This is a genomic window from Pseudomonas sp. GD03842 (assembly GCF_029841165.1).
Taxonomy (GTDB): domain Bacteria; phylum Pseudomonadota; class Gammaproteobacteria; order Pseudomonadales; family Pseudomonadaceae; genus Aquipseudomonas.
This window is the reverse complement of sequence record NZ_JAOCEA010000020.1, coordinates 57,672-98,151: the sequence shown is the minus strand read 5'-3', so window position 1 is coordinate 98,151 and position 40,480 is coordinate 57,672. Positions and strand designations below refer to the sequence as shown.

Annotated in this window: 35 protein-coding genes, 4 tRNA genes and 1 riboswitch (1 of these 40 running past the window's edge); of the genes, 12 read left to right on the top strand and 27 right to left on the bottom strand. The window is 59.3% G+C overall.

What is annotated here, in order from left to right; genetic code table 11:
• Window positions 1-219 precede the first annotated feature (219 nt).
• Window positions 220-936: a FadR/GntR family transcriptional regulator gene (locus tag N5D61_RS23540; protein ID WP_108238179.1), complete on the top strand. Its 717-nt coding sequence runs from the start codon at window positions 220-222 to the stop codon at window positions 934-936.
• Between the two features lie 442 nt (window positions 937-1,378).
• Here the strand turns inward: N5D61_RS23540 and N5D61_RS23535 are convergent, their stop codons facing one another.
• Both N5D61_RS23535 and N5D61_RS23530 read right to left on the bottom strand, forming a co-directional pair.
• Window positions 1,379-2,071, bottom strand: coding sequence for a HAMP domain-containing sensor histidine kinase (locus N5D61_RS23535; protein WP_279894369.1), 693 nt, complete (start codon window positions 2,069-2,071; stop codon window positions 1,379-1,381).
• The gene (locus N5D61_RS23530) at window positions 2,068-3,672 is read right to left on the bottom strand and encodes a tetratricopeptide repeat-containing response regulator (RefSeq protein ID WP_279894368.1); all 1,605 of its coding nucleotides are present in this window, start codon (window positions 3,670-3,672) and stop codon (window positions 2,068-2,070) included. The genes N5D61_RS23535 and N5D61_RS23530 overlap by 4 nt, the downstream gene beginning before the upstream one ends.
• 445 nt (window positions 3,673-4,117) lie before the next feature.
• Here N5D61_RS23530 and N5D61_RS23525 point away from each other — a divergent pair, with 445 nt between their 5' ends.
• The gene (locus N5D61_RS23525; protein WP_279894367.1) at window positions 4,118-5,758 is read left to right on the top strand and encodes a methyl-accepting chemotaxis protein; all 1,641 of its coding nucleotides are present in this window, start codon (window positions 4,118-4,120) and stop codon (window positions 5,756-5,758) included.
• A 425-nt stretch (window positions 5,759-6,183) separates the two neighbouring features.
• Window positions 6,184-7,821 (top strand): malate dehydrogenase (quinone), encoded by a 1,638-nt coding sequence (gene mqo / locus N5D61_RS23520; RefSeq protein WP_108238175.1) that lies wholly within the window; start codon window positions 6,184-6,186, stop codon window positions 7,819-7,821.
• Window positions 7,822-7,889: 68 nt separating this feature from the next.
• Here mqo and N5D61_RS23515 read toward each other — a convergent pair whose 3' ends face one another.
• A complete protein-coding gene (locus N5D61_RS23515; protein ID WP_108238174.1) occupies window positions 7,890-8,384 on the bottom strand; it encodes a GNAT family N-acetyltransferase in 495 nt (164 codons plus the stop codon).
• A gap of 89 nt (window positions 8,385-8,473) precedes the next feature.
• Window positions 8,474-8,550: transfer RNA gene (locus tag N5D61_RS23510), tRNA-Arg, on the bottom strand.
• A gap of 310 nt (window positions 8,551-8,860) precedes the next feature.
• On the opposite strand from N5D61_RS23510, the gene N5D61_RS23505 reads away from it, so the two are divergent.
• From N5D61_RS23505 to N5D61_RS23495, 3 genes are all read left to right on the top strand, one after another.
• Window positions 8,861-9,094 carry a hypothetical protein gene (locus tag N5D61_RS23505; protein WP_279894371.1) on the top strand — a complete coding sequence of 78 codons (234 nt, stop codon included), beginning with the start codon at window positions 8,861-8,863 and terminating at the stop codon, window positions 9,092-9,094.
• A 53-nt stretch (window positions 9,095-9,147) separates the two neighbouring features.
• Window positions 9,148-9,345, top strand: coding sequence for a PA3371 family protein (locus N5D61_RS23500; protein ID WP_108238172.1), 198 nt, complete (start codon window positions 9,148-9,150; stop codon window positions 9,343-9,345).
• Between the two features lie 434 nt (window positions 9,346-9,779).
• Window positions 9,780-10,103 (top strand): Arc family DNA-binding protein, encoded by a 324-nt coding sequence (locus tag N5D61_RS23495; protein WP_108238171.1) that lies wholly within the window; start codon window positions 9,780-9,782, stop codon window positions 10,101-10,103.
• 133 nt (window positions 10,104-10,236) lie between these two features.
• Here N5D61_RS23495 and mgtE read toward each other — a convergent pair whose 3' ends face one another.
• Entirely contained in the window at window positions 10,237-11,679 is a 1,443-nt protein-coding gene (gene mgtE / locus N5D61_RS23490) for a magnesium transporter (RefSeq protein WP_108238170.1), read from the bottom strand.
• A gap of 376 nt (window positions 11,680-12,055) precedes the next feature.
• On the opposite strand from mgtE, the gene N5D61_RS23485 reads away from it, so the two are divergent.
• A complete protein-coding gene (locus N5D61_RS23485; RefSeq protein WP_279894366.1) occupies window positions 12,056-12,559 on the top strand; it encodes a cell envelope protein SmpA in 504 nt (167 codons plus the stop codon).
• 42 nt (window positions 12,560-12,601) lie between these two features.
• On the opposite strand, the gene N5D61_RS23480 is transcribed toward N5D61_RS23485, so the two are convergent.
• The 7 genes from N5D61_RS23480 to ltaE form a co-directional block, all read right to left on the bottom strand.
• Window positions 12,602-12,678: transfer RNA gene (locus tag N5D61_RS23480), tRNA-Arg, on the bottom strand.
• A 136-nt stretch (window positions 12,679-12,814) separates the two neighbouring features.
• Window positions 12,815-12,891: transfer RNA gene (locus N5D61_RS23475), tRNA-Arg, on the bottom strand.
• A gap of 107 nt (window positions 12,892-12,998) precedes the next feature.
• Window positions 12,999-13,089, bottom strand: a tRNA-Ser gene (locus N5D61_RS23470).
• A 62-nt stretch (window positions 13,090-13,151) separates the two neighbouring features.
• Window positions 13,152-13,340: a carbon storage regulator CsrA gene (gene csrA / locus N5D61_RS23465; RefSeq protein WP_002554426.1), complete on the bottom strand. Its 189-nt coding sequence runs from the start codon at window positions 13,338-13,340 to the stop codon at window positions 13,152-13,154.
• A gap of 183 nt (window positions 13,341-13,523) precedes the next feature.
• Window positions 13,524-14,756, bottom strand: coding sequence for an aspartate kinase (locus tag N5D61_RS23460; protein WP_108238168.1), 1,233 nt, complete (start codon window positions 14,754-14,756; stop codon window positions 13,524-13,526).
• Window positions 14,757-14,847: 91 nt separating this feature from the next.
• A complete protein-coding gene (alaS, locus tag N5D61_RS23455) occupies window positions 14,848-17,472 on the bottom strand; it encodes an alanine--tRNA ligase (RefSeq protein WP_108238167.1) in 2,625 nt (874 codons plus the stop codon).
• 144 nt (window positions 17,473-17,616) lie between these two features.
• Complete coding sequence (gene ltaE / locus N5D61_RS23450; RefSeq protein WP_279894365.1) at window positions 17,617-18,621, bottom strand: low-specificity L-threonine aldolase; 1,005 nt, start codon at window positions 18,619-18,621, stop codon at window positions 17,617-17,619.
• A 186-nt stretch (window positions 18,622-18,807) separates the two neighbouring features.
• Window positions 18,808-18,966: riboswitch (FMN riboswitch) on the top strand.
• 128 nt (window positions 18,967-19,094) lie between these two features.
• On the opposite strand from ltaE, the gene N5D61_RS23445 reads away from it, so the two are divergent.
• Entirely contained in the window at window positions 19,095-19,589 is a 495-nt protein-coding gene (locus N5D61_RS23445; protein ID WP_108238165.1) for a 6,7-dimethyl-8-ribityllumazine synthase, read from the top strand.
• A gap of 54 nt (window positions 19,590-19,643) precedes the next feature.
• Here N5D61_RS23445 and astE read toward each other — a convergent pair whose 3' ends face one another.
• The 13 genes from astE to N5D61_RS23380 form a co-directional block, all read right to left on the bottom strand.
• Window positions 19,644-20,651: a succinylglutamate desuccinylase gene (gene astE / locus N5D61_RS23440; protein ID WP_108238164.1), complete on the bottom strand. Its 1,008-nt coding sequence runs from the start codon at window positions 20,649-20,651 to the stop codon at window positions 19,644-19,646.
• A gap of 18 nt (window positions 20,652-20,669) precedes the next feature.
• Window positions 20,670-20,957, bottom strand: a complete 288-nt coding sequence (locus N5D61_RS23435) for a topoisomerase II (RefSeq protein WP_279894364.1) — start codon at window positions 20,955-20,957, stop codon at window positions 20,670-20,672.
• A 76-nt stretch (window positions 20,958-21,033) separates the two neighbouring features.
• Window positions 21,034-22,380 (bottom strand): N-succinylarginine dihydrolase, encoded by a 1,347-nt coding sequence (astB, locus tag N5D61_RS23430; RefSeq protein ID WP_108238162.1) that lies wholly within the window; start codon window positions 22,378-22,380, stop codon window positions 21,034-21,036.
• Window positions 22,381-22,567: 187 nt separating this feature from the next.
• Window positions 22,568-24,040 carry a succinylglutamate-semialdehyde dehydrogenase gene (astD, locus tag N5D61_RS23425; RefSeq protein WP_279894370.1) on the bottom strand — a complete coding sequence of 491 codons (1,473 nt, stop codon included), beginning with the start codon at window positions 24,038-24,040 and terminating at the stop codon, window positions 22,568-22,570.
• Window positions 24,037-25,062, bottom strand: coding sequence for an arginine N-succinyltransferase (astA, locus tag N5D61_RS23420; protein WP_279894362.1), 1,026 nt, complete (start codon window positions 25,060-25,062; stop codon window positions 24,037-24,039). Before astA ends, astD begins: the two co-directional genes overlap by 4 nt.
• 91 nt (window positions 25,063-25,153) lie before the next feature.
• Window positions 25,154-26,185 (bottom strand): arginine/ornithine succinyltransferase subunit alpha, encoded by a 1,032-nt coding sequence (gene aruF, locus N5D61_RS23415; RefSeq protein WP_108240353.1) that lies wholly within the window; start codon window positions 26,183-26,185, stop codon window positions 25,154-25,156.
• 175 nt (window positions 26,186-26,360) lie between these two features.
• Window positions 26,361-27,581 carry an aspartate aminotransferase family protein gene (locus N5D61_RS23410; RefSeq protein ID WP_108240352.1) on the bottom strand — a complete coding sequence of 407 codons (1,221 nt, stop codon included), beginning with the start codon at window positions 27,579-27,581 and terminating at the stop codon, window positions 26,361-26,363.
• Window positions 27,582-27,943: 362 nt separating this feature from the next.
• Window positions 27,944-28,927 carry a transcriptional regulator ArgR gene (argR, locus tag N5D61_RS23405; protein ID WP_279894361.1) on the bottom strand — a complete coding sequence of 328 codons (984 nt, stop codon included), beginning with the start codon at window positions 28,925-28,927 and terminating at the stop codon, window positions 27,944-27,946.
• A 143-nt stretch (window positions 28,928-29,070) separates the two neighbouring features.
• Window positions 29,071-29,835 (bottom strand): ATP-binding cassette domain-containing protein, encoded by a 765-nt coding sequence (locus N5D61_RS23400; RefSeq protein ID WP_279894360.1) that lies wholly within the window; start codon window positions 29,833-29,835, stop codon window positions 29,071-29,073.
• 21 nt (window positions 29,836-29,856) lie between these two features.
• The gene (locus N5D61_RS23395; protein ID WP_279894359.1) at window positions 29,857-30,969 is read right to left on the bottom strand and encodes a M14 family metallopeptidase; all 1,113 of its coding nucleotides are present in this window, start codon (window positions 30,967-30,969) and stop codon (window positions 29,857-29,859) included.
• A 1-nt stretch (window position 30,970) separates the two neighbouring features.
• The gene (locus tag N5D61_RS23390) at window positions 30,971-31,669 is read right to left on the bottom strand and encodes an ABC transporter permease (RefSeq protein WP_279894358.1); all 699 of its coding nucleotides are present in this window, start codon (window positions 31,667-31,669) and stop codon (window positions 30,971-30,973) included.
• Window positions 31,666-32,355: an ABC transporter permease gene (locus N5D61_RS23385; RefSeq protein ID WP_108240347.1), complete on the bottom strand. Its 690-nt coding sequence runs from the start codon at window positions 32,353-32,355 to the stop codon at window positions 31,666-31,668. Before N5D61_RS23385 ends, N5D61_RS23390 begins: the two co-directional genes overlap by 4 nt.
• A gap of 90 nt (window positions 32,356-32,445) precedes the next feature.
• Window positions 32,446-33,222 carry an ABC transporter substrate-binding protein gene (locus N5D61_RS23380; RefSeq protein WP_279894357.1) on the bottom strand — a complete coding sequence of 259 codons (777 nt, stop codon included), beginning with the start codon at window positions 33,220-33,222 and terminating at the stop codon, window positions 32,446-32,448.
• A 675-nt stretch (window positions 33,223-33,897) separates the two neighbouring features.
• Here N5D61_RS23380 and N5D61_RS23375 point away from each other — a divergent pair.
• The gene (locus tag N5D61_RS23375; protein WP_279894356.1) at window positions 33,898-34,386 is read left to right on the top strand and encodes a type VI secretion system tube protein Hcp; all 489 of its coding nucleotides are present in this window, start codon (window positions 33,898-33,900) and stop codon (window positions 34,384-34,386) included.
• A 10-nt stretch (window positions 34,387-34,396) separates the two neighbouring features.
• Window positions 34,397-35,335 (top strand): hypothetical protein, encoded by a 939-nt coding sequence (locus N5D61_RS23370; protein WP_279894355.1) that lies wholly within the window; start codon window positions 34,397-34,399, stop codon window positions 35,333-35,335.
• Between the two features lie 484 nt (window positions 35,336-35,819).
• Here N5D61_RS23370 and acs read toward each other — a convergent pair whose 3' ends face one another.
• Entirely contained in the window at window positions 35,820-37,775 is a 1,956-nt protein-coding gene (gene acs / locus N5D61_RS23365) for an acetate--CoA ligase (protein WP_108240356.1), read from the bottom strand.
• A gap of 448 nt (window positions 37,776-38,223) precedes the next feature.
• Between acs and N5D61_RS23360 the strand changes: the two genes are divergently transcribed.
• Complete coding sequence (locus N5D61_RS23360; RefSeq protein WP_108240342.1) at window positions 38,224-38,490, top strand: DUF2790 domain-containing protein; 267 nt, start codon at window positions 38,224-38,226, stop codon at window positions 38,488-38,490.
• A 123-nt stretch (window positions 38,491-38,613) separates the two neighbouring features.
• On the opposite strand, the gene N5D61_RS23355 is transcribed toward N5D61_RS23360, so the two are convergent.
• Complete coding sequence (locus N5D61_RS23355) at window positions 38,614-40,167, bottom strand: sigma-54-dependent transcriptional regulator (protein WP_279894354.1); 1,554 nt, start codon at window positions 40,165-40,167, stop codon at window positions 38,614-38,616.
• A gap of 280 nt (window positions 40,168-40,447) precedes the next feature.
• On the opposite strand from N5D61_RS23355, the gene phhA reads away from it, so the two are divergent.
• Window positions 40,448-40,480 carry the start of a phenylalanine 4-monooxygenase gene (gene phhA, locus N5D61_RS23350; protein WP_279894353.1) on the top strand. 771 nt of this gene lie beyond the right edge of the window, so only the first 33 of its 804 coding nucleotides appear in the window; its start codon is at window positions 40,448-40,450; its stop codon lies beyond the right edge, outside the window.

The window sequence follows — 40,480 nt, the reverse complement described above, 5'->3', positions numbered from 1 at the left end:
GGTGAATCAGCGTCAACATCGCCAATGGATCAGCTCGCCGAACCCGGACTAATGGCTTCATAGGGATAGCTGACCGCTGTAACGGCGAATCACCGTCAACTGGCCAATGGATCAGCTCGCCGCAACCGGACCGATGGCTTCATCGCTGTAGCCCGCCTACCACCGTCACGCCAATGCTATGATGCGCCGCATTCATCGCTCAGGATTGCCTCGCGCCCCATGGATTACCGTAAGCCCTCCGACCGTAAAAGCATGCACTCGCGTATCGTTCAGGACATCGGCATGCAGATCGTCTCAGGCCGCTTCAAACCAGACGACAAACTCCCCGCCGAAGCCTTGCTCTGCGAAGAATATGCGGTCAGCCGTCCGGTCTTGCGCGAAGCAACGCGCGTGTTGGTGGCCAAAGGGCTGGTGTACTCGCGCCCGCGCGTCGGCACGGTGGTCAAGCCCCGACGTGAATGGCACATTCTGGATCCTGACGTTCTGCACTGGCTGATGCAATGTTCCCCTCAGAACGAATTCTTTGCACTGCTGACCAGCGTGCGCAGCATCATCGAACCGGCTGCCGCCGCCCTCGCCGCCCAGCACGCTACGCCTGAGGAAGTCGCCGCCATCGGCGAAGCCTACGAGCGCATGGCCCTCGCCCCGACCGTCGAAGACGTGCTGCAACCGGACCTGGATTTCCACAGCCGCATCGCCGACGCCACCCACAACGACCTGCTGGCGCACCTGTGCAACATGCTGTCGCTCGCGCTACGCGAAGCCTTGAAGCACTCCAATCAGCGGCCAAATCTGCACGAATTGGCGCTGCCGCGTCACAAGGCCATCCTCACCGCCATCGAAAACCGCGATGCGCTGGGCGCGCATCACGCCACGCTGGTGCAACTGGACGATGCGCGCAATGCGCTCAACGTCGTGCTGGGTAAAGGGTTGTAAACCCTTGGACGCTCTGAGCGTAGCGCTGACTGCCCGGCGGTCATCGCGCGTCACTGCGGCTTATATTTTCTGCTAAAAGATCGCGCGATGGCGACTAAGACGCTTGAAACAGGGATCCATTCAAGACGGGACGTCGCCCAGTTTCCTCAGTCCTGCGCCTCGCCCACAACAACAACAACAACAACAACAACAACAACAACAACAACAACAACGTCAATCGTCGCCCCTTGCCGGGCGCAGCTTTCGTATGCTCTGTTCAGCTGTCATCCTACTGACGCATTCACCGCGCCTGCGCGATCTGCTGGCTGGACACCACCGAAGATGAATGTGGCGAATGCGCAGTAAGCGCTCGGTCCGATATACCGCTCACTCCGAAAGCCCGTGAGCGCAGGTTTGAGCTTGGCAGGCACTCCTATGCTCAGACGGGTACCAGGTCGTTCGGTCAGGGCAGGTAAATCCTGAACACCCCGCCACCCAACTCGCCGCCGTTGGCGATTTCGATGCGTCCGCGCACACCCTGCCGCTGATGCTGGCGAGCGATATTGGCAGCGAAGTACAGACCCAGCCCGGTGCTGCCGCTGCGTTGGTTGATGCCCAGCACATAATCGGCCTGATGCGCGATCATCGGTTCAGGAAAGCCAGGCCCGTCATCGTTGACGCTGATGACCAATTGTTGGTCTATCTGCCTGGCCGAAATCAACACCTCCTTGCGCGCAAAGCGAATGGCATTGATCACCACGTTCGAGACCACCGAGCCGATCAGCTCGCGGTCGAAGAAACCCGGCAGACCGAAGTCTTCAACCTCATACCGGGCCGCGATGCCGCGGCTGGCGAGAACTTCCTGGTGAAAGGCCAACTGGGCTTCGATGAAGTCATCCAGCTCGTGATAATCCGGGCGCAACGGCAGTTGGTTCACGCCCAGTTTGTATAAGCCCAACAACTGCACCAGCATGCCGTTGAGGTGTGCGAATTCGTAATCGATCACCCCCTGTTCCGCGGTGCCGCGCTGCGCCTCGGGCAATTGCCGGACCCACTGACCATGGGCTTGGATCAGCGACGCCAGCGAGTTCTTCATGTCATGGACGGTGGAGGCGATCACCATCGAAAAATCCAGCCCCAGTTCCTGATCCGTCATTCGCCGAATGCCTTGAGCCGCAGTTTCTGGTAGCGCTCGTAGCGCGGGTCCGTCTCGGGCATCATGCCCACCATTTTCAGGCTGTTGCGACACTCCTGCAGGCTGGCCGCGTCAAGGTTCTGCACCCCCATGTGCAGTAGCGACTGGGCCATATTCAACGCGATACTGATGTTCTTTGGTTGCAGTGCCAGGCCTTTACGGAACAGGTCCTGTGCTTCACCCAGCTTGCCGGCGCGGTAACTGCGGATGCCTTGCAGGTTGAAATCGATCGCCGCCTTACCGGCGCTGAGGATGTCCGGATCGTCGGTCTGTTTGGCGATGTTCTGCATGACCTGCGGATCGTCGCCGTAGATTTCCGCACAGCTTTTGAGAATGTTCGCGCCGGCCGATTCCTGGCCCAACTGCTTGAGCTGCGCGGCCACGGCGAGCGCAGCGTCGGCGCTGAGAAATTGCTCCATGCCTTCCAGACGGGTCATGGCCTGCTCAGTCAGTTTCGCCGCCATTTCCGGGTCGGAGGTCGCGACGCTGGTCGCCTTCATCAAACGGGCGCGCACCTGCAGACCGGCATCGTGGGTGTGCTCCTTGGCCACTTCACCGAGGGTCTGGTTGATTTCGACCCGGGTACGGGCGTCGAGCCCCCGTTCGCCACCTTTGCTGATCAGCGCCTGCGCCAGCCCCAGATTGGTTTCGGGGTCTTTGAAGCGTGAAAACTGCCCTTGGGAAACGGCTTGGCGATAAGCCTTGGAGGCGCTGTCGAAGTCCTGATTTTCCAACGCCAGCTTACCCAACAGCCGTTGGCGTCGGACCGCATACGGCGACAGGCGCACGGCTTCTTCCAGCATTTTCTGCGCTCGGCGCCCGTCGCCGCTGGTGATCAGCACGTCGGCCAAACCGTCGAACAGCACCGGCATGCTGTTGAAGGCGCGAATGGCTTCCTCATAAACGCCTTGTGCTTCGGCGTTGCGGCCTCGTTTATGAAGCAGCTTGCCCAGTGCCGAATAGGCCCATGGCTGGGGACGGTCGGCGAGTATCGACTTGAGGAAGGCTTCCAGCGGTTCGAACTGATTCAGATCACGCAAGGCGTCGGCCTTGTAACGCATGCACAACGGCGCAAAGCGCGGATCCTGTTTGGTCAGGTTGACGCAAGCGGCCAGCACTTCGGCCGGCTTGCCACGGTCCAGGGCCTGGAGAATCGGTTTGAGCACGGTCTTGCGCTGGACGATTTTTTCCAGTCGCTGGGCAAGGCTGGCGCGGTTGAACGGCTTGGTCAGGTAAGCGTCAGGCTCCCATTCCAGCGCACTCATCACCATTGCCTGGCTGTTTTCGGCCGTGACCATGACAAACACGCTTTCATGGCTGATCAGGCGATCAGTCATCAGGTCTTCGAGCACCTGCTGGCCATTTTTCTTGCCATCGCCCAGGTTGAAATCGTGAAGGATGAAGTCATAGCGCTTTTGCGAACAGGCTTTGATGGCCTGTTCACCGTTGTCTGCAGTGTCCACTTCCTTGACGCCCAATTCGCGCAGCATCGACCTGACCGAACTGCGGAAATCGGAGAAATCATCGACGATCAGAAAGGTTTTTTGGTTCCACGCCAGCATCGAGATTCCTGTCACGGGAGAAAAAATCGGCCCAAGGGCAATTACACAATACGTCGACGGCATCGCCCCCGTGCTGCGGGTGACGATGATAGCCAACATCAATTTGCCATCAAGCTAATTCATACCAGCTCGGGCGAGTTGCGGTGCGGTGAATTGCCGCTTGTCCGGGTTATCGGCGGCGCAGGGGTAAAGCTTAGGTGATGGGCGCGGGAAAAAGCGACCGTGATCGCAGATTGCACGTTTTGAACCGTCCGCACGGCGCCCCTCCATTGTCAGACCAACACCTCTCATTGCGCTGGAATGTCCACTCGCTAATGGGTGCAGGATCGTCGAGATGAGGGCGTTCATCTGCTTGTTTCGAAACCGGTAAAGTCCGGGATTTCTCCGCCGATACGCAGGGAAAGCGCCTGTGTGCCGCCCCCTCCTCCCTGCCCGAGTACTCTCCATGTCCTGGCTCTCGAATCTGAAACTCAAGACCAAATTGCTGTCTGCGTTTTGCCTGTGCGCACTCATCACGGTTGTGATCGGTGTGCTGGGACAGACCGGTATTTCCCGCCTGTACGATCTGTTTCAGAACACTGTCGAGGACAACCTGGTCTCGATCGCCAAAGTGGACTCGGTCAAGGCCAACGTCATCGCCACCAACCGCGACTTCTACAAGGCACTTGCCCTGAGCGCCACCAAAGCGAGCCCGGACGAAATCAACGCCGCGATTCAATCGCTGAAAGAAAACCAGGCCCAGGCGGAAAGCGAGTTCAAGGTTTATCGCGGGACACCGCTCGAGGCAGATGAGAAAGCCGCTGGCGATGACTTCGAACGGGATTGGGCCGCCTACTCGTCCGCCATGCAAAGCACCCTCACGATGATGCAAAGTGGCGACATTGACCAGGCCAGCAAGCAGGCGGCGAGCAGCGTCACACCCAGCTATCGCAAAACCATGACCGAGCTGAAGATCATGATCGAATCCAACGCCCGCCAGGCCCGCGAATCGGCACAGGCCGGTGTCGAGACCGACCGTCAAGTCAGTTGGATGCTGGGCATCGGTGCGCTGCTCGCGGTGCTATGCGCCATTGCCTTGGGGTTGATCGTCACCCGCATGATTACTCGTCCGATTTTTCTCTCGGTCGACAGCGCCGCGCGCGTCGCCAGTGGCGACCTGACCCAAACCATCGCCAGTGGTGGCGAAGACGAAACCGGCCAGTTGCTCAAGGCCTTGTCGAATATGCAGGGCAACCTGAAGAACACCGTGCAGCAGATCGCCAACGCCTCGGACCAATTGGCCTCGGCTGCCGAGGAACTGACCGCTGTAACCGACGACAGCAGCCGTGGGCTGCAGCGCCAGAACGACGAAATCCAGCAGGCCGCAACAGCAGTCAACGAAATGACAGCGGCGGTCGAGGAAGTCGCCCGCAACGCCGCCAGCGCATCGCAAGTCTCGACCCGCACCGCTGAGGAGGCGGCCAAAGGGCAACATCAGGTGCAACAAGCCGTCGCGGCGATGAACACCATGACCGTCGAAATCAATGATTCGACCCAGCGCGTCGAGGCGCTGGCCGGCCAGATTCGCGACATCACCAAGGTGCTGGACGTGATCCGCGGCATTGCCGAACAGACCAACCTGCTGGCACTCAACGCTGCGATCGAAGCCGCACGCGCCGGTGAGCAGGGCCGCGGATTTGCCGTGGTGGCCGACGAGGTCCGCGCACTCGCTGCCCGGACTCAAGCCTCCACTGGCGAAATCGAATCGATGATTTCTCAGGTTCGCAACGGCGCTGACGAGGCGGTGCATGCCATGGGCAAAAGTCAGGCGCTGGCAGTCAATACCCAAGGCCTGGCGACCGAGGCAGGGCAGGCACTGGAGCGCATCAGTGAAGGCGTCAGTCAAATCAACGAACGCAACCTGGTCATCGCCAGCGCCGCAGAAGAACAGGCGCAAGTGGCTCGTGAGGTCGATCGCAATCTGGTGAACATCCAGGACCTTTCGGCACAGACGGCTGCGGGCGCCAACCAGACCAACGCATCGAGCCAAGAACTCTCGCGGCTGGCCATCTCCTTCAACAGCATGGTGGGCAAATTCACGCTTTAACCCTTGCCGCCAGTGTCGTAGCGCGCCCTGTCGGCGGAAGATCGGCCTTTGCCGCCGTCGACAAAACGCGCCGTCATAGGCCATGGAGCTGTCTTTCGGCCACCTGTGACACATTGGCGTATTGACTAAATAGTCATCTGTTTTGTCGCAAATCACATTTCGGGTACAATCGCCGCCTTTCGCGGACCTGGACCTGATGAGCGGGTTTGCGAACTGTTTGTTGTTTACTCAAGCTGCTGAATCCAACGATTTAACAAAAAGCCAGCGCGGAGGGACACACAACTCGAGGTCTGCATCATCGGCCTTGACCCCACCCTCGCCCGCCGGGCGCGAAACCGAAACCGTCACGTCGGACCCGACGCGGCCATTCGGTTTCGCCTCGACCAAGCGGCAGGCGGATAACGTTAAATCAAGTGGAAGGCACCATGATCAAAACGACGAGCAAGGCGCTGCTGGGCCTGGCGATTTCTTTGGGGATGCTTCAAGCCCATGCGGCCGAAAGCAAAAAAGTGGACGTGCTGCTGATCGGCGGCGGCATCATGAGCTCGACGCTGGGTGTCTGGCTCAATGAGCTGGAACCGGGCTGGTCGATGGAAATGATCGAGCGCCTTGATGGCGTAGCCGAAGAAAGCTCCAACGGCTGGAACAACGCCGGCACTGGCCACTCTGGCCTGGCGGAGTTGAACTACACGCCTGAAGACAAAGACGGCAAGGTCAACATCTCCAAAGCCATCGAGATCAACGAAGCCTTCCAGGTGACCCGTCAGTTCCTGGCCTGGCAAGTGCGCAGCGACGTGCTGAAAAACCCGCACTCGTTCATCAACTCCACACCGCACATGAGTTTCGTGTGGGGCGATGACAACATCAAATTCCTCAAAAAACGTTACGAGGCCCTGCAAGCCAGCCCGCTGTTCCGCCCAATGCAATTCTCCGAGGACCACGCGCAGATCGCCAAGTGGGTGCCTCTGATGATGGAAGGCCGCGACCCGAACCAGAAGCTGGCCACGACCTGGACGCCGATCGGCACCGACGTCAACTGGGGTGAAGTCACCCGCCAATACGTGAGCTCTCTGCAGACCCGCCCGAACTTCAACCTGAAGCTTTCCACCGAGGTCGAGGACATCAAGCGTAACGATGACGGCAGTTGGCACGTCTCGTACAAAAACTTGAAAGACGGCACCACTAGTGGCACCGACGCGAAATTCCTGTTCATCGGCGCAGGCGGCGGCGCGTTGAAGCTGTTGCAGAAATCCGGCATTCCTGAAGGCCGCGACTATGCAGGCTTCCCGGTCGGCGGTTCGTTCCTGGTGACCGAGAACCAGGACATTGCCATGCAGCACATGGCCAAGGCCTATGGCATCGCCTCTACCGGCGCGCCACCCATGTCGGTTCCGCACCTGGACACCCGCGTGCTGGACGGCAAGCGCGTGATCCTTTTTGGCCCGTTTGCCACCTTCTCGACCAAGTTTCTGAAGCAGGGTTCGTACCTGGACCTGTTCAGCAGCATGACCACCCACAACTTCTGGCCGATGACCAAAGTGGGCATCGAGCAGTACCCGCTGGTCGAGTACCTCGCCGGTCAGTTGATGCTGTCTGACGATGACCGCTTCAAGGCGCTGCAGGAGTATTTCCCGCATGCCAAGAAAGAAGACTGGCGTCTATGGCAAGCTGGCCAGCGTGTTCAGATCATCAAGCGTGATGCCGAAAAAGGCGGCGTGCTGAAGCTGGGTACCGAAGTCGTTTCCTCGCAGGATGGCAGCATTGCCGCACTGCTGGGCGCCTCGCCAGGTGCGTCGACCGCAGCGCCAATCATGCTGAACGTGCTGGAGAAGGTCTTCAAGGACAAAGTGGCAACGCCTGAGTGGCAAGCCAAGATCCATCAGATCATCCCAAGCTACGGCACCAAGCTGAACGACTCGCCGGCTGCAGTGCAGCAGGAATGGAACTACACCGCCGAAGTCCTGCAACTGGACAAGCCGCCGGTCATCGACCAGAGCGTCGGCACGCGCACCGAGCCGAGCAAGCCGCTTGAAAGCAAGCCTGCAAACGACATGGCGCTGTAATGCCGCTGATGCGGTAAACACGAAAGCCACGGGGCGCAAACCCCGTGGCTTTTTTTATGCGCTTCGCGCTAGACGGTGTAGGCGTAAAAACGCGTGTCCACGGCCATCAAAGGAAAACTCGCTGGAAGGTCGGTCGGCTCGATCAGCTCGAAGCCGTGCTTCTCATAGAACCGGTGCGCAGCGAGAAATTTAGCCGTCGTTCCCAGATAGATTCGCGTCACACCTCGCGCAGCCGCAGCTTCCATCAGGCACTCGAGCAGACGTTTCGCCACGCCAAACTCGCGCCCTCGCCATGCAGCCGCCACAAACATCTTGCGCAGCGCGACCTCATCGTTGCCGATGTCTTTCATGCTGATCGTGCCAATCACCCGCCCTTGCGCACGAGCCACCCAGAAATCGCCTTTGCCTGCCTGATAAAAGGAAGGAATAGCCATCAGATCGGGTTGGTCTTCGGGGGTGATATCGATACCAAATTCTTCGCGTTGGATCGGCACGATCACGTCAATGATGCCCTGCTCATCGCCAGGCACATAACGCTCGATGGTGATATCTAGAGGGGTCATCAACCTATCCTTCAGCAGGGCCAGCCGGGTTGGCCTGACGGTCGCAAGCGATCCAAAAACAGAGCCTGGACTGGGAAGCGTATTTGAAATGGTGTCCCAGGCGAGGTTCGAACTCACAACCTTCCCCTTAGGAGGGGGATGCTCTATCCAATTGAGCTACTGAGACACGGTGCCGGCGCCTGAACGGTGCCAGCGAGACGGCGTGCATGTTAACGGCAAGCCATTGTTTTGTCATGTCGTGATTGGCGTTTCGAACCATGGTCTTACGTTGATCGAACCTGTGGGAAAGGTCCGTCATGCAAAATGCAATGTCGGCAGTTGGGATCCTTGCAAACTGCAACCCACAACCATTGCAATTCAAATATAACTCATTGTTTTTTAAGGATTATTTTCTGATATCAGCTTGGCATGCACGCTGCATTCTCTCTGATCGTGCAAATCCCTTTCAGACACCTACCCACGTGAAGGTAAACGAGATGAACATGACGCTCTCCCTCCTGAATGCCGCAGCCCTTGTTGCATTGGTAGCCTTCCATTTTCAAGACAATGCCAGCCAGACCGAGAACGTCGCACAGCAAGCCCAACCGCATTATCTGGTTAAACAGGCGCCTCGCTATGCGGCAATGCAGAGCCACCGCTCCGACGCCATGCTGGCCACTGACACAGACGACGCTATTCCTGTTGACCGCACCGAACGCTGGGTGTTCTGAATTATTTGCACGGTGTCTGAAACACCCGTTTTTCCTTTTTTACGAGAACTGCCATGTCAAAAGCTGCTCTGTCCTTCCTTGTTCTGACCTTGATGGCTCTCGCCGTAGATCAATTGCTAGACGCATCGCTTGAGCCATTGGGGCTGATTGCGAAGATCAGCGCTGGCGTATTCGCCATGTTATTCCTGATGTCATTGATCGTTGGCCGTCGGATCAAGTTCGACCCGGTACTGCGCCAAGCCAAGCCGTAGGAACGGTTCCCGCGCAAGCCTGACTCGACTCATCAAACGCATTTCGTTTATTGCCGCACCGCCCTCCCTTCCTTGATCGCGTGACCCTTCGTCTCTTTCCTGAATGTTTTCTCGAAAATATCCGCGATGGGCTCTACCCTGAAGACAGATAGCCATCACGGCGCAAGCCCGCGTAGTCTGCGGCCGCCGGGGGTGACGGGTGCCTCGGAACTTTGCTAACCAGAACGCATTTCTGATAATTGGTGCTGGCTAAACGCCTTTATCTAGTTCAATATTTGTCACAGATTTGACGCCAAGGTTTCGACGATTTGCTGCATCATGTCGGACCTTTATGCTGGGCAGGTTGAACATTTCGCCGTGAAGACAGTCAGACTGTTGAATCTCGCGGCCCAATGCATGAACCGCCTCCCTTTTGAACTAAATCGGTTAAAAATATGAGCCCTATGAAACAGGCCAATTATTCCAGTCGCACAGCTGACAAGTTCGTTGTCCGTCTTCCGGAAGGCATGCGCGAGCGCATCGCCGAGGTCTCCAAGGACAACCATCGCAGCATGAATTCTGAAATCATTGCACGCCTCGAACAAAGCCTGATTCAGGAAGGCGCGTTAGGGGATGAGGCCAAGCTTCGCCTTGACAGCCCTGAGCTGTCATTGCACGAGCGCGAGTTGCTGCAACGTTTTCGCCAACTCGCCCATCGTCAGCAAAACGCGTTGGTGTCGCTCATTGCTCACGACACCAGCTTGGGCGACGAAGAATAATTCGATCGCGCAGCAAGTAGAGAAAAAGCCAGCAATTGCTGGCTTTTTTTGTGCCCGCCCACCCGCGCTATCGCGGTGACGGACATTGAACAACCGCGCTGTGCGGCGGTTGCTCAGGAGAGGCGCGGCTTGATCAAAGCAGAAACAGCGTCGCCAAGCCCAGGAAAATGAAGAAGCCGCCGCTGTCCGTCATGGCGGTAATCATGACACTGGAGCCCATCGCCGGATCACGTCCGAGTCGTGCGAGCGTCATGGGAATCAACACGCCCATGAAGGCTGCCAACAACAGATTGAGCGTCATTGCGGCAGTCATCACCACACCCAATGACCAACTGTGATAAAGCATGTAGGCGACCACACCAATCACTCCACCCCAGATCAGACCGTTGACCAGTGCAACGCCCAGCTCCTTGCGCATCAAACGCGAGGTATTGCCGGTGCTCACCTGGTCCAGCGCCATGGCGCGGACGATCATGGTGATGGTCTGGTTACCCGAATTACCACCAATGCCCGCCACGATCGGCATCAGCGCCGCCAGCGCCACCAGCTTTTCGATGGAACCTTCGAACAGGCCAATCACCCGCGAGGCGATGAAGGCGGTAATCAGGTTCACGGCCAGCCACGACCAGCGGTTGCGCAGCGAACGCCACACTGAGGCGAAGATATCCTCTTCTTCGCGCAGACCGGCCATGTTCAAGACTTCTGTCTCGCTTTCCTCACGAATGAGGTCGACCATCTCATCAATGGTCAGCCGGCCGATGAGCTTGCCATTCTTGTCGACGACAGGTGAAGAAATCAGGTCATAGCGCTCGAAGGCCTGCGCGGCTTCGTACGCATCGCCGTCCGGATGGAAGCTGACCGGATCGTTGGCCATGACTTCGGACACCTGCTTGTCAGGGTCGTTGACCAGCAGCCGCTTGATCGGCAACACACCTTTGAGCACACCGTCGTGATCCACCACGAACAGCTTGTCGGTGTGACCAGGCAGCTCCTTGAGACGGCGCAGGTAGCGCAAGACCACCTCGAGGCTGACATCCTCGCGGATGGTGACCATCTCGAAGTCCATCAGGGCCCCGACCTGATCCTCATCATAGGAGAGCGCCGAACGCACCCGCTCACGCTGCTGGCTGTCCAGCGCTTCCATCAACTCATGAACGACATCCCGAGGCAGCTCGGGTGCAAGGTCGGCGAGCTCGTCCGCGTCCATTTCCTTGGCAGCGGCGAGCAATTCGTGATCGTCCATGTCGGCGATCAACGTTTCGCGGACAGAATCGGAAACTTCGAGAAGAATATCGCCGTCGCGCTCAGCCTTGACCAGTTGCCAGACCGTCAGTCGGTCCTCAACAGGCAGGGCTTCGAGAATATAGGCAACGTCGGCGGAGTGCAGATCATCGAGCTTGCGTTGCAGCTCGACCAAATTCTGCCGGTGAACGAGATTATCAACACGCTCCTGGTGCTGACCATCCTGGCGATGTGTCAGGTCTTCCACGACACGCTGACGCTGCAACAGGTCGATAACCTGGGCCAGACGATCCTGAAGGCTTTCCTGAGTCTTCTTTACTTCTATTTCGGTCATAGGCGAACTCCACTCCCAGCAGTGGACCCGCCGGAAGATCAATCAGTCGATTCGTGATTGGTACAGCTTGGTTCTAAATGGCTACTGGGTAAGTCCATGGAGGTATTCCACAAGCCCCGGCGGGGCTGACGGGCGCAATCATACACCGCTTGCCGGGTTTGCATGTTAAAAATTCAACGCGGAACAATCGCTTGCAACACAATGCAAAGGTTTGTTCACACTTGACCACACCCCTTGGGCCGATAGCAAAACGCAGTTGCACCAAGGGTTTTACAAGGCGCCACGGTACGACGTCACATCCCGAGAAGAAAACACGCTCGCCGCCCCTTTTTCATCTGACTAGCCTGCCTGGACATTCGCCAAGGAGGAATGCGCCATGGGGTTCGACACTCGGAATATCGTCATTGCTGCGCTGCTCGGACTGCCCGTGTATGGATGGACGGCCACGGTCAATCGCTGTGAAGACGAACGCGGTCATATCACCTTCACAACCTTGAGCTGTCCGGCCGGGCAAGCATCACGCCTGCAGAAAGCGGACAGCCCGTTGCCAGGCAGCCCGCCCCCCACCATCCTGACGTCCACCAAGGCCGCCAAGCCCACCAAGCAACCTTCAGAGGACCTGGTGATCGTCGGCCAACGGGACGATGGCTGCGGAAATGTGTTGAGCGCGGAACAACGGCGCAAGGCGATCATCAATCAGCAGACACCGACAGGCATGACCAAGCGGGATGTGGAAAGCCTGCTTGGGAAGCCTGACAAAATCATCGGGCGTAACGGTGAAGTGCGCTACGTGTACGCCGAGAAAAAAGGCAGAAGCCGACAGGTCGCGTTCGACGAGCACGGATGCGTTAAAGGTGGCCGCTCTAAAAGCAGACCCTAGAAAAGCAAAAAGCCCGCATCTGAATGCGGGCTTTTCGTTTTATGGTGCACTCGACAGGATTCGAACCTGTGACCGCTCGGTTCGTAGCCGAGTACTCTATCCAGCTGAGCTACGAGTGCAGGTGGCGCTTTTTAAACCAGTTCACCTCTGGCTTTTTGCATTTTACTTCTGGAAATGAGTGGCTCTTCCGAAGACCTGTTTAAGTCAGGCTCTTTTTTAAAGCTGCTGTAAGTATCACTACTCACAACGCTTAAATGGTGCACTCGACAGGATTCGAACCTGTGACCGCTCGGTTCGTAGCCGAGTACTCTATCCAGCTGAGCTACGAGTGCATTTGTTGCCGCGCATTATAGGCCGTCAAATCTCTTGGTCAAGCACTTTTTCTAGTAAATTCAACCACTTACCGAAGAAGCCAGATTACAACGTACTAAGCAAATAATGGCGGAGAACGGGGGATTCGAACCCCCGACACCCTTTTGAGGTGTACTCCCTTAGCAGGGGAGCGCCTTCGGCCACTCGGCCAGCTCTCCGCAACACGGGGCGTATAATAACCACCCTTTTCCCCGTTTGCAAACCAAAAATTCAAATAAAATTAATGGCTTGGTTCCTCATCCTTCTCTTTCTTGATGCGCAGGTAAATCTCTTCGCGGTGAACAGCCACTTCCTTGGGCGCGTTGACGCCAATTCGTACCTGATTACCTTTTACGCCGAGCACCGTCACGGTGATCTCACCGTCACCGATAATCAGGCTCTCTGCGCACCGACGGGTCAAAATCAGCATACCTATCTCCTCAACCTGAATTCAGGGACTGCAGACTGCACAACCGAAAGGTGTCGGCCCTGCCACAAGCGGCAACGGGCCAGCACCCTGAGTATTGACTAGCGCCGGAAAAAAACACTTTTTTCGCACGCGCGTCGGACACACAAAAAGGCGCGGTTTCCACCGCGCCTTTCGTCCCCGCCGTTATTCGCCCTTGCGGGGCGCGTCGAGCTCGAACGCCGTATGCAGGGCGCGCACGGCCAGCTCCAGGTATTTCTCCTCAATGACGACCGAGACTTTGATTTCGGAGGTCGAGATCATCTGGATGTTGATGCTTTCCTTGGCCAGCGATTCGAACATGCGGCTGGCCACACCCGCGTGGGAGCGCATACCGACGCCGACGATGGAGACCTTGGCGATCTTGGTATCGCCGATCACCTCGCGGGCACCGATTTCCTTCGCGGTATTTTCCAGCACGCTCAGGGCTTTCTCGTACTCGTTACGATGCACCGTGAAGGTGAAATCCGTGGTGTTATCGTGCGCGACATTCTGCACGATCATGTCCACTTCGATGTTCGCGGCACTGATCGGGCCAAGGATCTTGAAGGCAACGCCTGGGGTATCCGGGACGCCACGAATGGTCAGCTTGGCCTCGTCACGGTTGAAGGCGATGCCCGAAATGATCGGCTGTTCCATGGATTCCTCTTCATCGATGGTAATGAGGGTACCCGGACCCTCCTTGAAGCTGTGCAGCACGCGCAGCGGGACGTTGTATTTGCCGGCGAACTCCACCGAGCGGATCTGTAGCACCTTGGAGCCGAGGCTGGCCATTTCCAGCATCTCTTCGAAGGTGATCTTCTCCAGGCGCTGCGCCTGCGGCACGACACGCGGATCCGTGGTGTAAACGCCATCGACGTCCGTGTAGATCTGACATTCGTCAGCCTTCAGCGCGGCGGCAAGCGCCACGCCCGTGGTGTCGGAACCGCCACGCCCCAGTGTCGTGATGTTGCCGTTTTCATCGACACCCTGGAAACCCGCCACCACCACGACACGACCGGCCTTCAGGTCGGAGCGAATCTTGTGGTCGTCGATCTGCAGAATGCGCGCTTTGTTGTGCGAGTTGTCAGTCAGGATGCGCACCTGATTACCGGTGTAAGACACCGCCGGCACACCGCGCTTGATCAGTGCCATCGCCAGCAAGGCGATGGTGACCTGCTCGCCGGTGGAAACGATCACGTCCAGTTCGCGAGGATCCGGTTGATCGTTGATCTGCTTGGCCAGGTCGATCAGGCGGTTGGTTTCGCCGCTCATGGCGGACAGCACCACCACCAGATCATCACCCGCTTCGCGGAATTTCCTGACCTTGTCGGCCACCTGCTCGATGCGCTCGATAGAGCCCACGGAGGTGCCGCCAAATTTTTGTACGATTAAAGCCATCTCAAAGCCGCCTCGGCCCGTTAGGGCGCCCGTTAAACATTCAAACCGCGTAGCGCCGCAGCCCCCTTGGCGAGGGCTGCGATGGGTCGACTTAAATTCCCTGTTCGGCGAACGGAACCGCCAGCGCGAGCGCTGCGTCCAGGCCGGCAGCATCAACGCCACCACCCTGTGCCATATCAGGACGACCACCACCTTTACCGCCCACGGCGGCGGCCGCTTGCTTCATCAAATCACCGGCTTTGAGTTGGCCAGTCAGGTCCTTGGTGACGCCTGCCACCAACACGACCTTTTCCTCATGCACACCGCCGAGCAGGATCACTGCGCGGCCGAGTTTGTTCTTCAACTGGTCCACCAGCGCCAGCAGGGCTTTGCCGTCCTGCCCGTCGACACGGGCGGCGAGAACCTTGGCACCCTTGACCTCCACCGCAGCGTTCGACAAGTCGTCGCCCGCCGCGCTGGCCGCCTTGGCCTGTAGTTGTTCCAGCTGTTTTTCCAACAGGCGATTGCGCTCCAGGACAGCTGTCAGCTTGTCCAGCAGGTTGTCGCGATTGCCTTTGATCAGGGTCGCGGCTTCCTTCAATTGTTCTTCGGCAGTGTTCAGGTACGCCAGCGCCACCGCGCCCGTCACAGCCTCGATGCGACGTACGCCGGAAGCGACACCGCTTTCGCTGACGATCTTGAACAGCGCGATGTCGCCAGTGCGATTGGCATGGATACCGCCGCACAGCTCAACGGAGAAATCTCCCCCCATGGTCAGTACGCGAACAGTGTCGCCGTACTTCTCGCCGAACAGGGCCATTGCGCCCTTCTTCTTGGCGGTGTCGATGTCGGTCTCTTCGGTTTCCACCGCGGTGTTCTTGCGGACCTCTGCGTTGACGATGTCTTCCAGCGCCTTGATCTGCTCAGGCTTGATCGCTTCGAAATGGCTGAAGTCGAAACGCAGGCGCTGGCTGTCGACCAGCGACCCTTTCTGCTGGACGTGATCGCCGAGCACCTGACGCAATGCGGCGTGCAGCAAGTGCGTGGCCGAGTGGTTCAGGGACGTCGCCTTGCGAACTTCTGCGTCGACTTCGGTCTGCAGTGCGGTGCCGACAGCCAGGCTGCCGGAAACCTGCACACCATGGTGCAGGAAGGCACCGCCGGTCTTGGTGGTGTCGCGCACGTCGAAACGCGCAGCGCCTGCCGACAGGTAACCGCTGTCGCCGATCTGACCACCCGATTCGGCATAGAAAGGCGTCTGGTCGAGCACCACGACGCCCTCCTCTCCCTCGTTCAGGTGCGGCACCGACTGGCCGTCCTTATAGATGGCCACGACTTTCGCCTCGCCGTGGGTAGCGTGGTAGCCGGTGAACTGGGTGGCGACGTCCACTTTGACCAGGCTGTTGTAGTCCATGCCGAAGGCGCTGGCCGAGCGTGCGCGCTCACGCTGAGCGTCCATTTCACGCTCGAAGCCGACTTCGTCGAGGGTCAGGTTGCGCTCACGGGCGATATCGCCGGTGAGGTCCATCGGGAAACCGTAGGTGTCGTACAGTTTGAACACGACATCGCCCGGCACGACCGTGCCCTTGAGCTCGGCAAGGTCCTGTTCGAGAATCTTCAGGCCTTGCTCGAGCGTCTTGGCGAATTGTTCTTCTTCCCCTTTCAGTACGCGCTCGATGTGCGCCTGTTGGGACTTCAGCTCGGGGAACGCATCGCCCATCTCGGCCACGAGTGCGGCGACGATCTGATAGAAGAAGCTGCCTTTGGCGCCGAGTTTGTTGCCATGACGGCAGGCGCGACGAATGATCCGGCGCAGCACATAGCCACGGCCCTCGTTGGAGGGCAGCACGCCATCGGCGATCAGGAAGCCGCAAGAGCGAATGTGGTCAGCGACGACTTTCAGCGAAGGCTGGTTGTCGTTGGTGCAGCCGATGGCCTTGGCCGCCGCGCTCAACAGGCTCTGGAACAGATCGATCTCGTAGTTCGAATGCACATGCTGCAGCACCGCGCTGATCCGCTCCAGGCCCATGCCGGTGTCCACCGATGGCGCTGGCAGTGGGTGAAGCACACCGTCGGCGGTGCGATTGAACTGCATGAAGACGTTGTTCCAGATCTCGATGTAACGGTCACCGTCCTCTTCCGGCGAGCCGGGTGGGCCGCCCCAGATGTCGGCGCCATGGTCGTAGAATATCTCGGTGCACGGGCCGCAAGGCCCGGTATCGCCCATGGTCCAGAAGTTATCGGAAGCGTAAGGTGCGCCTTTGTTGTCACCGATACGAACCATGCGCTCGGCGGGTACGCCGACTTCCTTGGTCCAGATGTCGTAGGCCTCATCGTCGGTGGCGTACACCGTGACCCAGAGCTTTTCCTTGGGCAGGTTCAGCCACTTTTCGGACGTCAGGAAGGTCCAGGCGAAGGTGATGGCATCACGTTTGAAATAATCGCCGAAGCTGAAGTTGCCCAGCATTTCGAAGAAAGTGTGGTGACGAGCGGTGTAGCCGACGTTTTCCAGGTCGTTGTGCTTGCCCCCGGCTCGCACGCACTTCTGGCTGCTGACAGCACGGGTGTAAGCCCGCTTTTCCTGGCCCAGGAAGCAATCCTTGAACTGGTTCATGCCTGCGTTGGTGAACAGCAGGGTCGGGTCATTGCCCGGAATCAAGGAGCTGGAGGCTACACGGGTGTGGCCTTGCTCTTCGAAGAAGCGAAGGAAGGCTTCACGGATTTCTGCGCTTTTCATAGGTTCTTCCACGGGAACTGCGGCCGGAGCCAGGTGCATAACGTCATTCGACGAAACGACGGCAAAGGGCCGCATTATATAGGCGTTGCTGCAACGGTACAGTCACTTTGTACGATAGAAGCTGCCAATTGGTTTATTGATCGACTATCGGCTGCCGAATTCGGCGAAGGCCGCTACCACCTGTTGGATCTGCGCCGCATTGACGTCCAGATGCGTGACCATTCGCAGGCGCGGCGCCGCGCTCAGCACGATCCCCCGCTCGGCACAAAAGGCCCTGAGTCTTTCGGCACGTTCACCGATCTGCACGTAGACCATGTTGGTGTGGACAGGCTCGACTTCGAAGCCCAGCTCGACCAGCGACTGGCCCAGGAGCGCAGCATTGCCGTGATCCTCGGCCAGGCGAGCCACCTGATGCTCCAGCGCATACAATCCGGCCGCCGCGAGCAAGCCCGCCTGACGCATGCCGCCACCGACCATCTTGCGCAGGCGTCGTGCCTTGGCGATGAACGCGTGAGACCCACAGAGCACCGAGCCCACCGGCGCACCCAAGCCTTTGGACAGGCAGACCGACACCGAGTCGAAATGGCGGGTGATTTCTCGGGCGTCGACCCCGAGCTTGACCGCCGCGTTGTAGAGACGCGCGCCGTCCAGGTGCAGGCTTAGCCCTTTCTCGTGGGTCAACCGGCGGGCAGCTGCCAGGTAGTCCAGCGGCAGCACTTTGCCTTGCATGGTGTTTTCCAGTGCCAGCAAGCGGGTACGCGCAAAGTGAAAGTCATCCGCCTTGATGGCCGACAGGACCTGATCCAGGTCCAGTGAACCGTCGGGTTGATTGTCCAGCGGTTGCGGCTGGATCGACCCCAGCACCGCCGCGCCACCGCCTTCGTATTTGTAGGTGTGCGCTTGCTGCCCGACGATGTACTCATCACCGCGTTCGCAGTGCGCCATCAACCCCAGCAGGTTGCTCATGGTACCCGTGGGTACGAACAGCGCGGCGGCGAATCCAAGCCGCTCGGCCAGCCAGGACTCCAGTTTGTTGACCGTGGGATCTTCACCGTAAACGTCGTCGCCCAGCGGCGCATTCGCCATGGCTTGGCGCATGCCGGCGGTGGGTTGGGTCACTGTGTCGCTGCGCAGATCGATAACCGTCACGATGGAGCTCCCTGAAAAGATGGCCTGAACCTCTGGTGGTGAGGCCGGAGCGAACGATAATCAAGGCTGAACACAGGATTGCCAAGCCGTGCTTATAAGAAAAGGCGATGAAACCCATCGAAACGGCTACATGCATGGCAGGAGAATCTATGTTACAAACGGCACGCCGACGACAGATGCCGTCGGCGACGTTCTCAGGGCGGGGTGCGATTCCCCACCGGCGGTGATGGCGCGAAACACGTCTAGCCCGCGAGCGCTTTTGCCTGGATGTACTGGGCAAAAGGTCAGCAGATCTGGTGCGATCCCAGAGCCGACGGTCATAGTCCGGATGAAGAGAGAACGGGGTGGGTACCGCAGGATCGTCTCGTCATTGCTTCACAGGGGCATTACGCCTCTGAGCGTGGACGACCGTACCCTGGCCTCCCCTTCGATCCAACACGCCCTGTTTGTTCATTAAACAGGAGTCAGAACAGATGCAACCCACCGCAATCCACGCTCACGAGCGTGTCGCCTTCATTCAAGCCTGCTGGCACAAAGACATTGTCGATCAGGCGCGCAAAGGCTTCGTCGCCGAGATGGCCCAACATGGCTACACCGAAAGCGACATCGATTTCTTCGAAGTCGGGGGCGCTTTCGAGATCCCGCTGCATGCCAAACTGCTGGCCAAGACCGGACGCTACGGCGGCGTGGTCGCTGCCGGTCTGGTAGTCGATGGCGGGATCTATCGTCACGAATTCGTCGCCCAATCAGTGATCAGCGCCTTGATGCAGGTTCAACTGGAAACCGAAGTACCAGTGTTCTCGGTGGTCCTGACCCCTCACCACTTCCATGCCGGTGAAGAGCACCACACCTATTTCTTCAATCACTTCGTGCACAAGGGCCAGGAGGCCGCGAAAACGTGTGCCGACACGCTCACCAAGTTGCGCGCCGTGCGGCGCCTGGGCGAGCCGCAGAAAGCGGCGGGCTGATCGACATGGCGGCGCTCCCGCGAGCGCCGCTTCCCCTCTCCAGACGCAATGGGTTCAGGCCAACTGCTCGTCGGTGGTCGGTACGATCAAAATCCCTGCACGCAGCCCGTTCTTGACCTTCGGATTGGGGAAAATGATGCGCGCGCCCTCCTCCTCGACCACCCAGCGCGAATCGGCCAGGTCTTCGGCCAGCACATACCCTTTGTCCAGTTGGGTGAAATTCTCGATGTCCGCCGGCAAATGCAGCCGGAACGCATCGCTGTGCTTGATGATTTCCCGTGCCACGCTGAACAGCTTCAACCCGTCGAGCTCGCCCCCCACCAGCGGCTCCGTGCCCTGAATCAAGTGGTCGAGCATGGTCCGCAAACGCGACAGGTCGACGTGCTGGTTATGCCCGAAGGGCCGAGCCTTGCCCAATTCCAGGGTGAAGGCCTCTGCTTCCAACTTGTCATAGGTGTAGGCGCTGAACACCACGGAGGGCTTGTTCTGCAGCAAGACCGCATTCATTCCCGCTCCATGCAGCCGCACCAGCTCGCGACGTGAATGCTGGCGTCCTTCCTTCCAGGGATAGAGCGCAAACTGCTCGATCTTCGAACCTCGAATGGCCGTGTGCAGGTCGTAATGCAGCCGATACCGACCGGGTACACTGAAAAAGCTGGCTGCCAAACGCTCGAGTTCGCAGGCCCTGATCGCCTCGTTGCCACTGCTGAGCTCATGGCGCCCGTTGAACAGCCGGTTGACGTCCTGCTCCACATAACGCTCGCCACGGCGCATCGCTTCGGGATTGCCGAACAGGAACAGGATGCGCGCCCGGGGTTTGAGCTCGCTGCGGGCGATGGCATGGATCAGGTCATCGAGCAGTTCGATGGGCGCGGTTTCATTGCCATGGATGCCCGCGGACAAGAGCAGGTCCGTGCCATTGTCCCTGGCCTCGGGTGGACGAACTTCCAGTGCCCCCTCGGCCAGCCAGCGCATGCGCACGCCTTCGACAGTCAGTTGAGTCTTTTCGGCGGGTTCACGTCCCGCCAACGTCAGTTCAAGCAGTTTGCCGAGGGCGAGCATGGGAATACCTGCCAGAGATTAGTGGTTGCAGTCCGGGCCATGCACATGCCCATCGTCTTGCTCGCCCGACTCGGCCGCCTCCATTTCCAGTTGCAGGCTCACCAGGTTGGTCGCCATCGGACGCAGCAGCAGATTGGCGTACTCGGTATCCCCCTCATCGACGTCGACGCCGATGAGCAACTGGCCACGGCCGTCTTGCTGAATCCACACCTCCTTGCCTTGCCAGATCACGGCGAACCGCGTGCAGGACGTTTCCAACTGGGTGCCGTCGGTGTCTTCAAGAAGCAAACGCAAGGCGTCGGTCATATCAACATTCTCTCTGTGAAACGCGAAGACATCGCTCGCCCGGGATGATCAGGCCATACGCGATGCCATGGATGCATCAATCGATCTGGAAAGGATAGACCGCGCCCAGCTTCAGGTGCTGTGTCAGTTCATCCAGCGCAGTACGGCATTCGATCAGCAATTGCGGGTCGGCCAGATCGTGTTCGCTGAGGCGATCACGATAGTGCCGGTCCACCCATTGGGTCAGGGTGTCGTACAGCGGCGCGGTCATGATAACGCCTGGGTTGACCGCCGCCAGTTCCGTTTCATTCAACGCCACTCGCAGGCGCAGGCACGCCGGCCCTCCGCCGTTCTGCATGCTCTGTTTCAGGTCGAAGACTTTCACCTCACGAATCGGACTTTCATCGGCAATCAGGCGTTGCAGGTAAGACCACACGCGCGCGTTGCTGCGGCACTCTTCCGGCACGATCAACACCATCGAACCGTCCGGGCGGGACAGCAGCTGGCTGTTGAACAGGTAGGACCGCACGGCATCCTCCACGCCGACCTCGATGCGCGGCACGCAGATCGCCTGGAAGCGTCCGCCGCGACGTGCCAGCTTGTCATGCAGTTCGCGCAGCACGTGGTCGGTGTTGAGGAAAGCATCCTCGTGGTAGAACAGGACCTCGCCGTTGCCGACGGCAATCACGTCGTTGTGAAAAACGCCCTGATCGATCACTGCCGGGTTCTGCTGCGCGTAGACCACGCCGTCATCGTTCAGGCCGTGCAGCCGGGCGACCGCCTGCGACGCCTCGAGGGTCTGGCGTGCCGGGTACTTTTGCGGGGCAGGAAAGCGAGTGTCGAAGGCGGAGCGGCCGAACACGAAGAATTCCACCCCGGCTTCGGCGTAACTGCGGCAGAAGCGCGTATGGTTGGCAGCGCCCTCGTCACCGAACTGGGCGACGGCAGGCAACGCTGGATGGTGAGCGAAATGGGACGGATTGGCGAACATCGCGCCCAGCACGCGGCTGGTGGTCGGGTGTTCGATGCTGCGGTGGTATTTGCAATTAAGGTTGGCGGCGGTGAAGTGCACGCGGCCGTCGCCAGTGTCGGCGCTCGGGCTCACGGTCGCCGCGTTGGCAACCCACATGCTGGACGCCGAGCAACTGGCGACGAGCAGTGGCATGGACTGGCGCGCGGCGCGCTCGATGACCTGCGCATCGGTGCCACTGAAACCGAGCGTGCGAAGCCCGGCCACATCCGGGCGCTCCTGCGGCGCCAGGACCCCTTGGGTGAAGCCCATGTCCATCAGCGCTTTCATCTTCGCCAAGCCTTGCAAGGCCGCCTCACGCGGGTTGGACGACTGCTGGCAATTGCTCTGGGACGCAACGTTGCCGTAGGACAACCCGCCGTAGTTATGGGTCGGCCCCACTAGACCGTCAAAGTTGACTTCGCAGGATTTCATCGGTGAGGCTCCGTGGATCTGTTTTTATAAACATCAATGTTCGTGTGCAGCGCGGTCTTTGTAGGCGCGTGGCTTGTCCCGTGATCGACGGGAAACCCGTCGAAGTCAGGAGACGCGGTCAGTCTGAAGCAACGCATTTTCCGACCTTGCTGCCGCTTCGCGACAGATCGCGGGACAAGCCAGGCGCCTATACGTCAAGCGCGATACCGGGCGTCAGGCTCGTCGGCAATGCCAGCGCCTGGCTTTCCAGCGATGCCACCGGGTAGGCGCAGTAATCCGCCGCGTAATAGGCGCTGGCGCGGTGGTTGCCCGACGCGCCGACGCCACCGAATGGCGCACTGCTCGCAGCCCCCGTCAATGGCTTGTTCCAGTTGACGATCCCCGCCCGGCTCTGCAGCCAGAACTGCTGATAGCGAGGTTGCGAGTCTGACAGCAACCCGGCCGCCAACCCATATTGCGTGTTATTGGCTTCGGCAATGGCCGCGTCGAAATCCGTGTAGCGGATGACTTGCAGCAAAGGCCCGAACAGCTCTTCGTCCGAGCGATCCGCCACTTGGGTCACATCGAGAATCCCGGGCGTGAGTAACGCGGCATTGACGTCCGGCTGACTCATCTCGAGCAGCGCCACCGCGCCGCGGGCCAGTAACCGCTCCTGCGCATCGATCAGCGCCCGCGCCGCGCCCAGGGAAATGACCGAACCCATGAACGGCGCCGGTTGCTCATCGAACGCGCCCACCTGAATGGTCTCGCTCACTTGCACCAGCCGCGCCACGAACGCGTCACCCCAGGTACCGCGCGGAACGAGCAGGCGCCGGGCGCAGGTGCAGCGCTGGCCTGCCGAGATGAAGGCAGATTGGATCACGGTGTAAACCGCCGCATCGACATCGGCGACCTGATCCACGACCAGCGGATTGTTGCCGCCCATTTCCAGGGCGAGAATCTTGTCCGGACGCCCCGCGAATTGTTGGTGAAGGGCATTGCCCGTGCGACTGGAGCCGGTGAAGAACAGCCCGTCGATCCCGGCGTTCGCGGCCAGTGCCATGCCGGTTTCCCGCGCGCCTTGCACCAGGTTCAGAACGCCGGCCGGCAAGCCTGCCTCGACCCAGCACTGCACCGTCAATTCAGCGACTTTCGGCGTCAGCTCGCTGGGCTTGAAGACCACGGCATTGCCTGCCAGCAACGACGGGACGATGTGCCCGTTCGGCAGGTGACCCGGGAAATTGTAAGGCCCGAACACCGCCACCACACCATGGGGCTTGTGGCGTAGAACCGCCGTGGCGTCACCCAGCGGACCGCTCTTCTCTCCAGTACGTTCACGGTAGCTCTGGATCGAAATGGCGACCTTGTTGACCATGCTGGTCACTTCCGTGGCCGACTCCCACAAGGGCTTGCCGGTCTCCTCGCCGATGCAGCGAGCGAGCTCGTCGGCACGTCGCTTCAGCGTTGCGGCAAAGGCTTCCAGAACGGCGATGCGCTCCTCCAGCGTGCGAGTCGCCCAGGCCGGAAATGCCTGACGCGCGGCTTTGACGGCCGTGTCGACTTGCGTCGACGTGGCGCTGCGCCCTTTCCAGATCACCTGTTGAGTGACTGGATTCAGCGATTCGAACGGCTCGCCCTGCCCGTCCTGCCAGGCACCTGCGATATGCAACGTAGACATCAGACTCCCTCCCGGGCTGGAGACAGCGGCACCGCACGCACCTGATCGCCCGCAGTCAGACGCAGGCGCTTGGCCGTCGTGGGATCGACCACCAACGTGCCCGCGGCGAAGCGCGCCGGTGCCGCGGTGATGCGGCAGTCTTCGCGCTTGCGGTTGTGAATAAGGAAAGGCGTCGCGTCGTCCCCTGGCGTGCCCACGGCCAGCACCAACGCCTGGCTGTCGCGCACCGCGCGGATCTTGCCGGTCTCGCACTCAATGGCCGGCCCGGCGTCGAAGATGTCGACGTACCCCTGATAGCTGAAGCCTTCGGCCTTGAGCATCGTCAGCGCTGGCTCGGTGCTGGTGTGCACGCGGCCGATGACATTGCGCGCCGCCTCGGAGAGGAAACAGCTGTACAACGGAAATTTCGGCATCAGTTCAGCGATGAACGCCCGGTTGCCGACCCCGGTCAAGTAATCGGCCTGGCTGAATTCCATTTTGAAAAAGTGACGCCCCAGGCTTTCCCAGAAAGGTGAATGCCCGTGTTCGTCGGACATGCCGCGCATCTCGGCGATGATCTTGGCGCCGAACAATTCGGGAAACTCCGCGATGAACATCATGCGCGCCTTGGACAGCAGTCGGCCGTTGAGACCGTGGCGGTAATCCGCATGCAGAAACAGCGAGCACAGCTCGGAATTGCCCGTCAGGTCGTTGGCCAGAAACAGCGTGGGAATTTCACGGTAGATGTTCAATTCCTGCGAAGCGCTGACGGTCAGTCCGACGCGGTAGTTGTACCAAGGCTCACGCAAGCCCACCGCACCGGCGATGGCCGAGATCCCGACCACACGCCCGTCGTCGTTTTCGAGGACGAACAGGTAGTCGGTGTCGCCCCGTTCGGCTTCGCCACGAAAGGTTTTCTCCGCCCAGCTCACCCGGTGCGCCAGACGCTCCTCATTGGCAGGCAGCGTGGTCAGGCCTGCGCCGGTGCTGCGTGCCAGGTCGATCAGCGCCGGTAGGTCAGTGCTGCGTACGGGACGAACGATCATGCTTTCTCCTCACGCCGGGTCTTCATGGGGACACCGGCCAACTCGCTAACCTGCGATACGGCAGCCGCTGCGGCCACCGATGACTCAACTGTCAAACCGCGACGATGCGCACGCTGGCGCCTTCGCCGACGCCCAACGCTTCGGCGGCGGCCACACTCAGCGTAACCGGTTTGCCGGGGACCCAATCGAGCTCCAGCATCACCGCGCGGTAGTCCTGCAACTGACTGTTGGCGACCAGGTACGGACGCCCCCCTTTGACGGCGTCGTCGCTGTGGACCGGGTCGACTTTCACCGGCACCACACGGCTCTGCGCAATGGAGCGGATGCCGGAAGTGCGCGCGTGGAGGGTTGGGCCACCGTCGAAGATGTCGATGTAATGATCGGTTTCGAAGCCTTCGCGCATCAGAATGTCGAAGGTGATCTGCGCACGCGGGTGAACCTGCCCCATGGCCTCCTGCGCTTCATCGGGCAGCAGCGGGACGTAGATCGGGTAATGAGGCATCAGCTCGGCCAGGAATGTCCGGCTTTTCAGCCCGCACAGCCTCTCGGCCTCAGCGTAATTGAGGTCGAAGAAGTTGCGGCCGATGGCGTCCCAGAACGGCGAATCGCCATTTTCATCGCTGTAACCCACGATCTCGGTCACCACCGAGTCGGCAAAACGCTCCGGGTGGGCGGCGACGAACAACAGTCGGGCACGGGAATTGAGTTCGGACCACAGCGTCCCCACCAGCTCCGGCAGCACGTAGAAACTGGTCAACAGGCTGTTACCGGTCAAATCGTGGCATTGGGACAGAACGTGAATCTTGTTGTGAATCTTCAGTTCGCGGGAGGCGTGGACGAAGGTTTCGTTGCGAAAACTGTAAAACGGCTCGGAGTAGCCCGCGGACGCAACAATTCCCGAGCACCCCACCAGACGGTCGGATTCGGTATCTTCGAGCACGAAGAAATAGGTCTCTTCGCCATTGAAGCTCACCTCGGCGGCGAACGACGCTTCGGACGCGGCGATCTTGTCGCTCAACCGACCGGCGTCATCCGGCAGGGACGTGACACCGATCGGGCTGTCCGCGGCAAGCCGCTGGACCTCGCTCAGATCCGCCATTTGCGCGGGGCGCATTACCAGCATGGTGTCACTCCTTGAAAAAAATCAGGGCGATTGCCCGGTACCAGAAAAATAAAATCATTCATGCAGATGCCCGTAGGAGCGCGCTTGGTATGGACCGCATTCGGGCGATCGCGGTGTGTCAGTCGACACGGCCGCGACAGGCGCAAGCGCGTTCCTACAGGTTACGGGGTGGCTGTCACGCCGCTGTCAGCTTCGCCACCGCGCGCTCGAAACGCTCCAGCCCCTCGTTGATGTCCGCCTCTTCGATCACCAGACTCGGCGCGAAACGCACGACATCGGGACCGGCTTGCAAGATCATCACGCCTTCGTGCTCGGCAGCGTTGAAGAAGTCCTTGGCCTTGCCCTTCCAGGCGTCCGTCAGCACACAGCCGATCAACAGACCCATCCCGCGCACTTGGCTGAAGACGCCGTATTGCTGGCCGATCTTTTCCAGACGCGCCTTGAACAGCGCATGCTTGGCCGTGACGCCCTTGAGGACTTCCGGGGTATTGACCACGTCGATGACCGCCTCGCCCACCGCGCAGGCCAGCGGGTTGCCGCCGTAGGTGGTGCCGTGCACGCCGACCGACAGGTGTTGGGCCAGCGCCTCGGTGGTCAGCATCGCGGCCATCGGGAAACCACCGCCGATGCTCTTGGCACTGGAGAGGATGTCCGGGGTGACGCCGTAGTGCTGGTACGCGAACAGGTGGCCGCTGCGGCCCATGCCGCTCTGCACTTCGTCGAAGATCAACAGCGCATTGTGCGCGTCGCACAACTCGCGGGCGCCTTGCAGGTACTCCCGCTCGGCAGGCAGTACACCGCCCTCGCCTTGAATCGGCTCCAGCACCACCGCGCAGGTCTTGTCGCTGATCGCCGCCTTCAATGCTGCGAGATCGTTGTACGGCACATGGGTGATGCCGCTGATTTTCGGACCGAACCCGTCCGAATACTTCGGTTGACCACCGACGCTGACAGTGAACAGCGTGCGGCCATGGAAGCTGTTCAACGCAGCGATGATTTCGTATTTTTCGGTTCCAAACCGATCATGGGCCACGCGGCGGGCCAGCTTGAAAGCCGCCTCGTTGGCTTCCGCACCCGAGTTACAGAAGAACACGCGATCGGCGAACGTCGCGTCGACCAGCTTTTTCGCCAGCCGCAATGCCGGTTCGTTGGTGAATACGTTGGAGACGTGCCACAGCTTGTTGGCTTGTTCGGTCAATGCGCCCACCAGCGCCGGATGAGCGTGGCCCAGCACGTTGACCGCGATGCCGCCGGAGAAATCCACCAGCTCACGGCCCGACTGATCCCACACCCGGGAGCCCTGGCCACGCACAGGAATGAACGCGGCAGGAGCGTAGTTGGGGACCATCACCTGGTCGAAATCGGCACGTTGCACCGGTACTTGCTCAACGGACATCGGAGTCTCCTGAAGAGGAACGCCTGCCTGGAACTGGCGAGCGATGGAAGGATTGTAAGGACTGCTTTCACCCCGGCCTTGCCGCCAAGCGACAACTTCTTATAGCGCAAAACCGGGTTTTTCCGAGGCTTTCGGCAATGCGACAAATTGCGTCGGAAAGGCGCAGTTTAAACGTTGGCGAGTGGTTGTAGCAGCGGTCTGTCGATTTGATTTGCCGGGTTCGAGCAACGGAACTGCCCTTCTCTGCCGGAGCGGGCTTGTGGGTGCTCACGCACTCAAGCAAGCCTGTCGGCCACTGACACAGATTCATCGTGGGCACACTCGCGCCTACAGAGGGTCACCCGCGCGACCAGGGGCCGGGCTCAGCCACGCTCGGCGGGAACGGAGGAGAGTTCGAAGGGGCTGCTGCTGCGTCGCTGATTTCGGTCTTCCCGCGGCGTGGCACCGAAGAAATTACGGTAGGCACTGGAGAAATGCGGACCCGAGGAAAAGCCGCAGGACAAGCCGATCTGGATGATCGACTTACTGGTCTGCATGAGCATCTGACGCGCCTTGTTCAGACGGAGCTCCAAGTAGTACTGGCTCGGCACGCGATTGAGGTACTGCTTGAAGATGCGCTCCAACTGACGGCGGGACACGCACACATGCTGGGCGATTTCGTCGGTGGTCAACGGTTCCTCGATGTTGGCTTCCATCAGCAGCACCGCCTGAGTCAGCTTGGGATGACTGGACCCCAGGCGATTCTGCAGCGGAATGCGCTGACGTTCGCCCCCTTCGCGAATGCGCTCGACCACCAGCTCTTCGGACACCGCACCGGCCAACTCGGCCCCATGGTCGCGCGCGAGCACGGCCAGCATGAGATCCAGCACCGACATGCCGCCACAGGCAGTCATGCGATCCCGGTCCCAGTCGAACAAATGGCTGGTCGCGATCACTTTCGGGAAACGCTCGGCAAAGTCATCCTGCCAGCGCCAGTGCACGGCCGCTCGATAGCCGTCGAGCAGCCCCAATTGCGCCAACGGATACACACCTGCCGACAGACCACCGATCACGCAACCTGCCCGCACCAGTTGTTTGAGCGCGCCGGCCAGCGCAGACGACATCGGCGCGGGCGGCTCGTCGGCAAGCAGGAAAACCTTCTGACAACCTTCCAGCCGCCCGGCCCACGACTCACCCGGCAACTGCCACCCGCTGCCCTGCTCTTCAGGCTCGGCGTGCATGAACGCCAGTTCATAAGCCACTTCGGGGTGCACCCGCTGAGCGACACGCAGGGCCTCCTCTGCCAGCGCCAGAGTCAGGGCTTTGGTGCCGGGCCAGATGAGAAATCCGATTCGATGGGCAGTCATGGCGTGCAATCCGAAACGTGTCACTGTTGGGGGTCGCACGCCAGGCGTGCAATGGGGTTCTGGGTCTGCAATTCGTGTCGGCGGTCGACGCGCAGCATGAACTGTTCCGAGGTAAAACGCACCGTTCGCGACGGCGCGCCTGGCTACTTCAGGCTGCCGGACAGAAACTGCTTGAGGCGTTCGGACTTCGGACTGACCAGCACCTCACGGGGGTCGCCGCATTCTTCGACCAAACCCTTGTGCAGGAAAATCAATTGGTTGGAGACTTCCCGGGCAAACCCCATCTCGTGGGTGACCACGACCATGGTACGGCCTTCTTGAGCCAGGGCTTGCATGACTTTGAGCACATCGCCCACCAGCTCCGGATCCAGCGCCGAGGTCGGCTCATCGAACAACATCACCTCCGGCTCCATGGCCAGCGCCCGGGCAATCGCGACGCGCTGCTGCTCGCCGCCGGACATGTGGCCTGGATAGGCGTCCTTGCGATGAGCGACGCCCACTTTGTTCAGGTAGTGTTCGGCCTTTTCCAACGCTTCTTTTTTCGGCACACCCAGCACATGCACGGGCGCTTCGATGATGTTTTCCAACGCCGTCATGTGCGACCACAGGTTGAAATGCTGAAACACCATCGACAGGCGCGAGCGCATGCGCTGCAATTGCTTGGGGTCCGCTGCCTTGAGGCCGCCTTCTTTGTTCGCGACCAGCTTCAGCTCTTCGTTGTTGAGCAGGATTCGCCCGGATTTGGGCTGCTCCAGCAGGTTGATGCAACGCAGGAACGTGCTCTTGCCCGAGCCGCTGGAGCCGATGATGCTGATCACGTCGCCTGCCTTGGCGGTCAGCGAAACACCTTTGAGGACTTCGTGAGTGCCGTAGCATTTATGCAAGTCCTGGATTTCCAGTTTGTTCATGTTCTCGGTTCTCACAGGTAATCAATCGCTGAGCAGACGGCCGCTGCGCAGCGGAGTACGACCCGCCACCTTCGCCATCCAAAGCCCCGGTTGGGCGTAACGCAACTTTTCGATGGCAAACAGGACGCCGGCCGTCGTGGCGCACATTATGGTCGCCCGATCGGTGAGGGGATCGACCACTTCGAACAACGGCTCGCCCGGCTCGACCCAGACGCCTGCCGGACGCAGAAAGGTCAACACGCCCGGATGAGGTGCGTAGATCATTTCGGTGCCTTCAAAAGGCATGCCCTCACACGCCTCATGGATCGCCTTCGGCCATTCGCCGCCGATCAGACCCTGTTCGGCGAGGAATGCCAGGATTCCCTCGGCGTAGGCGTGGGCTTGCGCCTTGCCCGTATTGGATTGCCCGCCCAGTTCCAGGGTGGTCGACAGGCAGGCCAGAGGAATCTTCGCTTCAGGGAAACGCCGCGCCAGCCGTAGCCAGGGCAACGAACAGGCCTCATCGAACGAGCTGCCGCCCGAATCTTCAGCCAACAACCCGACGCTGACACCCAGATGCGCCGACAACGAGCGCCATTGTGGCCAATGTTGCGGCAGCGCATACATGTGCAGTGCGGCATCGGTGTCGCAGTGCAGGTCCAGAACGATGTCGGCGTCACACGCATGGCGCAGAAGCACCCTCTGCATGCCGGCCAGCTCGCTGCTCGCAGGCGGCAATTGCTCGAGCACATCGACCATGGCGCGGCGAATCAGCTCCACATTGGCGTGGGGATCGTCCCCCAGCTTGCCCGCCAGCTGCTCGGCCACCGGCTCGCTCAGTTCAGTGAAGTCACGGTTGAAATTCTTGCCGCTGCCGTATTCGAAACGCCCCTGATGATTGCCCTGCAGCACTTGCCCCAGACCGATCGGATTGGCCACAGGCACCAGTTCGATCACCCCTTTGAGCAAACCCTGTGACTCCAGGTCCGCGAGGCGTTGTTTCAGCTCCCAGGCCGTGCGCATGCCAGGCAGTTCATCGGCGTGGAGGCTGGCCTGGATGTAAGCCTTGCGCTCGCCCTGACCAAAACGGAACACGCTCACGCTGCGCTGCGTGCCGAGATTGCCCCACGGCAAGTCATGATCGATGCGTTGCATATCAGTGCTTCCTCGGTGCCAGGTAACCGAGCCAGCGGCGCTCAGCCAGTTTGAACAGTTTCACCAGCATGAACGTCAGGGCCAGATAGAACACGCCCGCCGTGATGTAGGCCTCGAACGGCAGGTAGAAACGCGCGTTGATGTCACGCGCCGCGCCCGTGATGTCCATCAGCGTCACGATGGACGCCAGGCTGGTGGTCTGCAGCATCATGATCACCTCGTTGCTGTACTGGGGCAGCGCCCGGCGCAGCGCCGAGGGCAGCAGAATGCGCCGATACATCTTGGCCTTGGACATGCCCATCGCCCGCGCGGCCTCGATTTCCCCCGCAGGCGTGGACTTCAAGCTGCCGGCGATGATTTCCGCGGTGTAGGCACTGGTGTTGATCGCGAAAGCCAGGCAGGCACAAAAGGTCGCACTGGACAGCCACGGCCAGAGGAAGCTCTCTCGGACCGCCTCGAACTGCGCCAGCCCGTAGTAGATGAGGAACAACTGAACCAGCATCGGAGTGCCGCGAATCACGTAGGTGTAGGTCCAGGCCAGCCCGTTGACCCACGCCACTTTCGAGACCCGCATCAGCGCCAATGGCAGCGCCGCCAGCAGGCCGAAAAACAGCGAGAGCGCAAGCAACTTCAGGGTGACCGCCACACCGCTCAAGTACAGCGGCAGGTTTTCCCAGACGACGTTGTAATCGAAAATCATAGCTCTGCCACCCTTACGCCTGCCGAGTAGCGTTTTTCGACCTGACGCAGGATCAACAGCGAGACACTGGTGATCACCAGGTACATGGCCGCAACGGCGAGAAAGAACGTGAACGGCTCGCGGGTCGCGTCGGCAGCCTGCTTGGCCTTGAACATCATGTCTTGCAGACCGACGACGGAAATCAGCGCAGTGGCCTTGGTCAGCACCAACCAGTTGTTGGTAAAACCGGGAATCGCCAGTCGGATCATCTGCGGAACCAGAATACGGAAGAACACGCGTGACTGGCTCATGCCATACGCCATGCCGGCCTCGGCCTGGCCCTTGGGGATGGCCATGAAGGCGCCGCGAAAGGTCTCGGACAGATAGGCACCGAAAATGAAGCCCAGCGTGCCGATACCGGCCATCAGCGGATTCAGGTCGATGTAGTCGTCGTGCCCCAGCAACGGGGCGATGCGATTGAGCAAGTCCTGACCGCCGTAGAAAATCAGCAGAATCAACACCAGATCGGGAATGCCACGAATGACCGTCGAATACACGTCGCCCAGCCAGGCGAGCCAGCGCACTGGCGATAGCCGCAGTGACACGCCGACCAGCCCGAGCACGATGGCCAGCGCCATGGAACAGAGCGCGAGTTGCAGAGTCAGCCATGCCCCGTCAAGGATGACGGCTCCGTAGCCTTTCAACATGTAGTGGGGCCCTCGAGCGCGGGAAAGAAAAATGGCGCAATCAGAAGGATCGAAAACCTGCTGCGTGCGCCATTGGGTGCGGACGTCGACTTACTTGCCGTAGATGTCGAAGTTGAAGTACTTGTCCTGAATCGCCTTGTATTTGCCGTTCTCACGGATCGCCGCGATGGCGGCGTTGAGTTTGTCCAGATTGGCCTTGTCACCCTTGCGTACGGCGATGCCCACGCCGTCGCCAAAGTAGTTGACGTCTGTGAATGCAGGGCCGACGAACGCGTAGCCTTTGCCCGCGTCGGTGTTCAGGAAGCCATCCTGCAACAGCGTCGCATCCGCTACGGTGCCATCCAGACGACCCGCAGCGATGTCCAGGTAGATCTCGTTCTGCGAGCTGTAGGGTTTGACTTCGGCACCCAGTGGCGCCAGCACTTCCTTCGCGAAGCGCTCGTGGATCGAACCGCGCTGCACGCCGATGTTCTTGCCTTTGACTTCGGTCAGGCCGTCGCTGACGACAGTACCCTGCTTCATGACCAGGCGGGCCGGAGTGTTGTAATACTTGTTGGTGAAGTCGACAGACTTCTTGCGATCTTCAGTGATGGACATCGAGGACAGGATCGCGTCGATCTTGCGCACTTTGAGGGCAGGAATGAGGCCGTCGAACTCTTGCTCGACCCAGACACACTTGACCTTCATTTCTTCGCACAAGGCGTTGCCGATGTCGTAGTCGAAGCCAACGATGCTGCCGTCCGGCGCTTTCGAAGCAAATGGAGGATAGGCCGCTTCGATGCCGATCTTCAGAGGCTTCTCATCGGCGAAAACGGGCTGTGCCAGTACGGACAGCGCCAGGGCGCCGAGCAGCATGAGCTTTTTCATTCTTGAAACTCCATCGGTATAACGCGACAAGTGGCAGTGAGCGAAGCGCTCAATGTGCAGAGGAAGCTTTGACATTGCGACGCGAAGCGCCGTCGAGTCTCGAGTTCGACAAGCCTTCGGCGAGTGATCGGCATTTTAGCGGCAGGCGGTAAGTCGATATTTCTTCAATGCGACAACTAGTTACAGAAGCACCGAGAAAGCCAGACAACCTAATTGACAGCCCAAACATTTCATGCATAGGCAATTAGCAGCAAACCCATCAACGAAGCAAATAACGCGCCCATTATTGGCAAAGCCTTCTAATCCGGCAAGTCCAGCGTGTCGAGTGGGTCGATTGGGGCGATGAATTGCACAGCGCTCGGGGTGTTAGGCCCCAAGCACGTGCAACGGGTTACGGCCGTGCCTCACTCGGTAACAAATCGATATATATCCCCTCTTTCGGCCCGTCACCGTCTCCACTGCCAGCCATGACGTCGGGAGTGGCCTGCAGCTTCACCTGGTGAGGCAAGAATGATGCGCAACGATACGCACCTGAAATTCCGCATTTTGTAGGTTAAGAAATCAGGCGGCGTAAGACCTTTCTGAGAATACAAAAAGCACGTCAAATCACGCTTTCAGACCTCGCTGCGCAGCCTCTATCCTCGCCCCTTCTCAACTCAGCAGGGACGTAGTGGTATGGCATTCGATGGATTTATCAAGCTCGATGGCATCGCCGGCGAGTCGATGGATGATCGACACAAAGGCTGGATCGAAATCACCGGGTATAACTTCGGCGTCAATCAGAGCACCTCGGCGACCGCCAGCTCCAACGGCGGAGCAGGTTCGGGACGCGCGACCCTCACGGACTTCAGTTTCAGCAAACGACTGGATACTTCCAGCGCGCGCCTCTTTGAAGCCAAGTGCTCGGGGGAGCACATCAAAGAGTTGACACTGGTTCTCTACCGAGCTGGGGGCGACAAGCTCAAATACTACGAAGTCAGGCTCGAAGAAGTGATCATTTCCGACTTCTCACAAGAGGGTGAAAGCGGCGAGCCGATGGAGCGGGTACAGATCAACTTCGGTCGCATCCATGTCGTGTACACCCAACAGAAACGCAGCGACGGCGCCGCCGCAGGTAACATTTCCGGCGGCTGGGATCGTATCGCCAACAAACGTTTCAGTTGAGAAAACGGATATGGCCAGACCTTACTTCTTCATCAACGACCAGATGCAAACCTACGCCACGTTGAAAAACAGGGTGGGCGGCAATGAAAAATTCGACGTTCTCAATGCGCACCTTCGCAATATCGTGGTCGTGCCCGGTCAATTGGTCATCATGGGCGACCTTTCCACAAGCACGCTGACCGCCGAAGAGATGCAGATGATGGACTATGCCGATAAAGTCCGGCGCCATCTGCTCGCACAGCAGGCCGGGGGTGACGGTCATGTGGTCAAGAATTATGACCTGCTGCAAAACGTCCTGAACTACAGTTCGCTCGGCATCGGCGCTGCCAGCGGCAGTTGGGAAAAACACCTGAGTGAAGTTGCACAAACGCTCAAGGACATCGAACAACTTCACAAGGACTCCCTCAGAAAAGGCACGACAATCGCCCGACAAACATTCATTACACAGCGTCGTGTGCTGTTCTCCAAGCTTGATACGCAGTTGAAAGGTATTGCCCGCTGGGGGACTGGCATGCACAACAAAGGATCGATCAAGAAAATGTTGGGCATATCGACAAAAAGCTACCTGCACACACCAGAAATCCAGGGTTATGCAGCACGTCTGGAAAGTATCGCCAAGGCTTCCAGGTTTCTGAAAGCGGGGACGCCGATTGGGATTGCGCTGAGCGGGCAATCTACCTATCTGGAAATAAAGGAAGCGTGCTCAACCGGACGCGAAGAGACGTGTCGAAAGACAAAGTATATAGAGGGAGCCAAGCTTGTTGGGAGCATTGCAGGAGGGATAGGCGGCGGAAACGTTGGCATGGCCGTTTTGATGCCGATATGCCTGGTGGTTTTCGGAGTCACCACCGGCGGACTGGGTGTTCTCGGATGTGGTATCGCAGCGGGCGCAATAGGCGGTTATGTGGGCGGTGAATCGGGCGGTGCACTTGCGGGAACATTGGCCTAGCTAATCTACGAATGGAAACCCTGATGCCAACGTTGGGAATCATATTGTTGGCTTGGTTTATCTCGATATGGATCAATATCATCGTGATGCTATTGTTTATCAATAGGCATCTTGAATGTCTGGAGAGGAAACTATCGGGATGCCTCTGCGTGGAAGAGCTGAATAAAAGCTTGAAATATGGCGGTTTCATCGGCAAACACATGAGATTCAACATTATCTTCATGATCACCTACATGCCCGGGATCCTCTATCGAAAAGGCCTCATAACATCGGGCGCGAACCTTAAAATTCCACGTCATTTGAAATGGAAAATCTGGGGGCTATATGCATGGCTTTTCGCTAATGTAACGACGATGGCTGTTCTGTACTGGATAATAAAAACAACCAAGTAGGCACGCGGGGGCACCGCAGCTCGCACGACCCTCATCAGAAAAACGCCCCGCCGGCATTCACCGGACGGGGCGTTTTCATTGCAGGAGGGCTATCAGGCGGCCGTCATGGTCTTGTGCGTTTCGACCAGATGCGCCACCACACTCGGGTCAGCCAGCGTCGAGATATCGCCCAACGCGTCGTACTCACCCGTGGCGATCTTGCGCAGGATACGGCGCATGATTTTGCCGGAACGGGTTTTCGGCAGGCCTGGCGCCCACTGAATCACGTCCGGCGAGGCGATCGGGCCGATCTCTTTACGCACCCAGTTGCGCAGTTCGATGCGCAGGGCTTCGTCGGGCACCTCGCCACCGTTCAGGGTGACGTAGACATAGATGCCCTGCCCTTTGAGATCGTGGGGCACACCCACTACAGCGGCCTCGGCGACTTTCGGGTGCGCGACCATCGCGCTCTCGATCTCGGCAGTACCCATGCGGTGGCCGGAGACGTTGAGCACGTCGTCGACACGGCCCGTGATCCAGTAGTAGCCGTCCTCATCGCGACGCGCACCGTCGCCGGTGAAATACATGCCGCGGAAGGTCTTGAAGTAGGTGTCGACGAAACGGTCGTGATCACCGTACAGGCTCCGTGACTGCCCCGGCCACGAGTCGAGGATCACCAGATTACCTTCAGCGGCGCCTTCGATCAGGTTGCCAAGGTTATCCACAAGGGCCGGAATCACCCCGAAGAACGGCTTGGTCGCAGAACCCGGCTTGAGCGCAGTGGCGCCGGGAAGTGGGCTGATCAACACACCGCCGGTTTCGGTCTGCCACCAGGTGTCGACGATCGGGCAGTTCTGCTTGCCAACCGTGTTGTAGTACCAGTTCCAGGCCTCGGGGTTGATGGGTTCGCCGACCGAACCGAGCAGACGCAGGCTGGAGCCATCGGCACCTTCGACCGCCTTGGTGCCTTCGGCCATCATGGCGCGGATGGCAGTCGGCGCGGTGTACAGAATGTTGACCTTGTGCTTGTCGATGATTTTCGACATGCGAGTGATGTCCGGGTAATTCGGAATGCCTTCGAACAGCAGCGTAGTGGCGCCGTTGGCCAACGGCCCATAGACGATGTAGCTGTGGCCGGTGACCCAGCCGACGTCGGCGGTGCACCAGTAGATTTCCCCCGGCTTGTAGTCGAACACGCGCTCATGGGTCAGCGCGGCATACAGCAGGTAACCGGCGGTGGTGTGCAGAACGCCTTTCGGTTTACCGGTGGAACCGGAGGTGTACAGGATGAACAGCGATTCTTCAGCGCCCATTTCCTTTGGGGCACACGTGGACGATGCCACTTCCAGCAGCGCGTGATACCAGATATCGCGATGGCGGTTCCATTCGATATCGCCGCCCGTGCGCTTGCACACGATGACTTTCTGCACACTGCTGGTTTCGGGGTTGGTCAGCGCTCGGTCGACATTGGCTTTGAGTGCAGTCTTCTTGCCGCCGCGCAGGCCTTCGTCGGCCGTGATGACCACTTTAGAGCGGCAGTCGATGATCCGCCCGGCCAGCGCCTCGGGTGAAAACCCGCCGAACACCACGGAGTGGATCGCGCCGATGCGGGCACAGGCCAGCATCGCCACAACGGCCTCGGGAATCATCGGCATATAGATCGTGACCACGTCACCGCGGTGCACATCCTGGCCACGCAGGGCGTTGGCGAACTTGCAGACTTCTTCGTGCAGTTCACGGTAGGTGATGTTGCGGCTCTCGGAGGGGTCGTCCCCTTCCCAGATGATCGCGACCTGATCGCCGCGCTCGGCCAGATGGCGGTCGAGGCAATTGTAGGAAACGTTCAGCGTGCCGTCGGCGAACCACTTGATGTCGACACGATGGTCATCGAAGGAGGTCTGTTTGACGTGGGTGAAAGGCTTGATCCAGTCCAGGCGCTGGGCCTGCTCGCGCCAGAAGCCATCGGGGTTGACCACCGACTGCTGGTACATGGCCTTGTAGGTCGCCTCGTCTGTCAGCGTATTGGCTGCCACTTCAGGGCGAACGGGGTACAGGGAAGCCGCACTCATCTTTCTTACCTCGGTGGAAATGTTGTTTTTGTATGGACCCGTTGTATCCGCCGATGGCTCAGGAAGCCATTCGACGATGGTCTTACCGGCCTTCAGCATAACGCTGAAAAGCGCTAAAGGCCCCGCCTTTCGGCGAATCCTGCCGCTTGAACTACGACCAAGGAACGAGAACCGAACGCCTTACTCCGTCATTTCGACGATTGTTACCGAAATGCATAACAGTCTTTATCAAAATGGTTTCTATATAACCGCCCGGGAGAGGCATAAACTTCATTCCGCCAACACGGCAAACGATTGACAACTAACGCCCCCCACTCCGGCTTGTCGATCGACTCACCCAACCTGGTAACAACTGACTTCACACAGAACCCCACAAGGGTTTTGCGCACCCTGCCGAACAGAATTCCGGTTCGACCGAGTTGACGAAGCAACTGAGAGGAAATATGTAATGAAAGCTGCACTGGTGGTAATGGCTCTTTGTGGTTTCAGTGCCATGGCAATGGCAGAAGAATCGGGCGCGAAGGTGGCTGCCCAACAGCAACGCATCGAGCACTACACTTACGCGAGCCATCCGGACATCGCCAAGGTCATTTCGGTGGACAATACGCCTAACGTGTGTGCCGTCGTACCGCAGCACATGACCTATGAAGACTCCCGCGGTCAGCGTCACATAATGGAGTACATGGTGATGGGCAACGGGTGCAGCAACGGCTGACCGCCCTGACGCGACATCGCATGTGGCAGTACGGTCTGACGGCGGCAGCGTTCTTGCAACGCCACCGCCGGCCCGCCGTGAAATCATTCGCGCTTCAGTGACAGGTAAATAACGAAGCCTCTTTTATTTATTCCCAACTTCATACTGTTTCAACTTATTAGCTATTGTCGTGTGGGAAACGCCTAATCGTTTTCCTAATAAACGGCTGCTAGGGTATTGGCCATACAACTGACCAAGAACTGACTTCTCGAAACGCCCGACAATGGCTTCCAGATCGCCCTCCAACGAAAAGTCGTTCAATGGCGAGCGCGCGCCGTAATCTGGCAGACGGATATGCTCGGCCTTCACCTGGCCGCCTTCGCACAGTGAAACGGCCTGGAACAACGCATTTTCCAACTGACGAATGTTACCCGGCCAATGGTATTGCTCCATCCGCCGCATCGCGTCGACCGCGATACGGGGCAGCGGGCAGCCGATCTGCCGGCTCGCCTGGTCGAGGAAATGCTGCACCAGAGGCTCGAGACCGTCCAGGCACTCCCGCAACGGCGGAATGTGCAGGGACAGTACGTTCAGCCGATGATACAAATCCTGGCGGAATTCCCCCCGCGCGCACGATTCGGACAGGTCCACCTGCGTCGCGCAGATGATTCGCACATCCAGGAAGACTTCTTCATCGCTTCCAACACGGCGAAAACAGCCCTCTTGCAGGTAGCGAAGCAATTTGGCCTGTAGCCGCGGACTCATTTCGCCGACGCCGTCCAAAAACAGGGTGCCGCCCGCCGTCAGTTCCAACAGCCCCAATTTTCCCTCCGCCCGCGCACCGTCGAAAGCACCAGGCCCGTACCCGAACAGTTCGGTTTCGGCCATCGACTCGGATAACCCGGCGCAGTTGAGCACCATGATCGGCGCCTGGCCACGCGGGCTCGCCAAGTGGCAGGCCCGCGCCAGCAATTCCTTGCCGGTTCCGGTTTCCCCTTCTATCAACAACGGCGCATCCAGAGGCGCCATGCGTCGTGCTTCGCGGACCACCGCTGCCATGGGTTTCGAACTCTGGAAGATGCTGTCGAAACCCCGCAGTTCTTGCTTGCGTACCTGGTAGATATGCTCCCCGACGCGATCCGCGCGGTGCAACGTCAACACGGCTCCGGCCATGGCTTCGCTGTCTTCGTGCTCGGACTGCAAGGGTGCGATATCAGCGAGAAAGATGTCGCCCTTGACCTTGACTCGCAAGCCATTGGTCCGCGAACGATTCGCTCGCACCAGTTGAGGCAGATCGAAGTCCTCGGTGTAGCGCGACAGGGGAATACCCGGCACCTCGTCGACACGCACCCCCAGCAACTGCGCCGCTGCCCGATTGGCCGCCACGATCGAGCCTGCCATGTCGATGGACAGAACCGGAAACTCCAACGCCCCCAGCAACGCATTCAGCTCCATATGCCGACGCTCGCTAGGAATCAGGCCTACCCGCTTGACGCCAAATACCCCGGGAATCGTTTCGAACTTCGGCACCAACGCCTTGAATTGCAGGTTGATCAGGTTCGGGCAGCGCAGATAAATCGCATCCCCATGCTCCCCCCCAACTTCTCCGCCAGACACGTTTACGCCATAAGCGACGAGAAGATCGAGGATGTCGCGAAGAATGCCGACGCGGTTTTGGCAGTGCACTTTGATCCGCATGGAAAGTCACTCGGGTGGAGGTGTCGAGAAGATTTGAGCCGGGTGCCAAATCGTCGTCAAGTTTACGTTACAGGACAGGGCGAAAACGGGCGCTCGCTACCCGCGATTCCAAAAGCCGACACTTCTTGCGTCAGGAATTCTTTACAGTGACCCTGGTGTTTTCCGCGTCCGATGACCCCAACCTCATCCGGAATCGCCGGAAAAGACGCTATCTATAGCGACAAGCGGGCCATCGGCCCACGTTTGCTCCAGATAACAATTAAACCTACAGGAGAGCAGCATGAGCACGCAGTATGTCGCCCGTGAACCGGAC

What these genes read in the sequence shown, in the direction of transcription:
- mqo (WP_108238175.1), top strand. Translation starts at nt 6,184, where the DNA reads ATGATCAAAACGACGAGCAAGGCGCTGCTGGGCCTGGCGATTTCTTTG.
- N5D61_RS23375 (WP_279894356.1), top strand. Translation starts at nt 33,898, where the DNA reads ATGGCATTCGATGGATTTATCAAGCTCGATGGCATCGCCGGCGAGTCG.
- astE (WP_108238164.1), bottom strand. Translation starts at nt 20,651, where the DNA reads ATGCTCGCCCTCGGCAAACTGCTTGAACTGACGTTGGCGGGACGTGAA.
- N5D61_RS23515 (WP_108238174.1), bottom strand. Translation starts at nt 8,384, where the DNA reads ATGACCCCTCTAGATATCACCATCGAGCGTTATGTGCCTGGCGATGAG.
- N5D61_RS23445 (WP_108238165.1), top strand. Translation starts at nt 19,095, where the DNA reads ATGCAACCCACCGCAATCCACGCTCACGAGCGTGTCGCCTTCATTCAA.
- N5D61_RS23435 (WP_279894364.1), bottom strand. Translation starts at nt 20,957, where the DNA reads ATGACCGACGCCTTGCGTTTGCTTCTTGAAGACACCGACGGCACCCAG.
- N5D61_RS23485 (WP_279894366.1), top strand. Translation starts at nt 12,056, where the DNA reads ATGGGGTTCGACACTCGGAATATCGTCATTGCTGCGCTGCTCGGACTG.
- N5D61_RS23395 (WP_279894359.1), bottom strand. Translation starts at nt 30,969, where the DNA reads ATGCAACGCATCGATCATGACTTGCCGTGGGGCAATCTCGGCACGCAG.
- N5D61_RS23535 (WP_279894369.1), bottom strand. Translation starts at nt 2,071, where the DNA reads ATGACGGATCAGGAACTGGGGCTGGATTTTTCGATGGTGATCGCCTCC.
- N5D61_RS23530 (WP_279894368.1), bottom strand. Translation starts at nt 3,672, where the DNA reads ATGCTGGCGTGGAACCAAAAAACCTTTCTGATCGTCGATGATTTCTCC.
- astB (WP_108238162.1), bottom strand. Translation starts at nt 22,380, where the DNA reads ATGAAATCCTGCGAAGTCAACTTTGACGGTCTAGTGGGGCCGACCCAT.
- N5D61_RS23525 (WP_279894367.1), top strand. Translation starts at nt 4,118, where the DNA reads ATGTCCTGGCTCTCGAATCTGAAACTCAAGACCAAATTGCTGTCTGCG.
- N5D61_RS23370 (WP_279894355.1), top strand. Translation starts at nt 34,397, where the DNA reads ATGGCCAGACCTTACTTCTTCATCAACGACCAGATGCAAACCTACGCC.
- N5D61_RS23540 (WP_108238179.1), top strand. Translation starts at nt 220, where the DNA reads ATGGATTACCGTAAGCCCTCCGACCGTAAAAGCATGCACTCGCGTATC.
- N5D61_RS23500 (WP_108238172.1), top strand. Translation starts at nt 9,148, where the DNA reads ATGTCAAAAGCTGCTCTGTCCTTCCTTGTTCTGACCTTGATGGCTCTC.
- N5D61_RS23355 (WP_279894354.1), bottom strand. Translation starts at nt 40,167, where the DNA reads ATGCGGATCAAAGTGCACTGCCAAAACCGCGTCGGCATTCTTCGCGAC.
- N5D61_RS23385 (WP_108240347.1), bottom strand. Translation starts at nt 32,355, where the DNA reads ATGTTGAAAGGCTACGGAGCCGTCATCCTTGACGGGGCATGGCTGACT.
- acs (WP_108240356.1), bottom strand. Translation starts at nt 37,775, where the DNA reads ATGAGTGCGGCTTCCCTGTACCCCGTTCGCCCTGAAGTGGCAGCCAAT.
- N5D61_RS23380 (WP_279894357.1), bottom strand. Translation starts at nt 33,222, where the DNA reads ATGAAAAAGCTCATGCTGCTCGGCGCCCTGGCGCTGTCCGTACTGGCA.
- N5D61_RS23460 (WP_108238168.1), bottom strand. Translation starts at nt 14,756, where the DNA reads ATGGCTTTAATCGTACAAAAATTTGGCGGCACCTCCGTGGGCTCTATC.
- alaS (WP_108238167.1), bottom strand. Translation starts at nt 17,472, where the DNA reads ATGAAAAGCGCAGAAATCCGTGAAGCCTTCCTTCGCTTCTTCGAAGAG.
- argR (WP_279894361.1), bottom strand. Translation starts at nt 28,927, where the DNA reads ATGACTGCCCATCGAATCGGATTTCTCATCTGGCCCGGCACCAAAGCC.
- N5D61_RS23495 (WP_108238171.1), top strand. Translation starts at nt 9,780, where the DNA reads ATGAGCCCTATGAAACAGGCCAATTATTCCAGTCGCACAGCTGACAAG.
- N5D61_RS23410 (WP_108240352.1), bottom strand. Translation starts at nt 27,581, where the DNA reads ATGTCCGTTGAGCAAGTACCGGTGCAACGTGCCGATTTCGACCAGGTG.
- N5D61_RS23390 (WP_279894358.1), bottom strand. Translation starts at nt 31,669, where the DNA reads ATGATTTTCGATTACAACGTCGTCTGGGAAAACCTGCCGCTGTACTTG.
- N5D61_RS23505 (WP_279894371.1), top strand. Translation starts at nt 8,861, where the DNA reads ATGAACATGACGCTCTCCCTCCTGAATGCCGCAGCCCTTGTTGCATTG.
- astA (WP_279894362.1), bottom strand. Translation starts at nt 25,062, where the DNA reads ATGATCGTTCGTCCCGTACGCAGCACTGACCTACCGGCGCTGATCGAC.
- N5D61_RS23360 (WP_108240342.1), top strand. Translation starts at nt 38,224, where the DNA reads ATGAAAGCTGCACTGGTGGTAATGGCTCTTTGTGGTTTCAGTGCCATG.
- csrA (WP_002554426.1), bottom strand. Translation starts at nt 13,340, where the DNA reads ATGCTGATTTTGACCCGTCGGTGCGCAGAGAGCCTGATTATCGGTGAC.
- mgtE (WP_108238170.1), bottom strand. Translation starts at nt 11,679, where the DNA reads ATGACCGAAATAGAAGTAAAGAAGACTCAGGAAAGCCTTCAGGATCGT.
- N5D61_RS23400 (WP_279894360.1), bottom strand. Translation starts at nt 29,835, where the DNA reads ATGAACAAACTGGAAATCCAGGACTTGCATAAATGCTACGGCACTCAC.
- aruF (WP_108240353.1), bottom strand. Translation starts at nt 26,185, where the DNA reads ATGCTGGTAATGCGCCCCGCGCAAATGGCGGATCTGAGCGAGGTCCAG.